The 54,978-nt window shown below is 70.7% G+C and carries 56 protein-coding genes and 1 pseudogene (1 of these 57 only partly in view); 24 read left to right on the plus strand and 33 right to left on the minus strand.

The features are described 5' to 3' along the window. Nucleotides 1-96: 96 nt before the first annotated feature. Nucleotides 97-981, minus strand: a complete 885-nt coding sequence (ligD, locus tag FGD71_RS45745; RefSeq protein WP_119106544.1) for a non-homologous end-joining DNA ligase — start codon at nt 979-981, stop codon at nt 97-99. Nucleotides 982-1,032: 51 nt separating this feature from the next. Between ligD and ku the strand changes: the two genes are divergently transcribed. Beyond that, nucleotides 1,033-2,106, plus strand: coding sequence for a non-homologous end joining protein Ku (gene ku, locus FGD71_RS45750; RefSeq protein ID WP_119106545.1), 1,074 nt, complete (start codon nt 1,033-1,035; stop codon nt 2,104-2,106). A 28-nt stretch (nt 2,107-2,134) separates the two neighbouring features. Here ku and FGD71_RS45755 read toward each other — a convergent pair whose 3' ends face one another. Together FGD71_RS45755 and FGD71_RS45760 are read right to left on the minus strand one after the other, a co-directional pair. After that, nucleotides 2,135-3,475 carry a beta-ketoacyl-[acyl-carrier-protein] synthase family protein gene (locus FGD71_RS45755; protein WP_119106546.1) on the minus strand — a complete coding sequence of 447 codons (1,341 nt, stop codon included), beginning with the start codon at nt 3,473-3,475 and terminating at the stop codon, nt 2,135-2,137. Nucleotides 3,476-3,584: 109 nt separating this feature from the next. After that, nucleotides 3,585-4,547: an AraC family transcriptional regulator gene (locus tag FGD71_RS45760; protein ID WP_119106547.1), complete on the minus strand. Its 963-nt coding sequence runs from the start codon at nt 4,545-4,547 to the stop codon at nt 3,585-3,587. A gap of 321 nt (nt 4,548-4,868) precedes the next feature. Between FGD71_RS45760 and FGD71_RS45765 the strand changes: the two genes are divergently transcribed. Genes FGD71_RS45765 through FGD71_RS45785 form a run of 5 tightly spaced genes read left to right on the plus strand, consistent with a single transcriptional unit; the run spans nt 4,869 to nt 9,240 of the window. Further along, complete coding sequence (locus FGD71_RS45765; protein WP_119106548.1) at nt 4,869-6,491, plus strand: ATP-binding protein; 1,623 nt, start codon at nt 4,869-4,871, stop codon at nt 6,489-6,491. Further along, nucleotides 6,488-6,901 (plus strand): roadblock/LC7 domain-containing protein, encoded by a 414-nt coding sequence (locus tag FGD71_RS45770; RefSeq protein WP_119106549.1) that lies wholly within the window; start codon nt 6,488-6,490, stop codon nt 6,899-6,901. The genes FGD71_RS45765 and FGD71_RS45770 overlap by 4 nt, the downstream gene beginning before the upstream one ends. Continuing rightward, on the plus strand, nt 6,898-7,269 hold the full coding sequence (locus tag FGD71_RS45775; RefSeq protein WP_162931413.1) for a DUF742 domain-containing protein: 372 nt from the start codon (nt 6,898-6,900) through the stop codon (nt 7,267-7,269). Before FGD71_RS45770 ends, FGD71_RS45775 begins: the two co-directional genes overlap by 4 nt. Next, nucleotides 7,247-7,879: a GTP-binding protein gene (locus FGD71_RS45780; RefSeq protein WP_119106551.1), complete on the plus strand. Its 633-nt coding sequence runs from the start codon at nt 7,247-7,249 to the stop codon at nt 7,877-7,879. The genes FGD71_RS45775 and FGD71_RS45780 overlap by 23 nt, the downstream gene beginning before the upstream one ends. Nucleotides 7,880-7,926: 47 nt before the next feature. Beyond that, complete coding sequence (locus tag FGD71_RS45785) at nt 7,927-9,240, plus strand: cytochrome P450 (RefSeq protein WP_119106606.1); 1,314 nt, start codon at nt 7,927-7,929, stop codon at nt 9,238-9,240. A 436-nt stretch (nt 9,241-9,676) separates the two neighbouring features. Here the strand turns inward: FGD71_RS45785 and FGD71_RS45790 are convergent, their stop codons facing one another. From FGD71_RS45790 to FGD71_RS45800, 3 genes are all read right to left on the minus strand, one after another. Further along, nucleotides 9,677-10,930, minus strand: coding sequence for a cytochrome P450 family protein (locus tag FGD71_RS45790; RefSeq protein WP_119106552.1), 1,254 nt, complete (start codon nt 10,928-10,930; stop codon nt 9,677-9,679). Between the two features lie 184 nt (nt 10,931-11,114). Next, on the minus strand, nt 11,115-12,347 hold the full coding sequence (locus FGD71_RS45795) for an SGNH/GDSL hydrolase family protein (protein WP_119106607.1): 1,233 nt from the start codon (nt 12,345-12,347) through the stop codon (nt 11,115-11,117). A 178-nt stretch (nt 12,348-12,525) separates the two neighbouring features. Continuing rightward, nucleotides 12,526-13,911, minus strand: a complete 1,386-nt coding sequence (locus FGD71_RS45800) for an extracellular catalytic domain type 1 short-chain-length polyhydroxyalkanoate depolymerase (RefSeq protein WP_240437087.1) — start codon at nt 13,909-13,911, stop codon at nt 12,526-12,528. 259 nt (nt 13,912-14,170) lie between these two features. Between FGD71_RS45800 and FGD71_RS45805 the strand changes: the two genes are divergently transcribed. Beyond that, entirely contained in the window at nt 14,171-14,620 is a 450-nt protein-coding gene (locus FGD71_RS45805; protein ID WP_119106553.1) for a hypothetical protein, read from the plus strand. Between the two features lie 104 nt (nt 14,621-14,724). Continuing rightward, nucleotides 14,725-15,945, plus strand: a complete 1,221-nt coding sequence (locus tag FGD71_RS45810; RefSeq protein ID WP_119106554.1) for an acyltransferase family protein — start codon at nt 14,725-14,727, stop codon at nt 15,943-15,945. Here the strand turns inward: FGD71_RS45810 and FGD71_RS45815 are convergent. The 10 genes from FGD71_RS45815 to FGD71_RS45860 all read right to left on the minus strand — a co-directional run bounded on the left by FGD71_RS45815 (nt 15,942) and on the right by FGD71_RS45860 (nt 20,791). Further along, on the minus strand, nt 15,942-16,574 hold the full coding sequence (locus FGD71_RS45815) for an HAD-IA family hydrolase (protein ID WP_119106609.1): 633 nt from the start codon (nt 16,572-16,574) through the stop codon (nt 15,942-15,944). The two genes, FGD71_RS45810 and FGD71_RS45815, sit on opposite strands and share 4 nt — an antisense overlap. Nucleotides 16,575-16,617: 43 nt before the next feature. Next, complete coding sequence (locus tag FGD71_RS45820) at nt 16,618-16,947, minus strand: gas vesicle protein K (RefSeq protein WP_119106555.1); 330 nt, start codon at nt 16,945-16,947, stop codon at nt 16,618-16,620. Nucleotides 16,948-16,953: 6 nt separating this feature from the next. Next, entirely contained in the window at nt 16,954-17,199 is a 246-nt protein-coding gene (locus tag FGD71_RS49835; RefSeq protein ID WP_119106556.1) for a gas vesicle protein, read from the minus strand. Continuing rightward, nucleotides 17,196-18,077 (minus strand): GvpL/GvpF family gas vesicle protein, encoded by an 882-nt coding sequence (locus FGD71_RS45830; RefSeq protein ID WP_240437088.1) that lies wholly within the window; start codon nt 18,075-18,077, stop codon nt 17,196-17,198. Before FGD71_RS45830 ends, FGD71_RS49835 begins: the two co-directional genes overlap by 4 nt. Then, nucleotides 18,074-18,436, minus strand: a complete 363-nt coding sequence (gene gvpJ / locus FGD71_RS45835; RefSeq protein WP_119106557.1) for a gas vesicle protein — start codon at nt 18,434-18,436, stop codon at nt 18,074-18,076. Before gvpJ (FGD71_RS45835) ends, FGD71_RS45830 begins: the two co-directional genes overlap by 4 nt. Then, on the minus strand, nt 18,433-18,684 hold the full coding sequence (locus tag FGD71_RS45840; RefSeq protein ID WP_119106558.1) for a gas vesicle protein GvpG: 252 nt from the start codon (nt 18,682-18,684) through the stop codon (nt 18,433-18,435). The genes gvpJ (FGD71_RS45835) and FGD71_RS45840 overlap by 4 nt, the downstream gene beginning before the upstream one ends. 3 nt (nt 18,685-18,687) lie before the next feature. Continuing rightward, nucleotides 18,688-19,515: a GvpL/GvpF family gas vesicle protein gene (locus FGD71_RS45845; RefSeq protein ID WP_119106559.1), complete on the minus strand. Its 828-nt coding sequence runs from the start codon at nt 19,513-19,515 to the stop codon at nt 18,688-18,690. Then, the gene (gvpJ, locus tag FGD71_RS45850; RefSeq protein WP_119106611.1) at nt 19,512-19,886 is read right to left on the minus strand and encodes a gas vesicle protein GvpJ; all 375 of its coding nucleotides are present in this window, start codon (nt 19,884-19,886) and stop codon (nt 19,512-19,514) included. The genes FGD71_RS45845 and gvpJ (FGD71_RS45850) overlap by 4 nt, the downstream gene beginning before the upstream one ends. A gap of 179 nt (nt 19,887-20,065) precedes the next feature. Then, nucleotides 20,066-20,413, minus strand: coding sequence for a gas vesicle protein GvpO (locus tag FGD71_RS45855; protein ID WP_119106560.1), 348 nt, complete (start codon nt 20,411-20,413; stop codon nt 20,066-20,068). A 93-nt stretch (nt 20,414-20,506) separates the two neighbouring features. Further along, entirely contained in the window at nt 20,507-20,791 is a 285-nt protein-coding gene (locus FGD71_RS45860; protein WP_119106612.1) for a YciI family protein, read from the minus strand. A gap of 68 nt (nt 20,792-20,859) precedes the next feature. Between FGD71_RS45860 and FGD71_RS45865 the strand changes: the two genes are divergently transcribed. After that, nucleotides 20,860-21,510, plus strand: a complete 651-nt coding sequence (locus tag FGD71_RS45865; RefSeq protein WP_240437089.1) for a Crp/Fnr family transcriptional regulator — start codon at nt 20,860-20,862, stop codon at nt 21,508-21,510. Here FGD71_RS45865 and FGD71_RS45870 read toward each other — a convergent pair whose 3' ends face one another. From FGD71_RS45870 to FGD71_RS45905, 8 genes are all read right to left on the minus strand, one after another. Next, nucleotides 21,511-21,948, minus strand: coding sequence for a pyridoxamine 5'-phosphate oxidase family protein (locus FGD71_RS45870; RefSeq protein WP_119106561.1), 438 nt, complete (start codon nt 21,946-21,948; stop codon nt 21,511-21,513). A gap of 106 nt (nt 21,949-22,054) precedes the next feature. Beyond that, nucleotides 22,055-23,284: a PP2C family protein-serine/threonine phosphatase gene (locus FGD71_RS45875; protein ID WP_119106562.1), complete on the minus strand. Its 1,230-nt coding sequence runs from the start codon at nt 23,282-23,284 to the stop codon at nt 22,055-22,057. A gap of 264 nt (nt 23,285-23,548) precedes the next feature. Continuing rightward, nucleotides 23,549-25,006 carry an amino acid permease gene (locus FGD71_RS45880; RefSeq protein ID WP_119106563.1) on the minus strand — a complete coding sequence of 486 codons (1,458 nt, stop codon included), beginning with the start codon at nt 25,004-25,006 and terminating at the stop codon, nt 23,549-23,551. Nucleotides 25,007-25,409: 403 nt separating this feature from the next. After that, nucleotides 25,410-27,041 carry a PucR family transcriptional regulator gene (locus FGD71_RS45885; protein ID WP_240437090.1) on the minus strand — a complete coding sequence of 544 codons (1,632 nt, stop codon included), beginning with the start codon at nt 27,039-27,041 and terminating at the stop codon, nt 25,410-25,412. A 178-nt stretch (nt 27,042-27,219) separates the two neighbouring features. Further along, a complete protein-coding gene (locus FGD71_RS45890; protein ID WP_119106564.1) occupies nt 27,220-27,732 on the minus strand; it encodes an SRPBCC family protein in 513 nt (170 codons plus the stop codon). A 1-nt stretch (nt 27,733) separates the two neighbouring features. Further along, nucleotides 27,734-29,149: a flavin monoamine oxidase family protein gene (locus FGD71_RS45895; RefSeq protein WP_119106565.1), complete on the minus strand. Its 1,416-nt coding sequence runs from the start codon at nt 29,147-29,149 to the stop codon at nt 27,734-27,736. A gap of 6 nt (nt 29,150-29,155) precedes the next feature. Next, entirely contained in the window at nt 29,156-30,106 is a 951-nt protein-coding gene (locus tag FGD71_RS45900) for a carbohydrate kinase family protein (protein WP_119106566.1), read from the minus strand. Continuing rightward, complete coding sequence (locus tag FGD71_RS45905) at nt 30,103-30,768, minus strand: class II aldolase/adducin family protein (protein WP_119106567.1); 666 nt, start codon at nt 30,766-30,768, stop codon at nt 30,103-30,105. The genes FGD71_RS45900 and FGD71_RS45905 overlap by 4 nt, the downstream gene beginning before the upstream one ends. 226 nt (nt 30,769-30,994) lie before the next feature. On the opposite strand from FGD71_RS45905, the gene FGD71_RS45910 reads away from it, so the two are divergent. Continuing rightward, a complete protein-coding gene (locus FGD71_RS45910; protein WP_162931414.1) occupies nt 30,995-31,606 on the plus strand; it encodes a TetR/AcrR family transcriptional regulator in 612 nt (203 codons plus the stop codon). Between the two features lie 42 nt (nt 31,607-31,648). Here FGD71_RS45910 and FGD71_RS45915 read toward each other — a convergent pair whose 3' ends face one another. Then, the gene (locus FGD71_RS45915; protein WP_119106569.1) at nt 31,649-32,548 is read right to left on the minus strand and encodes a class I SAM-dependent methyltransferase; all 900 of its coding nucleotides are present in this window, start codon (nt 32,546-32,548) and stop codon (nt 31,649-31,651) included. Between the two features lie 67 nt (nt 32,549-32,615). Continuing rightward, entirely contained in the window at nt 32,616-33,119 is a 504-nt protein-coding gene (locus FGD71_RS45920) for a MaoC family dehydratase (protein WP_119106570.1), read from the minus strand. Between the two features lie 370 nt (nt 33,120-33,489). Between FGD71_RS45920 and FGD71_RS45925 the strand changes: the two genes are divergently transcribed. The 3 genes from FGD71_RS45925 to FGD71_RS45935 are packed head-to-tail and all read left to right on the plus strand — an operon-like array spanning nt 33,490 to nt 36,684. Next, entirely contained in the window at nt 33,490-34,581 is a 1,092-nt protein-coding gene (locus FGD71_RS45925) for a sugar ABC transporter substrate-binding protein (protein WP_119106571.1), read from the plus strand. 52 nt (nt 34,582-34,633) lie between these two features. Continuing rightward, complete coding sequence (locus tag FGD71_RS45930; RefSeq protein ID WP_119106572.1) at nt 34,634-35,407, plus strand: ATP-binding cassette domain-containing protein; 774 nt, start codon at nt 34,634-34,636, stop codon at nt 35,405-35,407. Further along, a complete protein-coding gene (locus tag FGD71_RS45935) occupies nt 35,401-36,684 on the plus strand; it encodes a sugar ABC transporter permease (protein WP_119106573.1) in 1,284 nt (427 codons plus the stop codon). The genes FGD71_RS45930 and FGD71_RS45935 overlap by 7 nt, the downstream gene beginning before the upstream one ends. 24 nt (nt 36,685-36,708) lie before the next feature. Here FGD71_RS45935 and FGD71_RS45940 read toward each other — a convergent pair whose 3' ends face one another. Next, nucleotides 36,709-38,823 carry a SpoIIE family protein phosphatase gene (locus FGD71_RS45940; protein WP_119106574.1) on the minus strand — a complete coding sequence of 705 codons (2,115 nt, stop codon included), beginning with the start codon at nt 38,821-38,823 and terminating at the stop codon, nt 36,709-36,711. Nucleotides 38,824-39,002: 179 nt separating this feature from the next. Here FGD71_RS45940 and FGD71_RS45945 point away from each other — a divergent pair. Further along, a pseudogene (locus FGD71_RS45945) lies at nt 39,003-39,182 on the plus strand (TetR/AcrR family transcriptional regulator); the annotation flags it as partial. Between the two features lie 295 nt (nt 39,183-39,477). On the opposite strand, the gene FGD71_RS45950 reads toward FGD71_RS45945, so the two are convergent. Next, a complete protein-coding gene (locus tag FGD71_RS45950) occupies nt 39,478-39,816 on the minus strand; it encodes a hypothetical protein (protein WP_420878412.1) in 339 nt (112 codons plus the stop codon). Nucleotides 39,817-40,199: 383 nt separating this feature from the next. Next, entirely contained in the window at nt 40,200-40,394 is a 195-nt protein-coding gene (locus FGD71_RS45955; RefSeq protein ID WP_119106576.1) for a hypothetical protein, read from the minus strand. Nucleotides 40,395-41,241: 847 nt separating this feature from the next. Here FGD71_RS45955 and FGD71_RS45960 point away from each other — a divergent pair. The 3 genes from FGD71_RS45960 to FGD71_RS45975 all read left to right on the plus strand — a co-directional run bounded on the left by FGD71_RS45960 (nt 41,242) and on the right by FGD71_RS45975 (nt 43,691). Then, on the plus strand, nt 41,242-42,390 hold the full coding sequence (locus FGD71_RS45960) for an LLM class flavin-dependent oxidoreductase (protein ID WP_119106577.1): 1,149 nt from the start codon (nt 41,242-41,244) through the stop codon (nt 42,388-42,390). An 85-nt stretch (nt 42,391-42,475) separates the two neighbouring features. After that, a complete protein-coding gene (locus FGD71_RS45970; RefSeq protein WP_205571202.1) occupies nt 42,476-43,183 on the plus strand; it encodes a DUF4234 domain-containing protein in 708 nt (235 codons plus the stop codon). Between the two features lie 58 nt (nt 43,184-43,241). Next, a complete protein-coding gene (locus tag FGD71_RS45975; RefSeq protein WP_240437091.1) occupies nt 43,242-43,691 on the plus strand; it encodes a GNAT family N-acetyltransferase in 450 nt (149 codons plus the stop codon). A gap of 69 nt (nt 43,692-43,760) precedes the next feature. Here the strand turns inward: FGD71_RS45975 and kstD are convergent, their stop codons facing one another. Continuing rightward, nucleotides 43,761-45,587 carry a 3-oxosteroid 1-dehydrogenase gene (kstD, locus tag FGD71_RS45980; RefSeq protein WP_119106578.1) on the minus strand — a complete coding sequence of 609 codons (1,827 nt, stop codon included), beginning with the start codon at nt 45,585-45,587 and terminating at the stop codon, nt 43,761-43,763. Between the two features lie 210 nt (nt 45,588-45,797). Between kstD and FGD71_RS45985 the strand changes: the two genes are divergently transcribed. From FGD71_RS45985 to FGD71_RS46000, 4 genes are all read left to right on the plus strand, one after another. After that, complete coding sequence (locus tag FGD71_RS45985; RefSeq protein WP_119106579.1) at nt 45,798-46,475, plus strand: response regulator transcription factor; 678 nt, start codon at nt 45,798-45,800, stop codon at nt 46,473-46,475. Then, nucleotides 46,465-47,739, plus strand: a complete 1,275-nt coding sequence (locus tag FGD71_RS45990; protein WP_205571203.1) for a sensor histidine kinase — start codon at nt 46,465-46,467, stop codon at nt 47,737-47,739. The genes FGD71_RS45985 and FGD71_RS45990 overlap by 11 nt, the downstream gene beginning before the upstream one ends. A gap of 105 nt (nt 47,740-47,844) precedes the next feature. Then, nucleotides 47,845-49,185, plus strand: coding sequence for a hypothetical protein (locus tag FGD71_RS45995; RefSeq protein WP_119106581.1), 1,341 nt, complete (start codon nt 47,845-47,847; stop codon nt 49,183-49,185). 188 nt (nt 49,186-49,373) lie between these two features. Beyond that, complete coding sequence (locus FGD71_RS46000; RefSeq protein WP_119106582.1) at nt 49,374-49,844, plus strand: hypothetical protein; 471 nt, start codon at nt 49,374-49,376, stop codon at nt 49,842-49,844. Between the two features lie 87 nt (nt 49,845-49,931). On the opposite strand, the gene FGD71_RS49840 is transcribed toward FGD71_RS46000, so the two are convergent. Both FGD71_RS49840 and FGD71_RS46005 read right to left on the minus strand, forming a co-directional pair. After that, on the minus strand, nt 49,932-50,060 hold the full coding sequence (locus FGD71_RS49840; RefSeq protein WP_276147196.1) for a hypothetical protein: 129 nt from the start codon (nt 50,058-50,060) through the stop codon (nt 49,932-49,934). A gap of 208 nt (nt 50,061-50,268) precedes the next feature. Continuing rightward, the gene (locus FGD71_RS46005; RefSeq protein WP_119106583.1) at nt 50,269-50,697 is read right to left on the minus strand and encodes an ATP-binding protein; all 429 of its coding nucleotides are present in this window, start codon (nt 50,695-50,697) and stop codon (nt 50,269-50,271) included. 123 nt (nt 50,698-50,820) lie between these two features. Between FGD71_RS46005 and FGD71_RS46010 the strand changes: the two genes are divergently transcribed. After that, the gene (locus tag FGD71_RS46010) at nt 50,821-51,672 is read left to right on the plus strand and encodes a helix-turn-helix domain-containing protein (protein ID WP_119106584.1); all 852 of its coding nucleotides are present in this window, start codon (nt 50,821-50,823) and stop codon (nt 51,670-51,672) included. Beyond that, nucleotides 51,669-51,866 carry a DUF397 domain-containing protein gene (locus FGD71_RS46015; protein WP_119106585.1) on the plus strand — a complete coding sequence of 66 codons (198 nt, stop codon included), beginning with the start codon at nt 51,669-51,671 and terminating at the stop codon, nt 51,864-51,866. Before FGD71_RS46010 ends, FGD71_RS46015 begins: the two co-directional genes overlap by 4 nt. Before the next feature lie 9 nt (nt 51,867-51,875). Here FGD71_RS46015 and FGD71_RS46020 read toward each other — a convergent pair whose 3' ends face one another. Then, nucleotides 51,876-52,661, minus strand: coding sequence for a VOC family protein (locus FGD71_RS46020; RefSeq protein WP_119106586.1), 786 nt, complete (start codon nt 52,659-52,661; stop codon nt 51,876-51,878). A gap of 352 nt (nt 52,662-53,013) precedes the next feature. Between FGD71_RS46020 and FGD71_RS46025 the strand changes: the two genes are divergently transcribed. Continuing rightward, nucleotides 53,014-54,978: the 5' portion of a peptidoglycan recognition protein family protein gene (locus tag FGD71_RS46025; protein WP_181359408.1), read on the plus strand. It continues 345 nt past the right edge of the window; only the first 1,965 of its 2,310 coding nucleotides appear in the window; its start codon is at nt 53,014-53,016; its stop codon lies beyond the right edge, outside the window.

Raw genomic sequence — 54,978 nt, forward strand, 5'->3', positions numbered from 1 at the left:
ACCCCTTCCCGGAACTGGGGGCTGTGCCCCCAGGCCCCCCGGGGTTGATTTTCGGGTGCGGGTTGGTTGTGGCTGGGCGCGCAGTTCCCCGCGCCCCTAAGGGGGCACTGGTGCTGCGTGGTTTTTGTCGAACAGGGGGGACAGTAGGTCGCCGTGCTCTTTCAGGCGGGGGGCTATGTCGTGGGCGTAGAAGGTCAGGTCGGTGGGGTGGGTGCATCTGGTCAGCTCGGGCCAGGTGATCGGGGTGGAGGCCGTGGGGGCGGGGGCGGCTCGGAGGGTGTACGGGGTTGCCGTCGTTTTGCGGGCGGCGTTCTGGCTGAAGTCGACGAAGACCTTCGCAGGACGGAGGCGGCGCGCCATGCGGTGGGTGACCAGGGAGGGGAACTCCGCCTCCGCTTCCACCGCCAGGGCCTTCGCGTAGGACGTGACCTCGTTCGACGGGGTCGGTTCCACAGGGGCGAGGAGGTGCAGGCCCTTGGAGCCCGAGGTCTTCGCGTAGGCCTCCAGGCCGTCGGCGGCCAGGCGGTCGCGGAGCCACACCGCCACCCGGCAGCACTCGACGATCGTGGCGGGCGCGCCGGGGTCGAGGTCGAAGACCAGGCGGTCGGCGAGAGCCGGGGCGTCCGCGCGCCACTGGGGCGTGTGGAACTCCGTGACCAGGTTCGCCGCCCACATGAGGGAGGCGAGGTCCTGGATCAGGATCATGCGCGCGGGCCCCTCCGAGCGGGGAACCTCGGTGGTCCTGACCCAGTCGGGCGTACCGGGCGGCACGTTCTTGGCGTAAAAGACCTGCCCGTCGTGCCCGTCGGGGTAGCGCAGGAAGGACAGCGGGCGATCACGGAGGTGGGCGAGCAGCGCGTCCGCCACCGTCGCGTAGTAGTGCAGCACCTCGCCCTTGGTGAAACCGGTCGCCGGGTAGAGGACCTTCTCCAGGTTGCTCAGCGCGAGCTTTCGCCCCTCCACCTCGGTGATCGGCGTCATACGATGAGAATCCCACGTAATCGGGAGAAATCGACCTGAAAGGGGTCGAACGTGAGATCCATCTGGAACGGCGCCGTCTCCTTCGGCCTGGTCAGCATCCCGATCAAGCTGGTGAACGCCACCGAGAACCACTCGATCTCCTTCCGCCAGATCCATAACGAGGACGGCGGCCGCATCCGCTACCGCAAGGTGTGCGAGCTGGAGGATCGCGAGATCTCGGCCGACGAGATCGGCAAGGGGTACGAGGAGGCGGACGGCACCATCATTCCGATCACCGACGACGATCTGGCCTCGCTGCCGATTCCGACCGCCAAGACGATCGACATCGTGGCGTTCATCCCGGCCGAGCGCATCGACCCCCTCCAGATGGACACCGCGTACTACCTGGTGGCCAACGGCGTTCCCGCCGCCAAGCCGTACACCCTGCTGCGCGAGGCGCTGAAGCGGAGCCAGAAGGTCGCCATCGCCAAGTTCGCGCTCCGGGGCCGGGAGCGGCTCGGGATGCTGCGGGTCGTCGAGGACGCCATCGCCATGCACGGGCTGCTCTGGCCGGACGAGATCCGTGCCCCGGAGATCGCCGCACCGGACGCGAGCGTCACCGTCCGCGACAAGGAACTCGATCTCGCGGACGCCCTGATGGACACGCTCGGGGAGGTCGACCTCGACGACCTCCACGACGACTACCGCGAGGCCGTCGAGGAGCTCATCGCCGCCAAGGTCTCCGGCGAGAAGGTCCCCTCTCCTCCCGCCGTCGAAGGGGCCGGCGGCAAGGTCATCGACCTCATGTCCGCCCTGGAGAAGAGCGTCCGCGAGGCCCGCGTCGCCCGTGGGGAGGAGGCTTCCGAGGGCGAAGGCGAGGGCGAGGGCGAAGCCGTTTCCCGTCGGGGCGCCCGTGCCGCTCCCAAGCAGGTCAGCGGCAAGAAGTCGACGTCCACGGCGGGGAAGGCGGCCTCCGGCCGGAAGACGGCTGCCAAGAAGACGACCGCCAAGACCACCGCCAAGAGCACGGCCAAGAGCACGGCCAGGACCGCCGCCAAGAAGACCGCCGCGAAGAAGACCACCGCGAAGGAGACGGCCACCAAGAAGACGGCCGCCAAGAAGACCACGGCCCGAAAGCGCGCCTGAGCCGACGCCTCCACAGCACCCCTCCCTCTCACGCAGGGGCGAGCCGCAGCGCCAGTACCGCGTTGTGGCCGCCGAAGCCGAAGGAGTTGCTCAGGGCCAGGTCGCCGTTGGTCGGGAGGGGACGTGGGGTGTCGGTGACCAGGTCGAGGCTGATCGCGTCGTCAGGGTCGTCGCAGCCGATGGTGGGTGGGATCAGGCGGTGGTGGAGGGTGAGGGCCGCGGCCACGGCCTCCACGCCGCCCGCGGCTCCCTGGAGATGCCCGAGGTGGCCCTTGAGGGCGGTCACGGGGACCTTGGCGGTGCCCAGGACGCGGTGGAGGGCGGTCGCCTCGGCCAGGTCGCCGTCGACGGTGGCCGTCGCGTGCGCGTTCACATGGACGAGGTCCGCGACCTGGGCGCCGGCGTCCGCGACGGCGCGGCGGACGGCCGTGGTGATGCCGTGGCCGGTCGGGTCGGGGGCGGCCACGTGGTGTGCGTCGGCGGACAGGCCCCAGCCGGCGGCCTCGCAGTAGACCCGCGCACCGCGCGCCAGCGCATGCTCCTCGGCCTCCAGCACGAGGAACCCCGCGCCCTCCCCGTTCACGAACCCGTCCCGGCCCTTCGCGAACGGCCGGGACGGTGTCCCGGCCGCGATGTCGAGCGTGGACAGCGCCCGCATGGAGGCGAACGCGGCCATCAGCGCCGGCGTCACCACCGCCTCCGCGCCCCCGGCCAGCGCGATGTCGACGTGCCCGTACCGTATGCGGTCGATCGTCTGGCCTATGGCCTCCGTGCCCGAGGCGCAGGCGCTCGTCACGGTGCGCGCCTCCCCGGTGATGTGCAGGCCGAGCGAGATCTGGGACGCGGCCTGCGAGGGGACCGTCATCGGTGTGGTGAGGGGCGAGACAGCCCGCGGGCCCTTGTCGCGCAGCGTCCGGTCGCTGTCGACCAGTACGGGAGCGCCACCGATGATCGTGCCGGCACAGACGCCCACCCGGTCCGGGTCGAGCCCGCTCTCCCGGGTGCCCTCCGCGGCGAGCCCGGCGTCCTGCCAGGCCTCGCGCGCGGCGATGAGCGCGAGCTGGGCGGACCGGTTCATACGCCGGGCCCGCGGCCGGGGCAGGAGACCGGCGAGGTCCACGGGCACGGTCGCGCCGGTACGGACCGGAAGCCCGGCGAACTCCGGGCCGTCGAGCTCGCGGATGCCGTGGCGCCCGTCGAGCAGCCCCTGCCAGAGCACGCCGGCACCGATGCCCAGGGGCGTGATGGCGCCCAGACCGGTGACCACGACACGGCGCCGCCCCTCGGCTCTTCGGCGCGGGTCGCCCGGTGGGACCTCGGCGGCGGTGACCGTGGCGGGGGTGAGGGGAGCGTCGGGGGAACGGTGCATCGGCTGGTGCTGCTCTCTGCTCGGGTGGAGTCGCTCGTCCTGCTCGCGGCGAGCGAACTCAAGTTTCCCCGAGGGGAGTTGACGCCTTGGCGCCGCCCCGGCCCCGCTCTCAGCGCCCCCCGTGCCGCAGCTCCCGTGGGCTCACCCCGAAGCGCCGGCGGAAGGCCGTGCTGAGGGTGCTCGCGGAGGAGAAGCCCGAGGAGTGGGCGAGGTCCGTGATCGTCAGATGGTCGCACTCCCGGCACTGGAGGCGGTCGCGGACGAGACGCAGGCGTTCCTCGCGGATCAGTTCGCGCGGGGTGGTGCCGACGCGCTGGAGGGCCAGCTGGATCTGGCGCAACGACCAGCCGAGGGCACGCGCCATGGAGGTGCCGGTCAGGTCGGGATCGGCGGCGTGCTCGCGCACATGCAGGCGGACCATCGCCTCGACCTCCGTCAGCTGCCCCGTCGTGTCCGGGCGGTCGTCGCCGGCGGCGAGCATGAGCAGCAGCTCGACGATGCGGTCGGAGACGGCGTTGAACTCGGTGGCGGTGAGATGGTCGCGCTCGTCGGACAGGCTCCGCAGCATCGTGTGCACGACGCGCCCCAGCCCGGTGGTCAGGTCGAGGCCGGTGGCCAGCGGCGACTTCCGGCTCAGCGGGCCGTCGATCTCCCGTGCGGGGATGGAGAAGATGATCCCCTGCAGCGACGCGTCGTGCAGCAGCTGAAAGGGCGCCCCCAGCGTCATCAGGCTGCCCGTCCCCGGGGTCAGCCGCGCCTCCTGGTCGTCCTGGCGCAGCACCAGCTCGCCGGAGAGCGGCAGCAGGAACCGGTAGTCAGGGTCCGGCTCGTGGCGCACCGACCGCGGCGTGCGGTTGTACTCGATCTGGTCGCACTGCCAGTTGACGAGCTGGTAGGTGTCGGTGCGCTGGCGGGTCGAACGGCCGTGGAAGGTCTGGGGGTCGGGGGTGGCGTATCTGAAGTCCATCTGGGTCTGCAGCGACTTGATGTGCTCGCTCCAGAAGTCGGTCCGCTCGCGCGGATCCACCTCACCGGTTGTCTGTGACTCCACGATGTAGCTTCCCGCGGGCATTGCTCTTTCCTCCGCCACACAGTGTCCCGGCCGTCGCTGAAGCAGTCCTCGCCCGGTGACAACGGGCATGTCGGCAACGGCAGTTACGCCCTGTAAGCGTAGTGCATGCATTCCGCTTGTGTGGTCGAAGGATCGAACGCGGGTTGCATCTATGACAACAGAAGCGCGGCGTATGTAAAGGGAATGCGTGGTGCGCATGCGCGCCTCTGTGGCCCATGGTGCGCCTGAGGGCAACTTCCCTGCGCGCACACGAAAGTTGCGCGCCCCCACTCGCACTACCGTCGTGCGCTCCGCCAACTCACGCCCGCGTTTGAGGACTTCATGAAGGAACTGATACCGGAGGCGGTGTTCGGATGCGTGGCCGTAGGCCTGCTCGCCGTCACCGTGCTGCTGGTGCGCCAGCTCGGGATCACCGCGCGGCTGCGCCGACGCAACGCCGAGCTGTCGGAGGACGTGCGGCTCCGGGACGAGGAAGTACGGCACCTGGTCGCCGTCCGCCTTCCGGCGCTGGAGGAAGCGCCCCAGCAGCCCGTCCCCGTCCCCGGCATCGGCCTGTTCGACGCGCGGCTGTCCGGCACCGCTTTCGCGACGTGCCTCGACCACGTCCTGGAGCGGTTCTCCACGGCGGTGGAGCACGCGCAGGCCCGCGCCGACCAGTCCGCGAAGGCCGCCCTGAAGTCGTCGATGCGCTCCATCCAGGCCCTGGCCAACGAGCAGCAGGTCGCCATCTCCGAGATGCAGGAACGGCACGACCGCCCGGACGTGCTGCGCGACCTCCTCGAAATCGACCACGCCAACGCCCAGTTCGGCCGCCGCGCCCAGGCCATCGCCGTGCTGTGCGGATCCTGGCCGGGCCGCCAGCGCGCCACCTCCGCGCTGATCGACGTCGTACGCGGCGCCACCTCCCGCATCCGCGACTACCGGCGCGTCCAGATCCACGGCCAGGCCGACATCGCCGTGGAGAGCCGGGCCGTGGAGCCGGTCGTGCTCGCGGTCGCCGAACTGCTCGACAACGCCGCCCGCCACTCGCAGCCCAACACCAAGGTCGAGGTCAACGTCCGCACGGTGCACAACGGCGCCTGCGTGGTGATCGACGACGCCGGCGTCGGCATGGACGCCCAGGCGACGGAACGCTCCGGCGAACTGCTCTCGGGTCGCCACACGGTGGACGTCACCCGGCTCGACGACCCGCCCCAGTTCGGCTTCGCCGTCATCGGCGTGCTCGCCGCGCGCTACGGGTTCAGCGTCTCCGTGGACACGCGCTCCCCGTACGGCGGCGTCCGCACGGTGGTGTTCCTGCCGTCCGCCCTGCTCACGCACCGGGACCCCGCGGAGGAGCTGCCGCCCGTGACCGTTCCGCCGACCCGCCGCACCCCCGCGCGTACGTCCGACCCCGCCTCCGACTCCACCCCCGCGCCCGAACCCGCGCCCGAACCCGCGTCCGAGGCGCCGGAGCCCGCGCCGGCCGCCTCCGCGGATTGGTCCCCGCGCGCCGAGACGACCGGCCAGGCGCCGGTGGAGGAGCCCTCGGACGCCGCGACCACGGTCGGCGGACTGCCCAAGCGCAGTCGGAGGATCCCGCAGCAGCGGTCGGTCACCGAGGAGCCCGCTCCCGCACCCGCACCCGCGCCTGCTCCCGGGCCTGCTCCCGCTCCCGCTCCCGCCTCTGAGGCGCCGGAGCCCGCGCCGGCGGAGGAGCCCTCGGTCGGCGCGACCACGGCCCACGGACTCCCCAAGCGCCGTCGGCGGGCCCCTCAGCAGCGGCCCGCCGCCGAAGAGCCCGCGTCCCCGCCACTCGACGACTCCGCCGCGCGCACGGCCGAGGAGACCGCCCGCCGCCTCGGCGCGTTCGCGCGGGGCACCCGCCACGGCCGCGCCGCCCTGGACGACCTACCGGACCTTTCCGGCAGCCCCCACGCAGACGAAGGGAACACCCGAGGATGATCGAGCCCACGAACAACGAGTTGGGCTGGATGCTCGATGAGGTGCTGAAGGTCCCTGAGGCGCGCCACGCGATCCTGCTCTCGGCCGACGGCATGCTGCGGGCCCACTCGGCGGACATCGGCAGGGACGATGCCGAGCGGCTCGCCGCGGGACTCTCCGGTGTCCAGTCGATCAGCCGCAGTACGGCGGAGTTCTGTGGCACCCCCAACACCCCCTGGCGGCAGACCCTGATCGAGTTCGCGCAGGGATACGTCTTCCTCGTCGCCGCCGGAGAGGGCGCCTACCTCGCGGTGTCCACGACCGAGCACGTGGACATGGAGGCCGTCTCGTACCGCATGCACAAACTGGTCGACCGGCTCGGCCAGGTGCTGGTCAGCCCGGCCCGGCGGGACACCGGCAGCCCGGCATGACAGCGTCCGGCGGGCGGCCGAGGCGTTCCGGAGACAAGCTGGTGCGGCCGTACGTCGTCACGGACGGCCGCTCCGAGCCCTCCCGCAACACCCTCGACCTGGTCACCCTTCTGATCGCCACCGACGATCTGCCGCTGACCGGGCTGAGCCCGGAGAAGCGGGCGTTGATGGAGCTGTGCCGGCCCGGCGCGCTGTCGGTCGCCGAGGTGGCCGGTCATCTGTCGCTGCCGGTCAGTGTCACCAAGGTGCTGATCGCCGACCTCATGGACAGCGGGCACATCGTCACCCGCGCCCCCATCCCGTCCGCCCGGCCGACCGAGGCCCGCATACTCCAGGAGGTTCTCGATGGGCTCCGCGCCCGCCTCTGAAGACGTCGCATCCGGGGACGTCCATCTCCCGAGCAGCGTGCAGACCGCCGCCAAGATCCTCGTCGTGGGGCACTTCGCGGTCGGCAAGACCACGTTCGTCGGCGCGCTGTCCGAGATCCGGCCGCTGCGTACGGAGGAGGTCATGACGGAGGCGGGCGCGCTCGTCGACGATCTGGCGGGTACGAAGGCGAAGACGACCACCACGGTCGCCCTCGACTTCGGCCGTCTCACCCTCAACGACAGCCTGGTGCTCTATCTCTTCGGCACTCCCGGCCAGCAGCGCTTCACCCAGCTGTGGCAGGACATGACCCGCGGAGCACTCGGCGCGCTCGTCCTCGCCGACACGCGTCGCCTGGGCCAGTCCTTCGACGTCATGGGCGTACTGGAGGAGCTCGGCCTTCCGTACGCGGTCGCCCTGAACGAGTTCGACGACGCCCCCGGGCACGACCTCGCCGAGATCCGCGAGGCGCTGGACCTGCTCCCCGAAACACCCCTCGTACGCTGCGACGCCCGCGACCGGATCTCCTCCACCCACGCGCTGATCGCCCTCGTCGAGTACCTCCTGAACCGCACCAGCGACACCAGTGACAGCGAACTGGAGCACGTGTGACCTCCGAAGCCCCCGACCCGCCCCAGGGCTGCCCCTTCCACGAGCCGATGTACGGCCCCGGCTTCGCGGACGACCCGGCCGCCGCCTACCGCAGGCTGCGTACGCACGGGCCCACCGCCCCGGTCGAGTTGGCCCCCGGCGTCCGGGCCACCCTCGTCACGAGCTACGAGGCCGCCCTGCACGTCCTGCGCAGTCCGGAGACCTTCTCCAAGGACCCCCGCCGCTGGCGGGACCTGGCCGACGGCACCGTGCCCATGGACAGCCCGGTCGTGCCGATGATGATGTACCGGCCGAACGCGCTGTTCACCGACGGCGAGGAGCACCGCCGGCTGCGCGGGGCCATCACCGACGGCCTGGCGCGCGTCGAGCCGAACACGCTGCGTGGATACGTCGAGCGGTCCGCGGATCTGCTCATCGACCGGATCGCTCCGCGCGGCGAGGCGGATCTCCTCGGCGAGTACGCCCAGGTCCTGCCGCTGCTGGTGTTCAACCGTCTCTTCGGCTGCCCGCCCGACCTCGGTGAACGTCTGGTCGAGGGCATGTCCGGGATCTTCGACGGTGTGGACGCGGAGAAGGCGAACGCGATACTCACCGAAACCCTTCTCGACCTGATCGCGCTCAAGCGCGCGCGACCGGGGCAGGACATGACCTCGTGGCTCATGGCCCACCCGGCCGGGCTCACCGACGAGGAGATGATCCACGAACTCGTCGTCCTCATGGGCGCCGGCACCGAGCCCCAGCAGAATCTGATCGCGAACAGCCTGCGGCTGCTGCTGTCCGACGACCGGTTCGCGGGCAGTCTGGGCGGCGGCAGTCTGCCGGTCGAGGACGCCCTCGACGAGGTCCTGTGGGCCGACCCGCCGATGGCCAACTACGCCGTGCACTACCCGGTTCGGGACGTGGTGTACGAAGGCAGGCTGCTGCGGTCGGGAGACCCTCTCGTCGTCAGCCTCGCCGCGGCCAACACCGACCCGGCACTGACGTCCGACCAACGCGCCGGAAACCGCGCCCACTTGGCCTGGAGCGCGGGCCCGCACAACTGTCCCGCGCAGAGCCCGGCCCGGCTGATCGCGGCGGTGGCGGTCGAGAAGCTGCTCGACCGGCTGCCCGACGTGGAGCTGGCGGTACCGGTCGACGAACTCGTCTGGCGACCCGGACCGTTCCACCGGGCGCTGGCCTCACTGCCGGTGCGGTTCCCACCGCTCACCGCGGACCCCGCACCGAGGCCCGCCCAAGCCCCCCACGGCCCGCGACACGAGCCGCCCCGGCCCCCCGCGAACACGGAGACGGCGCCCGTCCCGGCCCCCACCCGCCCGACCGGCGGCTGGGCGCGGCTGCGGGCGTGGTGGCGCGGGGAGTGATCTGGGTCCCCCCCGGCAGCCTGCGGCTTGAGCCGTCTCCGGTGTCCGCCGGCACCGGAGGGGGTGGGCCCCGCTTCCGGCACCGCTGCCTGCCGCCCGAGTTGCGGGTGGGCGCGGTTGCGGGTGTGGTGGCGTAGGAGTGATCAGGTTCCCGCCGCGGCCTGCGGCCTGCGGCCTGCGGCTTGAGTGCCCCGGTGTCGCGGGGCACCGAGGGCGGCGGAGCCTTCCGCCCGGCGCCCTCCCGCCCGAGCGGCGGCTGGGCGCGGCTGCGGGCGTGGTGGCGCGGGGAGTGATCTGGGTCCCCCCGGCAGCCTGCGGCTTGAGCCGTCTCCGGTGTCCGCAGGCACCGGAGGGGGTGGGCTCCGCTTCCAGCACCGGTGCCCGCCGCCCGAGTTGCGGGTGGGCGCGGTTGTGGGCCTGGTGGCGTGGGGTGTGATCAGGTTCCGGGGTGCAGGTGGGCGGGGAGGGTGTGGTGGCCGTTGGAGATGAAGGATTCCACCGGGCTCAACTCCTCGTCGGGCACGGCGAGTCGGAGGTCGGGGAACCGGTCGAAGAGTGCCGGGAGTGCGATGCGGGCCTCCAGGCGGCCCAGCGGGGCACCGAGGCAGAAGTGCACACCGTGGCCGAAGGCGAGGTGCTCCTTGTCGAGCCGGGTGACGTCGAAACGGTCGGCGTCCTCCCCGTGCCTCACGGGATCGCGCCCGGCGGCGGCGTACGCGGCGAGGATCGCCTCGCCCTTGCCGATCACCATCCCGTCCGGGCCGCCGAGTTCACCCAGGTCCAGCTCTTCCACGGCGTACCGCAGGGGCAGGCTGGCGACCGGTGCCTGGACGCGCAGTGTCTCCTCGATGACGTCGTCCCACGTGGCGCGGCCCGCGCGTACGTGCGCGAGCTGCTCGGGCTGGGTGAGCAGGGCGTGGATGGCGTTGTCGATGAGATTGACCGTGGTCTCGTGGCCCGCGCTGATCATCAGCACCAGGGTGTCGAGCAGCTCCTGCTCGCTGAGCCGGGTGTCGCCCTCGTCGTCACGGGCCGTGATCAGCGCGGTCGTCAGGTCGTCGCCGGGGAACGCCCGCTTGGTGGCGACGAGTTCGCTCAAGACGGCGTATATCCGGGCATAGGTGTCGGTCACCTCCTCCGGCGTGGCCGAGGTGTGGAAGATGCTGTCCACGACGGCCCGCAGTTCGGCGCCCTTCTCCTCCGGCAGCCCGAACAGCTCGCTGATCACGCGGATCGGCAGCGGGTAGCAGAACTCCTCGCGCAGATCGACCGTCCCGCTCCGCCGGCCGGCCTTCTCGATCCCGTCCAGCAGGTCCTTGGTGATCTCCTCGACACGGGGCTGGAGCGCGGCCGTTCGGCGTGCGGTGAACGCCTTGGCGACGAGCGTGCGCAGCCGTTTGTGCTCACCGCCGTACGCCGTGAACATGTTCTGCACCGCGACCCAGGTGAACAGCGGCCACTCCGGGGAGATCTTCCCGTCGATCCAGACGGGCCAGTGCTGCCGCGGGTCCTTGGACACCCGGGGATCGGTGAGCAGCCGCTTCAGCAGTTCCGTACTGCTGACCGCCCACGCTTCCACGCCGTCGGGGAGTTCCACCCGTGTCACCGGTCCGTGCGCGCGTATGCGCGCCGCCTCGCCGTGGATGTCACGGCCGGACGGATCGATGACGATGGAGCCCTGCTGTGCCATGGAAGCCTCCCGATACTCGAACCACGCGAACGCCTGAGCGGGCCGAGTGACATGGTCGAACGCCGATACCGATACGGTCAGTGACGCTACGCGGCCGTACGGTTCACGAACGAGACCGCGCGAGGTCCACTGCGCATGCCGACAAGTTCCGTACGCGTTCCGGCAAGTCGCGGGCACGAGATCCTCAGGAGTGGAAGAGCCTGGTCGGGACGGCCAGGGCCAGGGCGCGGTAGCCGGCGGGGTTGAGGTGCAGCCAGTCGCCGGTGTGGAGGTCGGGGTGCAGGCGCTCAGGGTCGGCCGGGTCGCGGATCGCGCGGTCGAAGTCGATGACCGCGTCGAACCTGCCGCTGGTGCGGATCCAGGTGTTGACCTCCTGCCGGGCCGCCTCGCGGTGCCCGGCGGGGTCGTCGTAGGGCACGTTGCCGGCCAGCGGCGTCAGCGTCGCTCCGTAGACGCGGATGCCCTGGGCGTGCGCCCGCACGATGATCTGCTCGTACGCGGCGATCAGGTCGGCGGTGACGCGCCGCTGGGCGGCCGGGGTGGCCGCGGCCGTGCCGATGTCGTTGACACCCTCGAAGGCGATCAGCCAGGAGACTCCGCTGCGGGCCAGGACGTCCCGGTCCAGACGGGCGAGGAGGTTGGGGCCCAGGCCGTCGTTGAGGACGCGGTTGCCGCCGGCCGCCTGGTTCAGTACCGCGACGTCGGCGGTGCGGGGCCGTGCCCGGAGCCGGTCGAGGAACTGGTCGGGCCAGCGGTTGTTCGCGTTGGTGGTGGAACCGCGGCCGTCGGTCAGCGAGTCGCCCACGACGGCGACCGCCGCGGTGCCGGCACGGGAGAGCACCTCGACGTCGCTGAGCAGGTACCAGTGGTCGACGGGGGTCGCCCCGGGCAGGTCCCGCTCCCGCGTGTGGTCGCCGTTCTGGAGGTACGAGGTGGTGCGGGAGCCCGGGTGCGAGGTGAGCGCGAGGGACGCCTGACCCTCGGCCAGGTAGGTGGTAACGGTCAGGTTGGTTCCCGGCCGGATGCCGAAGTCCAGCGGGTCGGACACCAGTTGGGCTCCGACCGGGACGGTCGCGGACTCCCGTCCGCCGAAGGTCACCGGGCGTGAGCTGCCCGGCTCGATGGCGCTGACTCCCGCCCGCCCGTCCAGCGGGAGCGCCACGGACACCGCCGTGAGGGGCAGCGGGGTGTCCCCGAAGGCGTTGGAGAACCGCAGCCGCATGCGCCCGCCGCCGGTGGTGACGCGTACGGTCTGCCGCAGCGTGGTGTCGACCAGGACGGCGCTCTCGCCGGTGAACGGCGGGGGCGGCATGTTGTGCACCTCGGTGAGCTGCGGCATCGCCGTCCAGGTGTTCACCCAGTGGGGGCCGGATGTGCCGGACGCACCGGACGTACCGGACGCGGATTCTCCGCTCATGTCCTCGGCCCCCACCGGGGATGACGTCGAGACGACGGTGAGTACGAGGCCCAGTACGAAGGCTGCCGCCGCGATCAGATGGGCGGCGTACGGCACTCTTCTCGACGGCTTCACGGGCACGGTGCCTTCCTCTTGGCCTCTGGATTTCTGGAGCTCTGATCCTCTGGGGTGACGGCGGTCAGGTGACCGTGCACGCCTTGCCGTTGAGAGCGAAGCCACCGGGAGCGGCCGTGGTACCCGTGTGACTGGCCTGGTAGCCGATGGTGACGCTCGCGTTGGGGGCGATCGTGCCGTTGTAGGCGGCGTTGGTGGCGGTCACGGCTCCGCTCGCGGGGCTGTACGTGGCACCCCAGCCGTTGGTGATGCTCTGGCCGGAGGGCAGGGTGAAGCCGAGCTGCCAGGCGTTGACGGAGGTCGTGCCGGTGTTGGTGATCGTCACGGAGGCGGTCAGGCCGGTGCTCCAGGCATGGGTGGTGACCGTCACCCGGCAGGCTCCCGGCTGGGGTTGGGGTGCCGGGCCCGTGCTGTCCAGGCCGAAGAACGTGATCACGCGGGCCGCCATGCCGCCGGCGATCAGGTTGTGCCCGACGCCCTGGAGGCTGATGGCCTCGACGGGAGCCCGGTCACCGGTGGAGCCGTAGCGGGTGCGGGTCCAGTTGGCCTGGGGCGAGTCGGTGCGGGCGGGCGTCTGGCTCACACCCTGCACGTTCGTCCACTGCTTGATCTGCTCCCCGAAGTTGGGGTAGCGCAGGACGTCGTCCTCGGTGCCGTGCCAGATCTGCATCCGCGGCCGGGGTCCGGTGTAGCCGGGGTAGGCGGCGCGGGCCAGGTCGCCCCACTGCTGCGGCGTGCGTGTGATGTTGCCGTTCGAGCAGTCGCTGTTCCACTCCGACCCGTTGGTGGTGGCGAAGCAGCCGAACGGCACGCCCGAGAAGGCGGAGCCCGCCGCGAACACGTCGGGATAGTCGCCCAGCAGGACGTTGGTCATCATCGCGCCGGAGGAGACGCCGGTGGCGAAGATCCGGTCGGTGTCCGCGTCATAGGTGCGGGTGACCCAGTCGACCATGGACTTGATGCCCACCGGGTCGCTGCCGCCGCCGCGGCGCAGCGCCTCGGGGGAGGAGACGTCGAAGCACTTGCTGCTCCGGGTGACGGACGGGTAGACGACGATGAACCCGTAGCGGTCGGCCAGTGAGGCGTACTCGGTGCCGTTGTAGAAGTCGGGACCGGAGCCCGTGCACCAGTGCACGCCCACCAGGACCGCCGGGTTCGGGGTGACGTTGTCCGGCACGTACACGTACATGCGGAGATTGCTGGGGTTGGCGCCGAAGTTCGTGACCTCGGTGAGAGCGGCGGTGGGGGCTGTCGCGGCGGGGGGTGTGGTGGGAGCGGCGGTACGGGCTGCGGTCGGGGGCTCCGTACGGGCCGGGGCCGAGGTGGAGGCCGAAGCGGCGGGCGCGGTGAGGAACGTGGCCGCCAGTAACGGCACCAGCGCTCCGAAGAGCGCGACGAGCACCGAACGCAAGGGTCTCTTCGCGGTGTCGCGGGGGGTGGTGGAGGACACTCCATGTCCCTTCCTGGTCGCGGCTCTTGCGGGGAGTCGTTCAGCAGGCGGAGCTGGTCTGGGTGAGGAGGCCCAGCCGCAGGGGAGTTGGGAGGCGTGTGCGCGGAATCCTCACGGCGTCCCCTCGCTGGAAGGGAGCCCCCACGGGCATCGTGGCATGGACACGACCGCCATGGAAGCGCTCCCACGCGAGGTGGCTGGAACGTGTGTGCCACGGGACGGGCGTCGCTTACGATCGGGCCTCACGGGGAGGCTTGAGATGCGGATCGCTTCGTTGCCGTACCTCGACGAGCACGCGACGGTCATCGAGGCAGACGTCGACGATGTCTGGCGCAGTCTGGGCGAGACACTGGACCGGTCCTTCTCACGTCCTGGTGCGGCCTGTTACGCGAGACTGGTGGGAGCCGACGACCGCACAGCATCCGGGCCACGGCCGCCTGCCGAAGGCTCGACGTTCCCCGGCTTCCGGGTGGCGGCCGCGGTCCCGGGACGGGAGTTGGTCCTCCAGGGGCGCCATCGCTTCTCGTCCTACGCCCTGATCTTCCGCCTCGAACACATCGGTCCGGGCCGGTCACGGCTGAGCGCCGAAAGCCGGGCCGCCTTCCCCGGCCTGGCCGGCGGGATCTACCGACGGCTCCTCATGGGGACGGGCGGGCACGTGGTGGGCATGCGGCGCCTGCTGTCGGCCGTCCGCCGAGGTGCCGGGTAATCGCCTCGTGTGACGCCGTCGCGCGGCCCGCAGAGGGATGGTGTTCACCACGCCCGCCCCCCAACACTGGTGACGCGGACCGCTGCGGGGGAGGAGCACTGGCCATGGCGCGTCGCACCGAACCAGTACGGCAGGCACTGCCGGAGCGGCGGCCTGAGCTCGATGCCATCCGTCTGCTCGTGGTGCTCGGGCTGATCTTCTTCCACTCGTCGCTCGTCTTCGCGACGGACGACGACTACTACGTCAAGAACTCCGAGACCACGGAAGTCATCCTGATCGCCGCCGGGTTCGCGGTCGTCTGGGCGATGCCCGCGCTGTTCCTCATCGCCGGCCTGGGCTCCTGGTACTCGCTGCGCCGCCGCGGCGCGGCAGGCTTCGTGAGGGAGCGCCTGTTACGCCTGGGCGTGCCGCTGCTCTTCACCACGCTCGTCCTGAACCCCCTGCCGCAGTGGCTCCGTCACCGTTCCGAGGGCCGCGGCCACGACGAGTCCTACCTCGCCTTCCTGCCCCGCTTCTACGACGTGCACGTCGAACTCGACGAGTTCCCCTTCCTCGTCCAGGGCGAGTACTTCGAGACCGGCCACCTGTGGTTCGTCCTCCTGCTGCTCGCCTTCTCCCTCATGCTGGCGCCCCTGCTCCGTGTGCTTCCCGCCGACCGGGTCCGGCCCGTCGCCGACCGGCTGGCGCGGGAGAGCCTCCGCGTCCGCCCGGCGATCCTCCTGCCCGCGATCCCGCTCGCCCTGCTCTGCGCGTTCGCCGGTATGGAGGAGAACTACGCCGGCTGGCACCGCTGGGCCTATCTGGTGTTCTTCGCCGCCGGCTGCGCCCTCGCCGCCGACGACCGATTCCGCACCGCCATGCGCCGCGCCGCGGTGCCGGCCGGCTGGCTCGGGGCCGGCCTGTTCGCCCTCTCCGGGCCGGGCTTCGCCGTCGCGGACGAGCCCTTCACCGAGATGACCGCCCTGAGCATCGCGATCCGTGCGCTCTTCGGGGCGGCCGGCTGGTGCCTGGTCGTCGCCATCCTCGGCCACCTCGACCGCCGCCGCGCGACCCGGGCCACCACCCAGCCACCGGAGCCGCACCCCTCCGGCACCCGCCGCCGCGCCCACGCGTACGCCTACCTGGCCGCCGCGGCACTTCCGATCTACCTCCTGCACCAGCCCGTCGTCGTCGCCGTCGCGTACTTCGTCGTCGGCTGGAGCGCCCCGATCCCCGTCGAGTACGCCGTCATCGTGACCGTCTCTCTGGCCCTCACCCTGGCCGCCTACGAGTTCCTGGTGCGTCACACCCGCGTGACCCGGGTTCTCTTCGGGATGCGGGGCTAGGCCCCGTCCGGGGTCGGCGTGCCGAGGAGTGGTGCGAGTACGCGGCGCAGGTCTTCGCTCTGGCGGTAGTGCAGGGCGGCCATCCCCACGGCGTGGGCTGCCACGACGTTGGGCGCTGTGTCGTCGATGAACAGGCAGCGGTCCATCGCGACGCCGAGGCGTTCGGCGGCGATGCGGTAGACCCGCGGATCGGGTTTGGCGACGCCGATGCGCGCGGTGTTCACGACGGTGTCGGCAATACTGCCCAGCCCTTGGCGGGCGAGGTCCCGCTCCAGCCGGGTGGTCGCGTTGGAGACGAGAGCCACGGACGCGACGTCGCGTACCTGTCGCAGGAGAGCCACCACTTCTTGGTCGACCACGGGAACGAGTTCGGACCAGGCCGTGACCACGTCCCGGGCTCGCTCCTTCGATCCGCAGGCATCGGCGAGGTCGGTCACGACCGCGTCCCGCCATTCCTCGTCCGTGACCTCGCCGGTGATGGCGGGGTGCAGGCGGGCCGGTGCGAAGGCCGCGGCGGCGAGGGCTCCGGCGGGCAGACCGTGGGCCCGTTCGATCGCGTCGGCGGCGGGCCAGTGCCGGAGCACTCCGTCGATGTCGCAGAGCACGGCGTCGTAGTGAGGAAGAGACATGTTCATCACTCCATGGCGGCTCGCCGCGTCGCAGGTGTAGCGGTCAACTCCCGTTCGCCTGGGGCAGCAGGGTGCCCAACGGTCCCAGGTCCAGGTTGAGGTCTTCCATGCGCAGGTCGTAGCGGGTGCAGAGTTCTTCCATGCGGTCGTGGAGGAGCATCAGCGTCAGGCCGATGCGTTCCTCCTGATCCTCCGTGAGGTCCTCCTTGTCGACGCGGTGAAGGGCCTGGCGTTCCATGAGCTGGCGCAGTAGTTCGACGACGGTCAGGACGAGTTTGATCAGGTCACGCTCGACGGTGTCCGGGTCGGTGGACAGACGGTGGGCGGCGCGACTGTCCGGCCGTGGTGAGGGTGCGGGCTGGGGCGGGGGCATGGGGCCTCACAGAAGCGGGGCGGGGTGGACTGTGCCGATGATTCCGACGCTGCCGACAGCGTCCACGGCGTCCACGGCGTCCACGGCGGCGGCAGCGACGGGGGCTATGACGGCGCGGAGGTCGATGCGGACGAGGTCGACGTCGGCGATGGACAGGACGAGATCGCCGGTGAGGACGACGCCGCCCTGGAGAAGACGGTCGAGGAGGTCGATGAGGGCGACCGGACGGTCGGCGTGCGGGGTGACGGTCACCGGGCCGGCTCCGCGGGGAGGGCGAAGGAGTACGGGGCCCAGGGGCCCGTCACTTCCACGTGGACGCCGGGCAGGCCCTCGGCGGCCGCCAGGACGCCGGTGCGGAACTCGTCGACGCGGTCGGCGGGGACGAGGTAGGTGTCGTTGCTGACGTTGGTGCCGGGAGCCCGCCCGGCGAGGTCACCGCGCTGGGGGCGGTGGGCGACGTGGTCGACGGCGAGGCGGCCGGCCGTCTCGGTGAGGCGGGCGGCGGCCCGGCCGGCCGCCTGCCAGGCGTCCTCTGCGGTGCGGCGCATCCGGCGCCGTCCCGCGAGGTAGGCACGGCCGGGGTTCAGGTCCGCGGCCGGGACTGCGGCCGGGTCCGGGTCGGGGCGGGGATCGGGTGACGCGGCGTCCGGGGCGGCGTAGACCTTGACGCCGAGCTCCACATGGCCCGTCAGACGGTCGAGCAGGGGCAGGAAGTCGTCGCGGCGGGCGTCGAGCGTCTGCCGGACTCGGTCGTCGTCGAGATAGACGGTGGCCAGGCGCAGCGGCAGGACGGTGGCGCCGAGCCCGGCGAGGGCCGCGACGACGGCGTGATGGGCGCGGGCCGTGGATTCCAGCCAGCCCAGATCCTCCAGATGGGCTTTGAGGGGACCCTCGTCGAAGTCCGCGGCCGGGACGGGGCCGACGGCCGCGGCCAGCTCCGAGGACTCCAGCAGGCGTATCGGCTCTCCGGCGACGCCGCGCAGGCCGGCCACCGCCTCGGCCGCCTCCGACGTACGGCGCAGGATCGCATAGGCGTACACGATGTCCGTGCCGGTCGAGCCGGTCCTGCCGGTCGTGTTGACCGCGTCAATTGCATGAGTTGCGTCGGTCGTGTCAGTCGTGTCGGTCACGGGGCCTCGCTCCTGTCGGCAGCCCGCAGCGCGGCGATCTCCGCGCGCAGGCGTTCGTTCTCCTCGGTGAGAGACCGGTCCGGGCGTTCGGCACGGGAGGAGAGGGAGGGATCGGACTCCCACCAGTCGATGCCCATCTCCTTCGCCTTGTCGACGGAGGCGACGACGAGCCGCAGCTTGATGGTGAGCAACTCGATGTCGAGCAGGTTGATCCGGATGTCGCCCGCGATCACCACACCCTTGTCGAGGACCCGTTCGAGGATGTCGGCGAGGGAGGCGCCCTGCCCGCCGGGCGCCTGGTCGTACGGGGACGGAAAACGGGGCGCTGCGCCGAGTCCGCCTGCTACCGGTTGTGTCATGGTCGGGGGGCTCGTCTCCGCGTGGTGATTTCGTCGAGTCGGTCCAGCAGTTCGTCCTCGCGGCGGTCGTACTCGTCCTCGTCGATACGTCCGTCCAGCAGGGCGCGTTCCAGTTCGACGAGGGCCTGCCTGACCGGCGCCGGGTCGTAGTACTCCGCTTCGGCGGCGTTCAGTACTTGCTCGGCGGCCCAGAGGGTGGTGCGCAGGGGCGCGAGCGGGAAGGTGAGGATGCCGGTCAGCAGGCCCATGGGTCAGGCGGCGAAGCTGTATGGGGGCAGGGGCCCGCGCAGCCGGAATTCGTACCCCTCGCCGTAGTCGCGCGCCAGCCGCTCTCCCGCTTCGGTGAACTCGTGGGCGCGGGAGCGTGAGACGAGGAACGAGACGTTGAGGAAGTCGTCCTTCGCCGGGGCCGCCTGGACCCGGGCCCGGGCCAGACCGGACAGCTGCTGGACGACCTGCTCGGCCAGCAGCCGCTGCCGGGCGTCGACCTGCCGGGCCACCAGCTCGCCGAGGGCGACACGGTCCTCGTAGGTGCCGCTGCCGCCACGGGTGCGCTCGTTGAGGCGGCGGGCCTCGTCGGACTCGGTGAGCACCTCGCGCAGCAGGTCTTCCTGAGAGCGTGCGGCCTTGAGGTTGAACTCGGTGGTGCCGTGCAGTTCGACGAGCTTGCGGGAGAACTCCTCGCCCTTCTCCTCCAGGGCCCTTTCGACGGCCGCGTCGTCAGGAGCGAGCAGACCGAACCGCATGGGGAGGACCGCCCCGTCGGCCATCAGCCGTTCCTGCAGCTCCTGGTGGGCGGCGAGGTCACGGCGTTTGGGGCGAAGGTCCGGGGGAGCGGGGCTGACGACGGCGGCGAGACCGCCGTGGACCACCGTGCTCAGGGAGCCGCCCGCGTCGCCGCCGACGGTCCGCAGGCCGTCGAGCCGCAGGGGGTGGTCGGAGCCGGTGACGGCGTAGACGTACCGGGGCGCTTGAGGTGCCGGATCCGGTACTGGCTCCGGTGCCGGCTCCTGTGTCGTCCCCGGTGCCTGCCCCGGGGTCGTCTCCGCCGCGGAGTCGCTCGTCGGAGCGCTGCTCACCGCTCCTCCTTGTCGTCGCGGTCGAAGACATCGCTGATCGCGTCGATGGCGCCGCTGATCGCGCCGCCGGTCTTGCCCCGGGCGCCGCTCTCGACCATGTCGCCGACGAGGTCGGTGAGCCTGGCCGGTGCCTTGCGGCCCGACTCCAGGTCGAGGCGGTTGCAGGCCTCGGCGAAGCGGAGATACGTGTCCACGCTGGCGATGACGATCCGTATGTCGATCTTGAGGATCTCGATACCGACCAGCGAGACACGAACGAACACGTCGATGACGAGCCCGCGGTCCAGGATGAGTTCGAGGATGTCGTAGAGGCCGGCGGTCCCCGAACCGCTGGAGGTGGCGGCGGGTTGTACCCCGCCTGTCTGCGTCATGACGGTCACGTTTTCGGTTCCCTTCGCTGTGCTCCGTTCTCGGCGTGACACCAGGCGGCCCGATTGCCCCGGCATACACGTCGGTACGGCACCCGGCCGGGTGCCGTGCCACTTGTACGTACGGGGGCGGCGCCTGAGGTGTTCACGGCGAAGACCGAAAACAGCGCCTTACTGAACTGTCAACGCCCACGGTCGAGTTGGCCGCGCGCATAGCGGCGCGCCCGCTCGTAGCCGAGGAGTTGGCCCTGGGCGTCCAGGCTGACCCGGTAGGTCGCCATGACGGTCATGGTGTCGGGGACCCGTTCCAGCTCCACCACCTCCACATCGGCCGTCCAGCCGTCCGGCGCCGGCCGGAGCGCGGAGACGGACTCCGGGGCGGTGCCGAGCAGTTCGCCGAGCTGGGACGCCGCGCCACGCATGGCCTGGGGCGCGGTCACGCGGCCGGAAGGGCTCGCCGAATTACCTGCTGTGCGGGGGGTGTTGGAGCCGTCCGGAGTGTCCGGGGCATCCTGGTCGGTGCTTGTCATGCTCCTACCGTGCCAAGTCCGCCGCCCGTGTGGGGAGCGGATTGGCCAAAGATCCTGAGCGCAGGGCCATTTCCTTCTGAACCGAACCTCTTGTTACCGGTGCCGGTGCCCACGCGCGTCGAGGCCGATGACGGGGGTCCACTCCCGCACGCCTGCCACCCGGACGCCCGAAGTGCCGTAGTACGGATCGGCGTCCATGATCGCGTCCAGTCGCGGGCGGTCCACATCGAAGATCAGCACGGCGCCACTGTCGTCCGCCCACGGCCCCGCGGCCACGAGGTGGCCGTCAGCCTGCAGACGCGCCAGCCGCTGACGGTGGGCGGGGCGTGCGGCGAGGCGTTCCGGAGAGCTGGTGAAGGCGAGTTCGAGGATCAGCATGCGGCTGACGGTACTGTCGCGGGGTGACCAGGTCTGTATCGCCCGATACACCCCCACGGTGGCGCTCGTTGAGCGGGATACCGTTGCTGGCTTCGCTCCCTGACACCTCCCTGCGCCACCTGTGGGCAGTCTCCTCACCTCGTACGGTCCCGGCCGGGCAGGTGCTGCGCAACGTGGGCGATCCCGCGGCTCACCTCATCCTGCTGCTGCGTGGTCGAGTGGCCGCCGGCACGGTGACAGGAACGGGGCGCGGCTTGCGTTTCGGGGAATGGGCGGCGCCCTGCGCGCTGGACAAGATCGCCGTGATCGACGGCGGCGGACACACCGCCACCCTCACCGCGCTCACTCCGTGCGGGGTACGGACCCTGCCGCGCGACCACTTCCTGGCTCTGGTCGACGACGTGTCATCGGTACGGGCCCACGTGCTGCGGGTGCTCGCCGGGCACGCTCGTCGACAGCAGGAGAGGCTGACGGCGACAGCGACGCTGCCGGCCGAAGCGCGACTGGCGGCCTGGCTGCTGGACCGCGCCGCGGACACGCGAAGCCGCCGAGTGCCCCTGCCCGGCAGCCAGCAAGCTCTCGCCGATCTGCTCGGGGTCACGCGAGTAACCGTGAACCGTGCCCTGGCCCGGCTGCGTCGCGATGTCCTGATCGAGGTCGAGCGCGGCACCGTCGTCATCCTCGCCCCGGAACTGCTGGAACTGCGCGCACACGGCTGATCAGGAGGCGTCCACTCCGTACAGGGTGCGCCCGCCGGCAAGTTGTCGCCCCGTGAGTATCTCGGGTTCGATGCGTACGAAGATCCCGTCGTGCGTGGCCGCCCAGGGGCGGGGGCCGGTCCGCGTCAGCCGGGCGTGTTCGGCGGGGTCGGTCACCACGGTTGCCCTGCCCGTGACGATGACACTCCAGCCCGACCGATCGACGGCGTCGAACTCGTCCACCTCGAAGGCCACCACGGCACCGTCGATCGCGCGGACGAGGTCCGACGCCGCCGACGTGCACAGCAGCACGGAAGAGTCCGTGTCCAGCGAGAAGTTGACCGGGAGCACCGTGGGCAGCGCCTGCCGGGTGTACACGACACGGCCGACCGGCACCTTCGTCAGAAGGCGCAGGCACTCCTGTCGATCGAGCGGGCGAAAGCCGTCGTTCTCCTGCATACGGCCAGCGTCCGGCAGGCTGTGCCCGGCGGCCAAGGGCCGAAAGACCCTCATCGGGGCCGCTCGGTCCACCCCGGGCCGCGGGCGGCCGCCGCCGAGAAGCCGGTCAGAGACGGATGACGACCAAGGCGGTGTCGTCCGTGTCGCCGCTGGCGGGGAGCAGGTCGCCCAGCAGGGTGTCGGCCAGGGACTCCGGGTCGTCCTGCCGATGGCGGGTCAGGGTGCCGGCCAGGCGGGCCAGGCCGGTGTCGATGTCCTCGTCGCGGCGCTCGATCAGGCCGTCGGTGTACAGGACCAGGGTGGCGCCCTCGGTGAAGGACACCTGGGCCTGAGGGCGGGGGATGTGCTTTGGGCGGGCGCCCAGCGGTGGGTCGGTGGCCTGGTTGAGGAAGACCACGGTGCCGTCGGCGTGCAGCAGGGCGGGCGGAGGGTGGCCGGCACTGCTGTAGGTGATGGTGTGGCGGTCCCAGTCGATGAAGGACTTCACCACGGTGGTCGACTCGGCGCCCTCCACCGAGCGGGCGTACAGGCCGAGGACATCCAGGGCCTGGGCCGGGCCCTCGGCGACGCGGGCCGCCGCGCTGAGTGCGCTGCGCAGCTGTCCCATGACGCATGCGGCCGAGAGGCCGTGTCCGACGACGTCGCCGACGGCGACCGCGATGCGGTCGCCGGGCAGGTCGATCATGTCGTACCAGTCGCCGCACACGTTCAGGGAGCCGGCGGCGGGCCGGTAGCGTACGGCCGCTCCGTTGTGTCCGATGTCCGGGTTCGCGACAGGCAGCATGGCCGCCTGCAGGGCAAGGGCGACCTCACGGTCGCGGGCGTGCGCCTGCCGCAGACTTTCGTTGAGCTCCTGCAGTTCACGGGCGCGGGTGTAGAGCTCGGCTTCCAGCACGCGGGCCTGGCTGCTCCCTGGCCTGCCCCGGGCACGGAGGAGTTCGGTGACCTCCTCCACCCGGTGCAAGATCAGCACCACGCGCCCGTCGGGGCCGAGAACGGGTGCGTTGACCGGGCTCCAGTAGCGTTCGACCCACTGGTTCTGCCGCTCGGGATCCTGGACGTCGTAGCGCTGCAGCGCCATGGTGTCGCGCTCGCCGGTGGCCACCACGCGCAGCATCGACGCCCGGACGTCGCTCATGCCGGCCGCGGCGGGGTCGTTCGGGTTCTCGGGGAAGACGTCGAAGATGTAGCGGCCCAGCAGCTGCGCGCGGGTGCGGCCGGCCAGGCGCAGGAAGTCCTCGTTGGCATCGGCGTACACCAGGTCGGGAGTCAGCAGCGCCACCATGCCCGGCAGGGCCCGGAAGACCGCCTTGTAGTCGATCTGCGGTTCCCTCATGTGCTGCCTGCCTCGGCGCCGACCGTCATCGGGTGTGGTTCCACGATACGAGGGATCGCGCCATGGGGCCGGGGCAGTGCTCCGCCGACCGGGCGGTCGGCCGGGCGGCCGGTTCGGGGACGACCCGCGCTTCTGGGAATGGTCCCGTGCCCGGAACCGGCGCGGCTCCCCGCCGTGGGGGAGGCGGGGAGCCGGGGCCGTGGGGGGTGGCCTGTCGGGGCCCGTTGGGGCCTGTCGGGGAGGTCGTGCGGGAGTGCGCGGTGGTTATCGGGACGCGGTCGTCTCCGGGGTGTTCCGGCGGGCCCGCTCGCGGACCAGCGAGATCGCGACCACCAGCGCGGCGACGAGCACCGAGAGCAGTACCTGGATCCGTCCGCCGCCCTCGCTGTCGTCGGTGAGCATGTAGACGAGCACGAACGAGATCATCGCGATCGTCGCCCACGTCAGGTACGGGAACAGCCACATCCGGACGACCAGCTTCTCCGGGCTCTCGCGCAGGATGATCCCTCGCATCTTCAGTTGCGAGAAGCAGATGACCAGCCACACGAAGAGCGCGACCGCGCCCGAGGAGTTCAGCAGGAACTGGAAGACCGTGTCCGGCCACAGGTAGTTGAAGCCGACCGCCACGAAGCCGAAGGCCACGGAGGCCAGGATCGCGGTCTGCGGGACACCCCCGGTGTTCGTCCGTGTGAAGGACTGCGGGGCGTCGCCGCGCTGACCGAGGGAGAAGGCCATCCGGGAGGCGGTGTAGAGGCCGGAGTTGAGACAGGACAGTACGGCGGTCAGCACGATGAAGTTCATGATCTCGCCGGCGTGAGGGATGCCGATCGTGTCGAGGGCCGCGACGTACGAGCCCTTCTTCTCGATCGCGGGGTCGTTCCACGGCAGCAGGGAGACCACGACGAGGATCGAGCCGACGTAGAAGACGCCGACCCGCCAGATGACGCTCCGGGTCGCCTTGGCGACCGCCCGCTCCGCGTCCGCGGACTCACCGGCGGCGAGGGTGACGATCTCGCTGCCCATGAAGGAGAACACGACCAGCAGGATGCCGGTGAGGATCGCGCCGGGCCCGTTCGGCAGGAAGCCGCCGTGCTCGGTGAGGTTGCCGAAGCCTGTCGCGGCGCCCTCGGCGCCGGGCAGCACACCGAAGATCGCCAGGCCGCCGATGAGGATGAAGCCCGCGATGGCGACGACCTTGATGCCGGCGAACCAGAACTCGAACTCGCCGAAGGAACCGACGGAGATCAGGTTCGTGGCGGTGAGGACCACCATCACGATCAGCGCCCAGGCCCACTGCGGTACGGCAGGAACCCACCCTTCCAGGATCACGGCACCCGCCGTCGCCTCCACGGCGAGCACGACGACCCAGAAGAACCAGTACAGCCAGCCGATCGAGAACCCGGCCCAGCGGCCCAGCGCCCGGTCCGCGTAGGCGGAGAAGGAGCCGGAGGTCGGGTTGGCCGCGGCCATCTCGCCGAGCATCCGCATCACGAAGACGACCAGGGCGCCGACCAGCGCGTACGACAGCAGGATGCCGGGCCCGGCGGCGGCGATACCGGAGGCGGAGCCGACGAAGAGACCGGCTCCGATGACCCCGCCGATGGCGATCATGGACAGATGGCGATTCTTGAGGCCGGCCTGAAGACCTGCCTGCTCCGGGGACTGACCACCTGTTGGCGATGCAGTGTCGGGGGCCAGTGACTCAGGGGGACGTGTAGTCATGTGGACATCCATTGAGTGGTTGGGAGGGCCATGGTGGGGAGTGGCTGCCCGAGATCCGACCGATCAGCCGGACCAGTCGGATCGCCGGATCGCTTCGATGGCGGGGACGAGCAGGCCGGACTTACGCAGGGCGGGGCGGGGCGGTCATGGTCCTGACGATTTCCGAAAGCGTTCACGGCACGGGGGCGCGGTATCCGGATGCCGCGCTGGTGACATGGTCGTCACAGCACGTCCGCGCCTCACTCCGTCTCCTCGTGGGAGGCGGACCGCATCACCTGCGGAAATGGATTTGCGCAAGCTTATGGAGGGCCAGGGGCCGAGGTGTTTGTGGAGGACGACAAACTAGTCCTCGATGGCTGTTCGATCGGCCAATGCGGAAGGGCGTCGTCGTACGGGGTCCGGGTCAGGTGGCGGGTGGCAGCCGCAGCTGGAGCATGGCGAGCAGACGCTGGTCCGGACGGCTCAGATCGAGACCGGTCAGCTCCTCGGCCCGGCGAATGCGGTAGCGCAGCGTGTTGGGGTGCACATGCAGCTGGGCTGCGGCCGCCCGTACGTCACCGAAGGAATTCAGGTAGGCCAGCAGGGACTCGGCCAGCTGTCCCTGGTGCCGGCTGTCGTGCGCCACCAGGGCGGTCAGTCGGGGATCCCGTATCTCGGCGTGGTCGGAGAGCAGCGTCAGCATTTCGCTGACCAGCACCTCCGCCTGGATGTCCGGCAGCGCGGCGACCGCGGTGGACACGCCGGCGCTCACCATGGCGTCGAGGATCCGGTCGGCCTCGCGACGTGACTCGGGTGCGGTGCCGAGCCCGGGCACCAGGCAGCCGACCGAGCCGCGCAGCGGCAGTCCCAGATGGCGGTGTGCGGCCTCGGTGATCTCCTGGGCCCAGCCGCGCAGGGTGTCGGTGTCGATGCTGCGGGGCAGCTGGGGCAGCAGCACGTAGATACGGGGATCGACCTGAGTGACCAGCGCGCTGCGGTGCCGGGCGGCGATGTGCACGGAGACGAGGTTCGTGACCTCGGTGTGGGTCAGCTCCGGTGCGGTGACCGCCTCCAAGGTCCCGTACGAGAAGCCCAGGACGGCGGCCGGGCGGGACACGTCGAATCCCAGGTGGGTGGCCAGCGGCTGTGGCCCGGTGCTCCCCTCCAGCAGCCCGGCCAGCAGCGTCCGGGTGAGCGTCAGGTCCTCCGAGAGCTCCCGGCGGCGGCGTACCAGATGGTGCGCGGCGACCCGGGCGGCGCCCAGCAGTGCCTGGTCCGAGCGTTCGGACAGCGGTGTCGAACCCTCCTGCACCCAGATGGTGCCCAGTTGCCGGTCACCGGACCGGATGGCCACCGCGAGCCGGCGGCGGATCCCCAGCTCGGGGTGGCTGTCGATCCCGATCACCTCGTCGCTGGAGTGCAGGTGCTGGAACACGCCCCACTCGCGCAGCTTCGCCAGGTACGCCTCCGGTCCCTGCCAGCCGAGGATGGAGCGCCGCCGCAGGTCGTCGATCTCGTCGGAGTCGGTGGAGCGGGAGTAGGCCAGCACCCGGTGGGCCGCGTCCTCGATGCTGACGATGCCGCTGGTGAGGATGGCGGTGGTCTGCGCGAGCGAGAACAGGTCGCCCTCCTCGGCCCCTTCGCCGGGATGGCCCGGCGGCGCGTCGTCGAGGGCGGCACGGGCCAACGCGATCACCTGTTCCCAGCGTGCTTCACTGCGCAGGGAGAGCAGGGCGACTCCGGCCTCGGCGGCGGTCTCGCTGACGGCCGCGGCCGGGCCCGGACCGTCCAGTTTGACCACGACGGCGGCGGCCTGATCGCGCCCGGCGGCCCGCAGCGCGGGAAAGGCGGCGCGGCCACGGGCACCGATGACGAGAACCAGCTCGCCAGGATGGGCGGACGGCGGGTCCTCGGGGTCGAGCAGGGTGATGCCGCGGATCTCGACGTCGAGTCCGGCGGGAGCGGCCTGCACCTCCACCAGCGAGTCACCCAGCGCCATCAGCAGCTGACGCAGGCTGATGCTCGCGGTGGGCGGAGAGACCGCGCCGGGATCCATGATCGTCGCCTCTTGCTCGGAACCACGCCGAAAGCCCGATGCTATCCGCCCGGGCACCGGGGGCCACGCCGGGGCGTGGGAGGGGCGGGGCTCCGCCGGGGAAGGGCGAGGTCACCGCGCGGCTACGTTGTGGCTGGTCGCGCAGTTCACCGCGCCCCTGAAGGGCGCGCCCGCGCCGCTACGGCGTCGTCGCCCCGCTGTCGTCGTCCGCCGCGACGTCGCCCTCCGCCACGATGAGGTCCTCCAAATTGCGCATCGACGTCTGGAAGGCCTTGCGCAGGCCGGGCTGCTGGAGTTTGTCGATGGTGCGGCCGACTATGCCGAGGCCGGGCCGGTAGCGGACGCTGTATGTCATCTCGGTGCCCTCGGTGCCGTCGTCGAAGGTGAGGCGGCGGAACTCGAAGATGTTGGTCATGCCGTGCATGGGCTCGAAGCCCGTTCCGCTGTCGACCCGTCGTCGCAGGGGGTCGATCTCGCGAACGGTCCACGTGGAGCGGGTGGTCAGCGGGCCGACGGTCCGGTTGCATTCGGAGTACGTCCTGCCCACTTCGGCGGTGCCGTGGTGCGCGGTGACTTCCAGGACGCCGTGCACCCACTCCGCGTAGCGGTCGGTCGCGGAGGTGACCTCCCAGACGCGACGGAGGGGCACGGCGAGTACGGCGCGTTCGGTCACTTCGGTGACGGCGGCCATGTCAGCTCTCCTGTTCGATGACGGCGCGTGCGGTGTCCCTGCCGGAGCGGACAGCCCCGTCCATGTAGCCGTTCCAGTAGTCGGCGTGCTCGGCCCCGGCCCAGTGGACGCGGCCGAACGGCCTGTCCCGCCACGCGCCCAGGTCGGTGAGCACACCGGGGGCGGCGATCGCGGTGGGCCCGCCCCGGGTCCACCCCTCGGTGGTCCAGTCCTGCTCGAAGTAGTCGGCGGGCCGCAGCGCGCCGCGCCCCACGACCTGGGCGAAGGCGCGCAGCACCGCGCCGCGTCGTTCGTGGGCGGGACGGTGCGCCCAGGCACGCCACTGGCGGCCGCCGAGGAAGCCCATCAGGACACCCGGTTTGCCGCTGGGCGGCGAGTTGTCGAACATCGAGCACACCGACGAGCCGGCCCGGAAGACGCCCTGGCCGGACAGCCCGTCGCCGCGCCAGAACGGCTCGTCGTAGACGGCCTCGCACTTCATCAGCCGGCCGAAGGTGAGCCGGCTGAAGAGCGCGTCCTGCTCGGGCGGAAGCAGCGGGGACCAGTGGATCCGGGCGGCCAGCGCGGGCGGTACGGCGACGACGACCCGGCGGCATGTCCAGGCGCCGCTGTCGGTGCGCACCGTCACGCCGCGGCCGTCCTGTTCGACGGCGCGGACGGGCGAGCCGAGGACCACGCGCCCGTCGAGCTGCTCGGCCATGGTGGTCGACAGTCGCTGCGAGCCTCCGACGAACCGGCGTTCCTGTGCGCCGTCCTTCGTTCCGATGCCGCGTTCCAGCGTGCCCGGCACGCCTTCGGAGCCCATGCCGGCGATGTAGTGGAGGCTGAACAGCAGCGAGGCGTCCGCGGCGGTCGCGCCGTACGCGGAGCCGAGGAAGGCGTTCATCAGGTCCAGTCCGCCCGTGCCCAGGGTGGTGCGGCGGATCCAGCTGTCGAGGGTGAGCGCGTCCAGGCGGCGTGCGTGCCGGGCCTCCCAGGGCGCGTGCAGCGGAACCTGCCGGGTGAGGCGGGCGATCCGGGCCATCGTGACGCCGATGTCCGGGAGCGCGAGCAGGTCCGGTGGGATGTCGCCGGTGTACCGCGTGCCGCGTCCGCCGTGTACGTACACCGCCGCGCCCTCGTCGTACGCGGGAAACGTGTCGATGCCGAGTTCGTCGGCGAGGGCGAGCACATGATTCTGGGTCGGACCCACGAACTGGCCGCCCGCCTCGACGACCTGTCCGTCGCCGAGGTCGTGGTTGAGGGTGCGCCCGCCGACGCGGTCACGTGCTTCGAGGACCGTGACACTGTGTCCGGCGGCGACGAGCCGGCGGGCGGCGGTCAGCCCCGCGAGCCCCGCGCCGATCACCACGACATCGGTGTTCCGGGCAGAGGCCGGGGAGGCCGGGGAGGACGCAGTGGAGGCAGAGGACGGCATCCCGCATCACCTGTCGATGGTCGGTGCGCCGGCGGCGAAGGCCTGTACGGCGGCGAGGTCGAAGTCGCCGTGGTCGGTGCCGAGCCCGCCGGCCACCTGGGCGGCCGTCGCACAGCCGAGTACGGCCGCCTCGGGCGCGTCGTGTCCCAGCGAGAGCCCGCGCAGGAAGCCGGCGGAGAACGAGTCTCCGCACCCGGTGGTGTCGACGACATCGACGGCGAACGCGGGAACGGTGTGCTCACCGTCGGCCGTGACGATCACGGCGCCGGCCGCACCGGCGGTGGCGACGACGCATCCGGCACCGCGGTCGAGCAGTGCGCGGCAGCCCGTCACCAGGTCGGTGGTGCCGGTCCAGCCGAGGACCTGCTCGTCGTTGGGCAGCAGATAGTCCACGTACGGCAGGCAGGCCGCGATCCAGTCGAGCCACGCGGCCTCGCCGGGGACGATGCAGTCGACGGAGGTGGTCACCCCGTGGTCGCGTGCGAACGACAGGACCTTCGCCGCCGCTTCACCGCCCATGAGCTCCGGCGCCCCGAGATGCAGGTGCGTGGCCGCGGTGATGGCGTCCCACGGCGCGTCGTCCGGCCCGTAGCCGCCGTTGGCCCCGATCACGTGGAAGGTGGGATGCGATCCGTCCGGCCGGACAGGTACGACGCTGGCCGAGGTCTGCATTCCGTCGCGGCGCAGCAGCAGCGAGGTGTCCACACCGTCGCGGGCGAGCAGCGCGAGCAGCTGGTCGCCGATCGTGTCGGTGCCGACGGCGCCCGCGCTGCGCACGGTGGCGCCGAGCTTGGCGAGGACGAGCGCGGTGCCGCCGGCGGGGCCGGCCGCCGTCACCTTGATCTGGTCGACGAGCTGTCCGCCCTGGCCTTCGGGAATCTGCTCGACCGGACTCACGAGGGTGTCCAGGACATGCGCACCCAGCGCGATCACGGTCATGTCGGGGGCCGCGGTCATGACTTCTCCTCGGGTGTTCCGGTGGGCTTGCGGTTCATGCGTGCCAGCGCCGCCTCGATGACGGCCTGCTGCTGTTTCTCGTCGAGAGCCCGCGGAGTGCCCATCGACGCCGCGTGCCAGTAGAGCTCGCACGCCCACTCGAGCAGGAGACTCCGCTCGACCGCCGCTTCGAGGGAGCCCGCGTGGGTGACCGCACCGTGGTTGGCCATCAGCGCGGCCGACTTGCCGTCCAGGGCGGTGAGCACATGGTCGGCCAGCTCGGGTGTGCCCCATGTGGCGTACGGTGCGACGCGCACGGCACCGCCGAGCTTCAGCATGTAGTAGTGCACGCACGGCAGTTCGTCCACGACGAGGCCGACCGCCGTGGCCATCGGAGCGTGGGTGTGCACGACGGCCGCGGCGCCGAAGCGTCGGTAGACACCGAGGTGCAGGGCCAGCTCCGAGGTCGGTTCGAGATCGCCGAGGACCGCCTTGCCGTCGAGATCGACGACGACGACCTGTTCGGCGGTCATCTCCGCGAACCGGGCCTCGGTGGCGGTGACCACGACTTCGTCACCCACGCGTACGCTGACGTTTCCGGCCCCCTCGATGACCAGTCCGCGGGCCGCCAGCCGTCGGCAGGCATCCGCGATCTGTTCCCGGACGTCCTGGTGGCCGCTCATACCGGGACCGCCGCGGCAGCCGACCGGACGAGGACGGCGTGGGCCATGATCGCGCTCCCTGCTGTTGATGTCGGGCGGAACACATGCGGAACACACGGGGCGAGGATCGGGCGCGCTCCTCTTCAGCACATCCGACTATGAGCATGTTCGGACACGCGTCCAGAGTGTTCAGCAAGTGCGGACGCATGTCCAGACTCCGCGACAACTCCGCGATAGGGTTTTGCCCATGCCCATTCGCCCCGCGACGCACCGAGCGAGCGGTCAAGCGCGTCGCACCGCTCTCCTGGAAGCGGCCATCGAGGTCATCGCCGAGGGCGGCGTGGGCAAGGCGACGCATCGGTCGATCGCGGCCCGGGCGGGTATGCCGCTGTCGACCACCAGCTATTTCTTCTCCTCCCTCGACGACCTGATCGCCGCGGCCCTCCAGGTCGTCGCCGACCGCATCTCGGCACGCGTCGAGGAAGCGCTCAGGAAGATCGACGAAGCCGCTCTGGGGCCGGAGGAGTCGATCGAACCGTTCCTGGAGCAGCTGCTCAGCACGCCGCAGAGCGAGTTGACGGCGCAGTTCGAGATCTACCTGGAATGCGCCCGCCGGCCCCAACTGCAGGCCACGGCCCACCAGATCATGGCCAGCATCGAGCGGGCCGCGGAGGCGTCACTGCGCGCCCTCGGTATCAGTCACGCCACACGGCGCGCCCCGATGGTGGTCGCCATGCTCGACGGCTTCGCCCTGCACCGGCGGGCCTGGCCCCGGGGTGAGGCGGACCGCCGCATGCTCCGCGAGGCCCTCAGCACGCTTCTCCGCACCTTCGCCGCACAGGACTCCGCCAAGGGTTGACTCTGGAACTCTGTCCGATGTTGCCGCGGTGTCCGCGCCCCCTCACGGACGGACGGCGGTGACGAGCCAGTAGCGGGCCATCAGCCGCACGCCGCCGTCGCCCTGATACGGGCGGAAGGCGTGCACCGCGGCCTGATGGGCGCGCTCCTCCGTGCGGGAGTCGGCGTCCGCCTCGCGCAGCCAGTGGCGCAGCGGCCCGAGGCCGAAGAGGAATCCGGCGGCGTCCTCGGCGTCCTTGCCCCAGTACTGGGGCACTTCGATGTCCTCGACGGTCACGTCGTCGAAGCCGGCGTCGGCCAGGACCCGACGGGTGTGGTCGGGGTCGGCGAAGGCGAGGGGGCTCGGGCCGGTGGACTGGGACAGATCGGGCAGCCGTACGTGCTCCGAGATCGCCGCGAAGACCGTGGACTGTTCCATACGGTCGAACGACTGCGGGCAGACGAAGGCGAGACGCCCGCCGGGGCGCAGGGCCCGTCCTATGTTACCGAACCCCTCGACGGGGTCGGCGAAGAACATGATGCCGAAGCGGCTGACGGCGGCGTCGAACGCGGCTTCCGCGAAGCCGTACACCTGCGCGTCGGCCTGTACGAAGTCCACGTTGCCGAGCGATTCGGCGGTGGCGCTCGCCCGGGCCCGTTCCAGCATGGGCGCCGACAGGTCGATGCCCAGGGCGTACGCGGCGCGACCGGCGGCGAGGCGGGTGACGCGGCCGTTGCCGCAGCCGATGTCGAGGACGCGGTCGCTCGGCGCGAGGGCCGCCGCGTCGAGGAGCGGGGTGTTGGCCCCGTCGTTGATGCCGTCGTAGCGGTCCTGGTGGTCCGCCCAGTGCCGGCCCTCGTAGCCGTTCCAGGCCGTGGCCTGCTGGGAGTTCACCAGCTTGTCCGCGCTGTGCGGGGTGGTGGTGCCGGTCGGGCTGTCCGGGTGGTCCGTCGGATGCGTCATGGCTTCATGGTGCCGCCATCGCACTGCGAGTGGGACGCGGACTGCCCACCGATTCGCCCAGTCCCGACTACCGCTGAGGGCGACGCAGCAGGAAGTTCATCGCGGTCATCGTGAGCACGGGCTCGCCGCGCTGGTTGAGCACCTCGATGCCGGTGTGGACGAGTCCGCGGTCCGGCTTCGAGCGGGAGACTCGGGCCTGTCGCACCGTCGTACGGATCGACAGGCTGTCGCCCGGGCGGACCGGCCGCACCCAGCGCAGCTCGTCGACGCCGGGGGAGCCGAGGCTCGCGACCTTGCTCACGTAGTGGTCGGCGTACATCCGCATCATGAGGGCCGTGGTGTGCCAGCCGCTGGCGATCAGCCCCTCGAAAGGGCCGTTCTCGGCGGTCTCGGGGTCGGTGTGGATGCTCTGCGGGTCGAAGTCCCCGGCGAACCGGAGGACGTCCTCCTCGCTCACCGTGATGCTGCCGTAGACGTACACCGAACCCGGGACGTAGTCCTCGAAGTACCGGTGCTCGATGGGGGTGTCGAAATCCGCGTCGCTCAGCGGGGTGGTGGCGGAGCTCGTCATGAGCGGCACGATAACCGCCGCGTCGGTCCTGCCGCACAACGCCGTCGAGAACACCGCGTACGGCGGCCGGGTGCCGCCTGCGTTCGCAGGTCACCGTGGCCGGTGACAGACTTACGACGTGGCCGTCTGCCTGCCAGTGAGCCTGGCACGACGAGGAGGCCGGATGTTGTCATGCGCAATCGCCGGGGTCGGTTCACGGCCGTCCGCGCGCCGTCCGCCGAGGCCCGCAGCTCGCAAGTTCCAGGTCCGCATGATCCAGGTCCGGCCCGGCCGTGCCCCCTGTGCGTCCAGCAGGTGCGGAGCCGGACCGCTCCACGAGGGACTCTGATCGCGCCTCGCCCCGGCAGAAGGACGAAGGAGGTCTTTCACCATGAAGACCTGTATCCGGGACGCTGCCCTGGCCGTCGCCGCGCTGTCGACGGCCGTCGCGCTCGCGGCCTGCGGACAGGACGGCGGGGGCGGCGGGGGCGCGGAGGGCGCCGCGCAGATCGGCATGCTGTTGCCGGACGACACCACGGCTCGCTGGGAGACGCAGGACATGCCCCTGCTGGAGAAGGAGGTCAAGGAGCTCTGTGGCGACTGCACGATCGAGCACGCCAACGCCAAGGGCGATGTGGCCACCCAGCAGAACCAGGTGGAATCCATGATCATCAAGGGCGTCGACGCGATCGTGCTCGTGGCCGTGGACGCCGCGTCGCTCGGCGCCGCGGTCACGAGGGCGGACCAGGCCGGCATCCCGGTGATCGCCTACGACCGGCTCGCCGAGGGCCCCATCTCGGGGTACGTCTCCTTCGACGGTGAGGAGGTCGGAGAGCTCCAGGGCATGGCACTCCTCCAGGCCATGGGCCCGAGGGCGGACGGCGGCCAGATCGTCATGATGAACGGTGACCCCACCGACCCCAACGCGGTCTCGTTCAAGAAGGGCGCGCTGTCCGTACTCCAGGACCGGGTGAAGATCGGCAAGTTGTACGACACACCTGCGTGGAGGGCGGAGACGGCCCACATGAACATGTCCAGCTCGCTCTCGGCCCTGGGCGCCGAGAACATCCACGGCATCTACGCCGCCAACGACGGCCTGGCCGCCGGCAGTATCTCCGCCCTCAAGGCGAACAAGGTCAGCCCGCTGCCCCCTGTCACCGGCCAGGACGCCGAACTCGGAGCCCTGCGGCGCATCGTCGGCGGCGAGCAGTACATGACCGTTTACAAGCCCTTCGGCCCCGAGGCTTCCGCCGGCGCCGCCATGGCTCTGGCCGCGGCCCGCGGTGAGAGTCTCGACAACGTCGCCACGGGACAGGTGCGCGCCAGCACCGGGAAGCTGGTTCCGGCCGTCCTGCTCACCCCGGTGTCCGTGACGGTCAGCAACATCGACGACACCTTGGTGAAGGACGGCGTGTACACGGTCCAGCAGATCTGCACCCCGCAACTCAGGGCGGCCTGCGACAGGGCCGGCCTCACCGGATAGGCCGGTTTCCGGTTTCCCACCACAGCCGGACCCGGGAAGGAGGTGGTTTTCCGTGCCGACTCCGCCCCTGCTGGCGCTGCGCGGTGTGTGCAAGCGCTTCGGCGTCGTCCAGGTCCTCAAGGACGTCGAACTGGAGGTCCGTGCCGGCGAGGTCGTGGCGCTGCTGGGTGACAACGGAGCCGGCAAGTCCACCCTGGTGAAGGTGATCTCCGGCGTCGCCCCCGCGGACCGGGGTGTCATCGAGTGGGAGGGCCGGGCGGTCCAGATCCGGCGCCCCCACGACGCCCGGGATCTCGGCATCGCCACCGTCTACCAGGACTTCGCACTGTGCGGGAACCTCGACATCGTCGGCAACCTGTTCCTCGGACGGGAGATCCGCAATTACGGGTTTCTCGACGAGGTGGAGATGGAGCGCCGTACCCGGGACCTGCTGGAGCACCTGACGACGGGCGTCCCCGATCTGAGGGCCCCCGTCGTCTCCCTGTCCAGCGGTCAGCGGCAGACGGTCGCCATAGCCCGCTCGGTCCTCGGCGACCCGCGGATCCTCCTCCTGGACGAACCGACCGCGTCCCTGGGCTTCGAACAGACCACCCTGGTCCTGGACCTCGTCGACCGGCTGCGCGACCGAGGGCTCGGGGTACTGCTCATCAGTCACAACATGGGTGATGTCAAAGCACTCGCGGACCGGGCGGCGGTGCTGCGGCTCGGTCGCAACAACGGCTTCTTCGATGTGAACACCGTGTCCCAGGAACAGATCATCTCCTCCATCACCGGCGCCACGGAGAACGTGCCCCGTCGCATGGCCCCCCGGGAGGAAGCGTGGTGAAAGGGATACGTAAACCGGCGGACCGCACTCGGGCCGACTCCGCCCCCTCCACCGCCGAGTCCGGGCCGCCGCACCGGGGGCGGGACATCGTCCGTGCCGTGGAGGCCTTGGCCGCCGCGTTCCGGCACAGGGTGAGGGCCGGCGAACTGGGCTCGTTCCCGGTCGTCCTCGTTCTGCTCGCGGTCTGGATCGTCTTCCAGACCCTCAACGAGAACTTCCTCTCACCACGGAACCTGTCCAATCTCGGCGTGGACATCGTCGGTACCGGCCTGATCGCGGTCGGTATCGTTTTCGTGCTGCTGATCGGCGAGATCGACCTGTCGGTCGGCTCGATCAGCGGTCTGGCGGCGGCTGTCTTCGCCGTGCTGAACGTAAATCACGGCGTGCCGGAGTGGCTCGCCGTCATGGTCGGGGTGCTCGTGGGGACCGCGGCGGGGACTGTCCAGGGCGCGTCCTTCGCGAAGACGCGTGTGCCCGCGTTCGTCGTCACGCTCGCGGGGTTGCTGGCCTGGAACGGCCTCATGCTCTACATCCTCGGTACCAGTGGCACGATCAACATCGACGAGAACGGCTTCGTCGCCAAGCTCACCAGCCACTACTTCTCCAACGACGCCGCCGCCTACGGTCTGGCGGCGGTCGGTGCGGGCCTGGTCTTCCTCGCGTCCTACTGGGACAGGCGCCGCCGCAGGGCTGTCGGCATGCCGCACCGCTCGCTCCTGGAGATCGGGGTACGCACGGGAGTGCTCGCGGTGATCGCGTTCGCCGCCGCGTATGTGCTCAACCGGTTCCAGGGACTGCCGCTGGCTCTCCTGATCTTCCTCGTCCTGGTGGCCGGCCTGGACGTCGTCCTGCGCCGCACGCACTACGGGCGGCAGGTCTACGCACTCGGCGGCGGAGTCGAGGCGGCCCTCCGTGCCAGCCTCAGGGTGGTGCGCGTGCAGACGGCGGTACTCGCGGTCTCCGGCACGATGGCCGCGATCGGCGGCCTGTTCCTCGCCTCACGGATCACCTCGGTGAGCCAGACCTCGGGCTCGGGCGTCCTGCTGCTGAACGCCATCGCGGCAGCGGTCATCGGAGGCACCAGCCTGTTCGGGGGACGCGGGAGGACCTGGTCCGCGGTGCTCGGCATCCTGGTCATCGAGTCGGTCGCCTCGGGTATGGCGATCACGGACACCCCCATCGCCGTCCAGTTCATGATCACCGGCGGGGTGCTGTTCGCCGCCGTGGTCATCGACTCGCTGTCGCGGCGCTCCCAGGAGGCACACGGCCGGGCCTGACGAGTCCGTGATCAGCGGTCGTGATCAGCGGTGGGGTGCGGGATCGGGGGCGAAGGGCCGTGCGCGGGCTATGAGCAGCGCGACGTCGTCGTGGTCGTCGGGGTGGCGGAGGTTGTGCAGGAGCCGGTCGCAGGTTTCTTCCAGGGGGGAGTCGGCTGCGTCGAGCAGGTGCACGAGCGTGTCGAGGCGGTCGTCGATGGGGTGCTCGCGGGTTTCGACGAGTCCGTCGGTGTACAGGACCAGTTGGTCGCCGGGCGCGAGGCTGAGGGTGGTGGTTTCGAAGGGGACGCCGCCGACGCCGAGGGGGGTGCCGGTGGGCAGGTCGAGCAGGTGCGGGTGCCTGCCGTAGGGGACGAGGACCGGGGGCAGGTGGCCGGCGTTGGCGATGAGGCACTCGGCGCGGTGGGGATCGTAGGCGGCGTAGACGCAGGTGGCGATGTACTGCTCCAGCCTGGAGGTGATCGTGTCGAGGTGCTGGAGGACCCGGGCGGGGTCGAGGTCGAGTTCGGCGAAGGCGGCGGTGGCGGTGCGCAGGCGGCCCATGGCGGCGGCGGCGTCGATGCCGCTGCCCATGACGTCGCCCACGACGAGCGCGGTCCTGTCCCGGTCGAGCGGGAGGACGTCGTACCAGTCGCCGCCGACCTCGTAGGCGGCCTGCGCCGGCTCGTACCGGGAAGCGACCCGCAGGCCGGGAAGGTGGGGCGGGTGCTCCGGAAGCAGGCTGCGCTGCAGGGTCACGGCGGCGTTGCGCATGCTCTGGTGCGTACGGGCGTTGTCGATGCACACCGCGGTGCGGGAGGCCAGCTCGACGGCGATGGCGAGGTCGTCCTCGTCGAAGGGCCGCGGATCGCGGGCGCGGGCGAGACCCACGAAGCCGAGGATCGTGCCGCGGGCGGCGAGCGGAACGGCCAGGTAGGAGTGCACTCCGGCGCGGGCCAGGCGGGTGGCGGACCGTTCGTCGGGGGCGATGAGAGACAGGTCGTTTCCGTCGGCGTGCCGGATCAGGACGGGCCGGCCGGTGCGCACGCAGCGGGTGGCCAGACGGTCGGCGTCGTACGAGGCGACCTGGCCCGGCGGACCGGCGGCATGGACGGCTTCGGTGGGGTAGGCGGCCCGCACCGCGAGGGCGCGGAAGAACGCGGGGCCGCTGCGGGCGGCGGGGCGGTGCTCATCGAGGACGGACTCGAGTACGTCGACGACCGCCACGTCGGAGAAGTCGGCGATGGTGACCTCGGCCAGCTCCCGGGCTGTCTGTTCGACCTCCAGGGTGGTGCCGATGCGGGCGGAGCCGTCGGCGATCAGGGCCAGACGCCGTCGGGTCTCGGTGGCCTCCAGGGTCGACTGATGCCGCTCGGTGACGTCCACCACCAGCTCGGCCACCCCGAGCACCTGTCCCTGGGCGTCCTCCAGCCGGTACACCGAGAGCGACCAGGCATGCTGGTGCTCCGGGTCGGCTCTGGTGCGGGCGACGATGGTGGTCTGCTCGACCAGAGGGTTCCCGGTCTTGAGGACCTGCCGCATCGCGACCTCGGCCGCCTCGAACTCCGGGGCGCTCATGATCTCGCGGTAGTAGTGGCCGAGGTGGTCCTCCGCGGGGATGCCGTGCATCCGCTCCAGGGCGGGGTTGACGGCCGCATACCGCAGATCGGTGTCGAGGATCGCGATCCCGATGGGGGACTGGGAGATCAGCCGCGTGGACAGGGCGACGTCCCGCTCCACCTCGCGCAGCGTGGGGGAGTCGGTGCCGAGCCCGAGGGCGTAGAAGTCGCCGCGGTCGTCCAGCAGCCGCATGTTGCGCCACTCCACCAGCCGCGTGGTGCCGTCCTTGCGCCGGACGGGGAACGAGCCGCCCCAGCTCTGACCGGTCTTCATGACGTCGGTGAACTTCTCGATCACCCAGTCCCAGTGCTCTTCGTGCACGAGCAGCCGCGCGGCGTACTGGCCGAGCGCCTCCTCGGCGGTATGGCCGTACAGCTTCTCGGCCTGCGGACTCCACAGGACGATCCGTCCTTGGGCGTCCAGCAGGACCGCCGAGACGGCGAGGAGGTCCATCAGCCCGCTCGGCCGCGGTGGCTCGCCCTCCGGCGGGCGGACGTCCGCCCGGCCGATGTCCGCCGGAGACCTGTTGGATTCGCTCATCGCAGGCACTTCTTCCGCCGCCCGGCGGCGCCTGGGCGGGCGGTTCCGCCGACCTGTACCTGGAGCACGGCCTGTCCGCGTCAGCAGGCGCCTCGCCTCCCATGGTCTCTCGGACCATGGGACAGCACACCCCGGTCACCCGGGAACTTCGGCTGCGTACGGGTTCAGCCCGATGAGCCGTGTCCGTACGGGGGCGGGGGCGGCGGCGTGGCGCTCGGCGGGTCGGCCGGCCGGACGAGTCGCGGCGGCGCATCCTCGACGCCACCGTCGTGATCGCGGGCGAGCGTGGGTACGAGGGCACGTCCATCGCGGCGGTCAGCGCTGAGTGCGGCCTGCCTGCCGGCTCGATCCGCTGGCACCGCCATGGCGGCCGGCGTGAACTCGTCCAACCCGCGGCAGGCCGACGACGCCGACGATGACGTGGTTGTCCCGGCTGGTCCACGGGCTCACTGAGGACGCGACTCCCGCTGAGCGCCGATGGGCCGGTCCAGTGCTTCCTTTGCCTGGTGCTGCGTCTCTTCGGCCACCACGCGAGCTTCTGCCACGACGTCACCGCGTTCGCGTATGAGGCTCTCGTAGATCGGCAGTTGATCGGTTGCGGGTGAGTTGGGTGTCACGGCATTGGACTTTCTGGGTGTCGTTCAAGGATTGCGATCAGGCGCGGCTGACCCGCGCGGCGATCCCATGACCGATCAGCAGGTAAAGCACGGCCGGCAGACCGTAATTGAGGAGAACACGAAGGCCCTCCGTGTCCATGGTGAAGATGTCTTGTGACCACCAGGCCAGCCAGTCGGCCGTCCCGTGCACGAACTCGACGAAGACATTCGCTGAGTTGGCTTCGAGTAGGTAGAGGAGGATCCACAGCCCGAGGAAACCGGCGGCGATGTCAGCGATCGTGTGGACAGTCAGGGCTGTCCGCCGGGCAGCGGTCTGGTTCCGCTCGTGGCGGCGCGGGCCGCCCGTGGGCTGGTCGTAGGAATGGGGGCCGGGCATCGGGTCGATATTGCTCACTGGAATCCAATCTGACGCATCGCTGTGCAATCCGCTGCATCACGCACATGGGCCGTCGGGCGAACCCGTGTAGGTCTGCGCCACACTGCGCCGCCGCGTTACACGCCCACGGAATGTCCAGAATTTGGGCACGTATTCTGCATGTTGCTTGAAAGGCGCGAGCAGGGATTTCTTTACCGACGGCCGGCCACTGCTCCAGGAGAAGGATGGTTCCTGGGAAGGGATGTGGCCTGGTGGTCGGGCTGTTGCTGCGGGGGGTTGGTTTCCGAGCCGGGGCCAGATGTTCCCGTCGTGACGGGTGCCGTGACCGCCCACGGGCCGCGGATCAGGTGACCCGGGGTCCGTGGGCGGGCACGCGTGGTAATTCAGCGAGTGGCGGTCAGGTTCCCGCCCGCCGTGACGCCCTCGGCCGAAGCGGCGGAGAAGAGGCCGGCCGTGAGCTCGCCGAGCGGCGTGTCGACAAGGAGGCCGCCGGAGGCGCTGCCCCCGATGCCGCCGGAGATGTTGTCCAGTTCGGCGTCGGACATCTCGGCCGTTTCGACCTGGGGGGTGAGGTTCATGAGGTGCGGTTTCCCTTCGAATGAAGCACTTTTGAATGGCAGAGTCCCCGTCTGATTCCCGAACTGGGAACCATTCCCGGCGACTTGCGCCATGCGCAGGATCAAAGCATGCCGTCGAGGGGACAGCCAGCCGATCCGACGTCCAAAACGGGACGCACTGCGAAAGCCGACCCCGTCGGTGTGACTGCGTGATGACCGAACACTCCGACTCCTTCACATTGCCTGCCGACCTGCTGCACTCACGGCTGAAGGTATCGGATCCCAATACGGACACTTCCACGCCAAAACCGTGAACCGTGAGCACGGAAGTGACGACTATTCAGGTTCCGCACGACCTCGCGGTGAACGGTGTGCAGGTTTATCGAATTTTCGGGAAGCTGGAACCCCTCATCCCCGCGGCGCATCGCGTGCACAAGATTGCAACGGGACGGCAACACAACGCTGTTGACGCAGGTGTCCCATACACCGAACATCGGTCTCGGAAGAAACGCTCAACCAGTCGGCAGAGTCATCCGTGGAGAACTGAGGGGAGTCGCGATGCAGCGCCGTCGGCCGGTGTCCGCGGACGACGCGGCCCTGGCTCCGTTCCGCGCCTCGCGCTTGGCCGTGCGTCTCCACGTCGATCTGCGACGTGTCTCCAGCGCTCTCTGTCACGCCTGACGGTTCCGGCTGCCCGCACACCGTTCGCGGTCAACGTCGCGCTTGTGCGCGCTCTCCGCGCCTTCGCGCCTTCGCGCCTCCCTCGCATCCCTGGCATCCCTGGCATCCCTCCTGAACTCTTCCTCGCCTCCCTCGGCCCCACCTTCCCCCGGCTGCCCGCACGGCCATGACACACGGGAGCCCTCCCATGTCCGACATCCCCCTCGGCGTCCTCGACCTGATCCCGGTCCCGTCCGGCTCGACGGCGGCCGATGCCCTGCGCAACTCCGCCGACCTCGCACAGCGGGCCGAACGCCTCGGATACGCCCGCTACTGGTTCGCCGAGCACCACCTCAACCCAGGCGTGGTCGGTACGTCCCCTGCCGTCGTCCTGGCCCTGACCGCCTCCGCCACCTCCACGATCCGGCTCGGCTCCGGGGCCGTACAGCTAGGACACCGCACGGCGCTGTCCACCGTGGAGGAGTTCGGCCTGCTGGACGCACTGCACCCGGGCCGCCTCGATCTGGGCCTGGGCCGCTCGGGCGGCCGCCCGCCGGGACAACCGGCGGCCCCGCCGCCGACCGCGACCCCGGTCGTCGACGGCCGCAGCCCGAACGGCCTGCTCATCCCGCCCCGCTTCTCCTCCGAGCACCTGCTCGGCTCGCCACGGGTCGCCCTGCAGCGCAAGCTGCTCCAGCAGCCGGGCGCCGAGTCGCAGGACTACGGCGAGCAGATCGACGACATCCTCGCCCTTCTGGAGGGCACCTACCGCTCACCGGAGGGCGTCGAGGCGCACGTCGTCCCGGGCGAGGGCGCCGACGTGGAGGTGTGGATCCTGGGCAGCAGCGGCGGCCTGAGCGCCGAGGTCGCGGGCGCCCGGGGCCTGCGCTTCACCGCGAACTACCACGTCAGCCCGGCCACGGTCCTGGAAGCGGTGGAGGGCTACCGGGCCTTCTTCCAGCCCTCCGAGTTCCTCGACAAGCCGTACGTCAGTGTGTCGGCGGACGTCGTCGTCGCCGAGAACGACGCGACCGCTCGCGAACTCGCCACCGGCTACGGCCCGTGGGTCCGCAGCATCCGCACCGCCGAGGGCGCCATCGAGTTCCCGACACCGGAGGAGGCACGCGCCCACCCGTGGACGGACGGGGACCGGGCCCTGGTCCAGGACCGCCTCGACACCCAGTTCGTCGGCTCCCCGGCCCGCGTGGCGGGCCGGCTGGAACAGCTCCAGGAGGCCACGGGCGCCGACGAGTTGCTCATCACGACGATCACCCACGACCACGCGGACCGGGTCCGCTCGTACGAACTGCTCGCGGAGGAATGGCGCCGCCGGGGTCACTCCTCCCAGTCGAGCTGATGCTCGGGAGTGCCCACCGACCGGCCGTGGGCGATCGCTTCGGCGCGCCCCGCATCGTCGCCGCGTCGATAGCGGCTGATCCGATATGCGGCTGGCGCCGCGTGGCCTTCCGGGCGAAGACGACCACGCGCTCGTCACCGGCGGTGAAGTCGGCGTACCAGCCGTTCTCCGGTTCCACGCCTCGGCGAACGCGTCCGCGACCCCGGCGATGTCGTCGCCGTCGGTCTCCCGCTCGATCAGCGTCCACAGCTGGGGCTGCCTTGGGCCGGTCCTTGGGCGCGGAAATGCGCTGGCGTGCGTATTTCTGCTGGTCGTGCTGGACTGGATGGGTGGGAATCGGCGTTTCCATGCGAGTGACAGCACCAGCATTCACCGGATACGGGAGGTGCTTATGTCTGGTCACGCCGGCAAGGCTCGAAACATCTTTCTCGTGTGGTTGGTCTGGCCCCTGATCACGCTGGGTATCTACCACCTCGTCTGGTACTACAAGGTGAATCGCGAGGCCCGCGACTTGGACCCGCGCATCGAGGTCAACCCTGTGCTGTCCCTCCTGGCCATCACTCTCGGCTGGGTGCTGATCGTTCCCCCGTTCGTCTCGGTCTACAACACGGGCCAGCGCATTGCGAGAATGCAGCAGTCGGCCGGGATGCAGCCCACCTGCAATCCCTGGATCGGGGTCATCCTCCTGATTGTCGCCGGCCTGTATCCGCTGTACTACCAGCACGAGCTGAATCAGATCTGGAGTCATTACCAGAACCCGGTCGAGGGCGAGCCGGTCCCCCTCGCGGTGTGATCTTGCCTGTGCAGCATCCCGGTTGACGGCTCGTCAGGCACTTGGGTTTGCTGCCGTCGTGACGGATCTCCTCATCAAACGCGTGGACGGCGACGCCGCTCTCCAGGACCTCAAGGACTGGCAGCACGTCCACAACGTGGTCGTCCCTCCGTTCCACCTGCCCCTCGACGCCGTCCGGGAGCGTGCTGGGCGCAATCACATGGACGTCGCGTACGTCGGCGACGTCCTCGTGGGGTGCTCGACGGTCCGCCCGCCGGAGGGCGACGAGGCCGTGGTCACGGTGATCGCGCGAGTGCTCGCCGAGCACCGACGGCAGGGGTTCGGCGAGCAGTTGTACGCGCGCGGGCTGGAGCGGGCGCGGGAGTCGGGCGCCGGAGTGATCGAGACGCTCGTCCTGGAGTCCAACCAGGACGGGCTGCGGTTCGCGCTGAAGCACGGGTTCGCCGAGGTCGAGCGCTACGTCCTGCCAGGGCTGACGATCCCGGAGATCGCGCTGCGGCTGTCCTGACCGCGAACGTCACGGCTCATGTCACAGCTCTCGCCACGGCTCTCGTCACGGCTCACGTCACGGTTCGGTTCACGTCCGCGCCGCGATGTCCCGCGCCGCTATGTACCCGAACGTCATCGCGGGCCCGATCGTCGAGCCCGCCCCCGCGTAACTGCGCCCCATGACGGCGGCGCTGGCGTTGCCCGCCGCGTACAGCCCGGGGATCACCGAGCCGTCCGGGCGGAGTACCCGGGCCCGGGCGTCGGTGAGCAGGCCGCCCTTGGTGCCGAGGTCGCCCGGCACGAGCCGGAAGGCGTAGTAGGGCGCCGCCCACAGGGGCGCCAGGCACGAGTTGGGGCGGACCGACGGGTCCGTGTAGTAGTGGTCGTACGCGCTGTCGCCGCGCCCGAAGTCGGTGTCCTCGCCCTTCCTGGCAAGGGAGTTGAAGCGGTCGACGGTCGTGCGGAGGGCGGCGGAGGGCACCCCGATCGAGGCGGCCAGCCCGTCCAGTGTCCACGCCTTGTGGACGGCGCCGGAGTCGTACCAGGAGTCGGGGAACACGAAGGTCGGAGCGACGTCCTTGAACAGGTAGCGGTTGCGGTAGTTCTGGTCGACGATCAGCCAGGCCGGGATGTGCGGCGCGGTCGGCGTGTCACGGTCGTACATGGTGTGGACGACATCGCTGTACGGCGCCGCCTCGTTGACGAAGCGCGCCCCGGCCGCGTTGACGACGAGTCCGCCGGGCAGGGTGCGTTCGGCGAGGCAGAAGTACGGCTGGCCGGGCAGCGGGATCGCCGGGCCCCACCAGGCGTCGTCCATCAACCCCAATGCGGCGCCCGCCCGTTCGCCCGCCCGGATGCCGTCGCCGGTGTTCTCCTTGGCGCCGACCGTCCACGCGGTGCCGATGGGCTGCTGCTGGTACCGCTCGCGCATCGCCGCGTTGTGCTCGAAGCCGCCGGAACCGACGATGACGCCGCGGCGGGCGCGGAGCAGTCCGGGGGCGCCGTCCTTGGTGACGACCGCGCCGGTGACGGCGCCGTTCTCCCTGTGCAGGTCGGTCAGCGGAGTGTTCAGCCACACCGGCACGTCGGCCGCGAGCAGCCCTGCCCGCAACCCCGCCGCCAGCGACTGCCCCATGGTGAGCGGCTTCTGGCCCAGCAGCGCCGCCCTCGTCCCCCGAGCGAGGCACTCGGTGGCCACCGCGAGGCCCTTCACGCTGACCGCGGACAGGACCAGCCACTTGTAGTCGGCGCTGAAGACGACCATGCCGGCCGGGACCGTCATGTACGACGGGTTCAGGCGGGCCAGCTCCGCGCCCAGGATGTTCCCGTCGAGCTGGTCGGGCTCGATGGAGCGGCCGTTCGGCAGACCGCCGGGCAGCTCCGGGTAGTAGTCGCTGTACCCCTCCATCCAGCGGAAGCGCAGCGGGCTGTGGGCCATGACGAAGGAGAGCATGGCGGGCCCGTGGTCGAGGAAGGCCTTCTGCCGGTCGGCGGGAACGTCGTCGCCGACCACGGCCGCGAGGTAGGCGGCGGCCTTCGCCGGGGTGTCGGGCACTCCCGCGCCCAGGATGACGGAGTTGTTCGGGATCCAGATGCCCGCGCCGGACCGGGCCGCCGAGCCGCCGAAGGTGGCGGCCTTCTCCACGACGACGCAGCTCAGGCCCCGCTTGGCGGCGGTGAGCGCGGCGGTCATCCCGGCGGCTCCGGAGCCGATGACCACGACGTCGTACGTGCCGAGGAGGGGCAGGTCGGCGGCGGCGTCCGCGGCGGGCGCGGCGTCGGCGGCTTCAGCGGCGTCGGCGAACTGAGGCAGCCCGGTGGTGAGGGCGAGCCCGGCTCCCGCGGCGCCGAGTACCCGGCGGCGCGAGGGGGCGGACAGCGACGTACGTCTGACGGGATCCGCGTGGGTGGACATGGCAGGTCTCTCCAGTCTGGTCAGGGAAAGGGAGGCCGTGCTGTGCCGCCCGGGACACGACGGGCCCGGGCGCCCCGTTTCTGATACAGAGTCAGGAATGTGACGCGGGGACCGGGGTGAAGTCAAGGGGTACGCCATCCGGAGCCCTGCGCTCCTCCCGTACGACCGCTTCGGCATGTCACCGCCGGGCGCTCCCGTAGCGTGAGCCGTATGCGCGTGCTGGTCGTCGAGGACGAGGAACGGTTCGCGGCCGGGCTCAGGGACGGGCTGGAGGCCGAGGGCTTCGCCGTGGACATCGCGCTCGACGGGGTCGACGGACTGTGGATGGCCCGCGAGAACGCGTACGACGCGATCGTCCTCGACATCATGCTGCCGCGCCTCAACGGCTACCGGGTCTGCCGGGCGCTGCGCGGCGAGGGCGACTGGACGCCGATCCTGATGCTCACCGCCAAGGAGGGCGAGTGGGACGAGGTGGAGGGCCTCGACACCGGCGCCGACGACTACCTCACCAAGCCCGTCTCGTACGCCGTGCTGCTCGCCCGGCTGCGGGCACTGCTGCGCCGTGACGCGCGCGAGCGGCCCGCCGTGCTCACGGTGGGCGACCTGCGGCTGGACCCGGCCGCACGCACGGTCACCCGAGGCGGACGCCAAGTCGAGCTCACCGCAAGGGAGTTGGCCGTGCTGGAGTTTCTGATGCGGCGGACGGGCGAAGCCCTGACCAAGCGGACGATCCTCGACCATGTGTGGGGCGACGACTTCGAGGGCGATCCGAACATCGTCGAGGTGTATGTGCGGCGTCTGCGGAACAAGGTGGACCGGCCGTTCGGGAGGGAGTCGCTGCTGACCGTGCGGGGGCACGGGTATCGGCTGGTGCCGGATGGCGAGTGAGATGGCGGGTGAGGTGGCGGGCGAGCGGGCCGGCCGTGGGGCCGGGGCGCGGTTGCGGGCCGTGCGCGTGCGGGCCACCCTCATCGCCGTACTGGCCGTCGCCCTCGCCCTGGTCGTCGGGGGCGTGGCACTGGTGCTGGCGCTGCGGGCCGAACTGAGCAACGACGTACGGGACGCCGCGCGGATCCGCGCCCGGGAGGTGGCCCGGGTGATCGAGGCGGGCCGAGGGGTGCCCGAGGTGTCCGTGACCGATCCGGACGAGGAGTTCCTGCAGGTCGTCGACGAGGAGGGAAGGGTCGTCGCGGCGAGCTCGAACGCCGAGGGCCTCCCGGCGCTGGCCCGGCTGCGGCCCGGCGGCAGCACCGAGGTCGACACCCCGCTCGACGAGGACCCGTTCCTGGTGGTGGCGGTCGGGGCGCGGGACGGCGACCGGCGGCTGACGGTCCTGGACGGCCGTACGCCCGCCGGGGTCGCCGAGGCCACGTCGACGGTCACCCGGCTGCTGCTCATCGGCCTGCCGGTGCTGCTGGTCCTGGCGGCCGCCGCGACCTGGGCGGCCGTGGGGAGGGCGCTGCGGAGGGTGGCACGGGCCGAGGCCGCGCAGCGGCGCTTCGTGTCGGACGCCTCCCACGAACTGCGTTCGCCCGTCGCCACGGTCCGGCAGCACGCCGAGGTGGCCCTCGCACACCCCGGGCGCGCGGACACCGGGGCGCTGGCCGGGACGGTGCTCGACGAGGCCATGCGGATGCAGCGCCTCGTCGACGATCTCCTTCTCCTCGCCCGGGCCGACGAGGACGCGATCCGGCTGCGACGGCGCCCCCTCGACCTGGACGACCTGGTCTTCGAGGAGGCCCGGCGGCTGCGGGAACGGGGTGACGGCCCGCGGATCGACAGCGCGGGGGTGTCGGCGGGGCGGGTGCTGGGCGACGAGGACACGCTGCGCCGCGTGGTCCGCAACCTCGCCGAGAACGCGGCCCGGCACGCCCGCTCCCGGGTCGCCCTGACGCTCGTGAGCGCCGGCGGGGCCGTACGCCTGGACGTGGACGACGACGGGCCCGGGGTGCCGGAGGGGGAGCGCGGGCGGATCTTCGAGCGCTTCGTACGGCTGGACGAGGCCCGTGCGCGGGGAGAGGGCGGGGCCGGGCTGGGGCTGCCGATCGTCGCCGAGCTGGTGGCGGCGCACGGGGGGACGGTGACGGTGGGAACGGCGCCGGAGCTGGGCGGGGCGCGGTTCACCGTGACGTTGCCGGCTGCTGGGGAGTGACCCTCCCCAGGGCCCCGGACTGACAGCGCGTTCAGGTGCGTTCAGCGTCCGTTCAGCGGGCGTGCGGGACGCTCATGGCAGGCCACACGGTCGAAGGAGGCCGCCATGAACACCCACCGCCGCGTCCTGCTGACCGGAGCTCCCGTGACCGCCGCCGTGCTACTGGCCGGGGCGTGTTCAGCGGAGGCCATGGGCGACGGGGCGAAGCAGAGCGAGTGCATCCATGTCGTCGACGAGGGCACGGGCCAGACGGGCGCCGAGTGCCTGCCCACGGCATCCGCGAAGGACCGGGTCGACCTCACCGAGCCGCGCTTCACCCACCCGACCCGGATCACCAACCCGCTCCACCCCACCAGCGAGGTCACGCAGACCATCCTGGGCGGACAAGTGGACGGCAAACCGTTCCGCACCGAGGTCAGCCTGCTGCCCGGCACGAAGACCATCGAGTGGGACGGCAGGTCGGTCGAGGCCCGCATCAGCCAGTACGTCGCATTCTCCGACGGCCGGATCCAGGAGGTCGCCCTCGACTGGTACGCGCAGGCCGACGACGGTTCCGTCTGGTACCTCGGCGAGGACGTCTTCAACTACGAGGACGGGGTCGTCGCCGACACCGAGGGCACCTGGCAGGCGGGCCGCGACAAGGCGCCGCCCGCGATGATCATGCCCGCGGCTCCGCAGAAGGGCGACGTCTACCGGCCCGAGAACCTTCCGGAGATCGTCTTCGAGGAGGTCACCGTCCAGTCCGTGGACCAGACCGTCGAGGGACCCTACGGCAGGATCGACGGCGCGATCACGGTCCGCGAGCTGCACATGGACGGCTCGACCGAGGAGAAGGTGTTCGCGCCGGGGTACGGGGAGTTCTCGACCGGCACCGAGGGCGGCGACCAGGAGGCCGTGTCGCTCGCGGCGCCCACCGACGCGAAGCCCGGGGCGCTGCCCGACCGGCTCGTCGCCCTGAACCGCGCGGCCGTCGCCGCGCAGGAGTCGCCGGGGACCGCCACCGTCCGCGAGGTCCGCGACACATGGGACGCCTACCGTGCCTCGGATGCCGTACCGGAGTTGCTGCAGCGGCAGATGGAGCGTGATGTCGTGGCGCTGGAGAAGGCCGGGACCAGTGCTGAAGCGGTGGGGCCCGCTCTCCGCGTCGCGCAGAACGTGACGGATCTGCGGCTGCGGTACGAGTCCGTGCCGACGGTCGACAACGACCGACTCGCCCTGTGGGCACGGCAGTTGGGCATCGACGTGAAGGCCGGGGACGCGGGGGCGGTGGCCGGCGACGTGACCGGGCTGGAGTTGGTGTGGGAGCGGGTGCGTCAGCAGGAGGCGGATGCGCCAGTGGGCACGGACCTCACGGAGCTCCGGACCGCGGCGGACCGGAAGGACATGGCCGAGGTGGCGCGACTCGCACCTCAACTGATGGACCACATCAGCGCCGCGTTCGGCTGATTCATTGCGCGTGGCCTGACAGCACCTACCACGATCCGAAGGGGCACGGGATGCAAATGCGAGAACGCATCACGCCGTGCTGGAGGCTGCGCTTTCGTGGTGGGACAACCTCTTTGTGATCTCTGTGTGCTGCGCGAGGTGGAATGAAAGCCTGGGGGAGATTTTCTGGGTTTCTGGCAAGATGCGGAGTGAATAAGGAGTTTGGCTCTTCGTTCGTCTCATGGATCTGCTACAACCTGCTCATCTCCTCTCTCCCGATACCGTTGGCTTATGTCACATTGTCGCAGGGCGGGAGTATCGAGTCGATCGGCGAGCGTGGCGACTTCTTCATCATCACCGCAGCGCTGCTCGCGGGCGAGTTGCCGTTGATCTCCAAGGTGAACAAAACCAGGGATGGCTTGCTCGGTGATCTCCTGTTCGCATGGGCATTCATTCTTACCCTGACCAGCATTTTGTCCTTCGTGGCAACATCGGCCAATTTTGCCGTGGGGCATCAGCAGGGGACCGTAACCGTTTCAGCGCCCAGCCCCCCGTTCCCATGGTTCGATTCCGGTGCCATCATGGGCGTATCTCTGTTTCTCTATGCATCCGGGATCTTGACGGTAGTCGTATCAATTGCCTGGCGTGCCAAAGGGAAGGGCGGTGATGTTGTTGAGTAGGCTGCTTTTCGCTGCCCTTGCGGTCGTCCCGGGAGTGGTGGCGTTTGTGACGTCGCATCGCAGCAAAGCCAGGTATGGGCGGTCGCATCAGTCGCTGGATCCCGAGCGCAGAGAGCGGGAGTCACGTTCTGCTGATGCCCGGATGGCGGTCTTCACCGCTGTCATCAGCGTGATGGCCGCCACGGTGGCTGCTCTGGCAACGGTGATCTGGTCCATGGACCGATAGGTGCGGAAGTAGACGCCGTAGGACCGTCACTGACCAGTGACGTGCAGTCGGAACCGCAGGAGGGTGGAGTCCGGCGTGTCCGGGACCGAAACGGCGGTCAGGCCGGCAGCTGCGGCAAGGCTCTTGAATCCTGAGCGCTGGATCCACGCCCGCACCGTACGTTTCAACCGCATGCTTGTCTCACCCGCCCGTCCACCGTCAGTGTGCTTGCCCTGTAGGGATCTCCGCCCACACGACCTTGCCGGACGGCGGCCATGGCTCGCTGCCCCACCGGGCCGTCAGCGCGTCGACGAGGAGCAGCCCGCGGCCCGCCTCGTCGGTGGGGCTCCCCGTACGACGGACCAGGGGCCGGCGGTCACCTCTTGGGTCGGCCACTTCGATACGGAGCGTGTCCGAGGCCTCGGCAGTGAGCGTGAGCCGGAACCCGCGTCCCTGCACGTGCCCGTGCGTGACGGCGTTCGCCGCCAACTCGGCGACGACCAGCGCCGTGGACTCACTCACCGCACAGCCGTGCGGCCAGCCCCACTCGTCGAGCTGCCGCGCGGCCAGCAGCCGGGCGAGGCGGGCCCCACGAGGCGTGGCGCTGAGGAGTTGGGTGAACTGCCGGGTGGAGATTTCTGACTTCATGTCACTGAGCGTGGCCGCCCGGCTCTACCCTGACCAGGAAATCTCTCGGTACTCAGGGTGTGTGTACCGGTACGGACGGTGTCCTGTACGGGGCGTCGGCCGTGACGTGGTGAGAGGGAGACGGTGACGGAGCCGCAGGAGACGTACGACGAGGGCGAGCAGGCCGGCGACCTGAACCGGGCGATCGGCAAGCAGGTCAAGGTACTTCGGGAGCGGGCCGGGCTCACCCAGAAGGAGTTGGGCGACCAACTCGGATACAGCGAGGATCTGATCTCGTCGCTGGAACGGGGGAGACGGACGCCGCAGCGGGAGTTCCTGGAGGCGGCGGATGAACTGCTCGGTGCGGGTGGGTTGTTGACGGCCACGGTCGAGGACGTGGAGAAGGCCAAGGCGAGGGGCAGGGTTCGGCACCCGGCTTGGTTCAGGGATTATGCGCGGCTGGAGGCGAGTGCGGTTGAGATCAACTTCTTCAGCATGGTCACAGTGCCGGGGCTCTTGCAGACGGAAAACTATGCACGGGTTACGTTCACGGTGCGTCAGCCATTGTGGGCGGAGGAGACCATCGAGCAGCGAGTGTCTGCCAGGATGGCCCGTCAGGAGATCCTGACCGGATGGCCACCCCCGATTGTCACGGCCGTCATCGACGAAGCCGTGCTGCGACGCGAGATCGGCGGTCGGAAGGTCCAACAGGATCAGTTGCGGCACTTGTTGAAGGTCGGTCGACTGCGCAGCACCACCCTGCAGGTACTCCCTCTGCGGTGTGACGAGAACCCTGCCGTGGACGGACCGTTCGTTTTGCTGACACCCAAGGGGAAGCCGCAGGTTGCCTACCTGGAGGTACAGGGAACCAGCCACTTGATCACGGATCCGGAGGAAGTGCGTATCCTGGCTGCACGCTATGGAGCCATTCGTGGGCAGGCCCTTACGCCACGTGAGTCCCTCGGCCTGATGGATGAACTGTTGGGAGACCGATGAGTGCTGACGTAACCTCACCCGAACTCACCTGGTTCAAGAGCAGCTACAGCGGCGGCGAAGGCGGCGAGTGCCTGGAGGTCGCCGCCGCCCCCGGTACCGTCCTCATCCGCGACTCCAAGGCACCCACCCGCGCCCAACTCACCTTCCGTCCCTCGGAGTGGGCTGCCTTCGTCAGGCATGCCTCCGGGCGCTGAACCTGCCGCTCACCCCTGTCGCGGGTTCGGCTTGAGTACCGCGAAGACCGCACCCGTGGTGTCCGTCAGCCACGCGATCCTGCCGACGTCCGGAACGTCCGCCGCCGGCATCAGTACCGAGCCGCCGTTCTCCTGCGTGTTCCGCACGATGTCGTCGGCGTCCGCGACCGCGAAGTACGGCACCCAGTTCGCCCGCCGGCTGCCCTCCTGGAGCGGAGCCACTCCGCCGAAGGACGTGGCCTGCTGGTCCCCGGACTTGAGGCTGAGCACGCGGTACGTCATCCCGGGCGCCTGCATCTCCGCTGAACGCCAGCCGAAGAGGTCGCGGTAGAAGCGGATCCCGGCGACGGGGTCGGGTACGTGCAGCTCCACCCACAGCAGGGTGTTGTCCTCGGACGTCTTCTCCAGCCCGCCCGGCGTCTCGCCCGGCTGCAGCACGGCGAACTGGGCCCCCTGCTGGTCGGTGAGCTGGGCCATCCGTCCCTCGCCCATGACCTCCATGGGCGCCACCCGCACCGTGCCGCCGCCCCGCTCGACGGTGTCGACGGTGGCCTGGATGTCATCGGTCCGGAAGTACACCGTCCAGGCGCTGCTCGCGCCCTCCTCGGTGAGCCGGCCCATGGCGGCGACGGTGCTGCCGTCCTTCTGGAAGAACCCGTACCCGCCGGCCTCGGGCCCGGCAGAGACGTACTGCCAGCCGAAGACGCCGCCGTAGAAGGCGGTCGCCGCGTCGGTGTCAGGACTGCCGAGGTCGATCCAGCAGGGTGATCCATGGGTGAAGTCTGTGCCGAGCATGCGCGCCCTCCAACGGCTCTGCGGGACCACCGCTCCGCAGCCCCGTACGAACCCCGCAACGATGCCCACGTCCGCCCGTCCTCCTGCGGCGCCCGGCGCGGCGGGCCGCCGGAATCACACGCTTGGGTGACGCGCCAGGATCCGCACGACTTGCTCATGTCGGACATAACGAAGTGACCTGTGTCACCGTAGCCTGTCTCCCCGTGATGTTCGTCGGCCGGGGTGCGCTGCACATCTCGGACCACCTGTGACGGGTGTGTCTCAGGTGACTTTCTTGGCCGCCATTCGCGGCCTTCATTGGGGGGAAGACGTCGTGAGTCGTCGTTCGTCGCGTGCGCATAGATCCTTGAGCCTGAAGCGGCGGTCGTGGCTGACGCTCGGTGCCGTGATCCTGGGTGGCGGGGGCGTGGTGACCTACGCCGTCGCGAGTCCCTCGGGGGATGCCGACGCGGCGGGCCGGGCCAAGCGGCCGGTGAAGGTCTACGACCTCGCCCTGAAGGGCACCGCGGGCGACAGGCGGGAGCTGCCGCGTACGGGCACCGAGCAGTTCTCCATGCTCGGCGTCTCCTGGACGGGGGGAGCCAAGCGGCTCCCCGGCACGGCGCAGGTGCGCACCCGCAGCCGTGGGACCGGCGCGTGGAGTGCCTGGCGGGACCTCGAAGTGAACGTCGACCCGCTGGACAACCCCGGCCCCGAGGTGCGCGGCGCGTCCGAGCCGCTGTGGGTCGGCTCCTCCGACGGCGTCCAGGTGCAGGTCGTCCGCAAGGACGGCACCACCGGTGCGCTGCCCAAGGGACTTGAGGTCAACCTGGTCGACCCGGGCGTCGTGACCGACGCCGAGACCAAGTCCACGGGCACCGCGGCCGAGCCCGTGGCGTACGTCGCCGAGGAGAGCCCCAGCGCCACGATCACCGACTCCGCCACCCCCTCCGACGACATCACCGCCACGCCGACGGACGACCGGACCACCGCATCGCCGGCTCCGACCGACACCACACCTGAGACCACCCCGACCGACACCACACCCGAGGCGACCCCCACGGACACCACGCCCGAGGCGACCCCCACCGACTCGGCATCCGCGTCCCCCTCGACGAGCGCCTCCGCGATTCCGTCGGCCACCGCGCCCTCCGCGCCGCCGTCCACGGTGCCCGAACCGCCGATCACCTCGCGCGCCGGCTGGGGCGCCGACGAGTCGATCAGCCCCGAGGCGCCGGAGTACAACGCGGACGTGAAAGCCGTCTTCGTCCACCACACCGACGGAAGCAACACCTACTCCTGCGCCGACTCGGCGTCGATCGTGCGGGGCGTCTACGCCTACCACGTGCAGGTCAACGGCTGGAAGGACATCGGCTACAACTTCCTGGTCGACAAGTGCGGCACCGTCTTCGAGGGCCGCAAGGGCGGCGTCGACCTGCCGGTGCTCGGCGCGCACACCTACGGCTGGAACCGGGAGTCCACGGGCATCGCGGTGCTCGGTGACTACACCTCGACCGGCGCCACGAACGCCGCGCTGACCTCCGCCGCCCGTGTGGCGGCCTGGAAGCTCGGCCAGTACGGCGCCGACCCGGCCGGGACCGTCCAGCTCACCGCGGGCGCCATGCAGAAGAACTACTTCGGCACCAGCTTCACCTCGGGCAGCAGGTACACCTTCCACCGGATCTCCGGCCACCGCGACGGCTACAACACCCAGTGCCCCGGCGGCTCCCTCTACACCCAGCTGCCGACCATCCGTACCTGGGCCGCCGGCCCGGTGCAGGGCCTGAAGGTCACCTCCGTCGGCGGCGCGGGCCTTTCGGGCTCGACGTACTACACCAAGGGCGCCGTCACGGTGCACTGGACGGACAGCACTCCGTCCTCGCTCATCTCCAGGTTCGAGCTGCTGGTCGACGGCAGGACCGTGGCCACCGCCTCGCGTACCGCCACCTCCGCCAGTGCCACCCTTGCCCTGGGCAGCCACACCGTCGCCGTGCGGGCCGTGCACCAGTCCGGCAAGACCGCGACGACCGCCGCGCTGAGCGTCGTCGCGGAGACGACCGCGCCGACCTTCACCACCGCCCCGAAGCTCTCCCTGCGCACCGGCACCGTCAGCACCAGTGCCGTTCCGGTCACGCTCGGCTGGAAGGCCACCGACGACAAGGCCCTGCGCGAAGTGAAGCTGCTGGCCCCGACCACGGCCACCTTCGGCCCGACCACGACCGGTTCGAACCGCACCGCCACGTCCGGCGCCGCCACCACCTGGTCGATGCGGGCCTACGACTACGCCGGCAACTACCGCACGTCCTCCCCCTCCTACACCCCCGTGATCCTGCAGGAG

The sequence above is a fragment of the Streptomyces sporangiiformans genome (assembly GCF_005768555.2).
GTDB lineage: Bacteria > Actinomycetota > Actinomycetes > Streptomycetales > Streptomycetaceae > Streptomyces > Streptomyces sporangiiformans.

Bases quoted from the DNA above. Each gene is read 5' to 3' on its own strand.
- ligD (WP_119106544.1), bottom strand. From the start codon at position 981: ATGACGCCGATCACCGAGGTGGAGGGGCGAAAGCTCGCGCTGAGCAAC.
- FGD71_RS45755 (WP_119106546.1), bottom strand. From the start codon at position 3,475: ATGCACCGTTCCCCCGACGCTCCCCTCACCCCCGCCACGGTCACCGCC.
- FGD71_RS45760 (WP_119106547.1), bottom strand. From the start codon at position 4,547: ATGCCCGCGGGAAGCTACATCGTGGAGTCACAGACAACCGGTGAGGTG.
- FGD71_RS45765 (WP_119106548.1), top strand. From the start codon at position 4,869: ATGAAGGAACTGATACCGGAGGCGGTGTTCGGATGCGTGGCCGTAGGC.
- FGD71_RS45770 (WP_119106549.1), top strand. From the start codon at position 6,488: ATGATCGAGCCCACGAACAACGAGTTGGGCTGGATGCTCGATGAGGTG.
- FGD71_RS45775 (WP_162931413.1), top strand. From the start codon at position 6,898: ATGACAGCGTCCGGCGGGCGGCCGAGGCGTTCCGGAGACAAGCTGGTG.
- FGD71_RS45780 (WP_119106551.1), top strand. From the start codon at position 7,247: ATGGGCTCCGCGCCCGCCTCTGAAGACGTCGCATCCGGGGACGTCCAT.
- FGD71_RS45785 (WP_119106606.1), top strand. From the start codon at position 7,927: ATGTACGGCCCCGGCTTCGCGGACGACCCGGCCGCCGCCTACCGCAGG.
- FGD71_RS45790 (WP_119106552.1), bottom strand. From the start codon at position 10,930: ATGGCACAGCAGGGCTCCATCGTCATCGATCCGTCCGGCCGTGACATC.
- FGD71_RS45795 (WP_119106607.1), bottom strand. From the start codon at position 12,347: ATGAGCGGAGAATCCGCGTCCGGTACGTCCGGTGCGTCCGGCACATCC.
- FGD71_RS45805 (WP_119106553.1), top strand. From the start codon at position 14,171: ATGCGGATCGCTTCGTTGCCGTACCTCGACGAGCACGCGACGGTCATC.
- FGD71_RS45810 (WP_119106554.1), top strand. From the start codon at position 14,725: ATGGCGCGTCGCACCGAACCAGTACGGCAGGCACTGCCGGAGCGGCGG.
- FGD71_RS45815 (WP_119106609.1), bottom strand. From the start codon at position 16,574: ATGTCTCTTCCTCACTACGACGCCGTGCTCTGCGACATCGACGGAGTG.
- FGD71_RS45820 (WP_119106555.1), bottom strand. From the start codon at position 16,947: ATGCCCCCGCCCCAGCCCGCACCCTCACCACGGCCGGACAGTCGCGCC.
- gvpJ (WP_119106557.1), bottom strand. From the start codon at position 18,436: ATGACACAACCGGTAGCAGGCGGACTCGGCGCAGCGCCCCGTTTTCCG.
- FGD71_RS45840 (WP_119106558.1), bottom strand. From the start codon at position 18,684: ATGGGCCTGCTGACCGGCATCCTCACCTTCCCGCTCGCGCCCCTGCGC.
- gvpJ (WP_119106611.1), bottom strand. From the start codon at position 19,886: ATGACGCAGACAGGCGGGGTACAACCCGCCGCCACCTCCAGCGGTTCG.
- FGD71_RS45855 (WP_119106560.1), bottom strand. From the start codon at position 20,413: ATGACAAGCACCGACCAGGATGCCCCGGACACTCCGGACGGCTCCAAC.
- FGD71_RS45860 (WP_119106612.1), bottom strand. From the start codon at position 20,791: ATGCTGATCCTCGAACTCGCCTTCACCAGCTCTCCGGAACGCCTCGCC.
- FGD71_RS45870 (WP_119106561.1), bottom strand. From the start codon at position 21,948: ATGCAGGAGAACGACGGCTTTCGCCCGCTCGATCGACAGGAGTGCCTG.
- FGD71_RS45875 (WP_119106562.1), bottom strand. From the start codon at position 23,284: ATGAGGGAACCGCAGATCGACTACAAGGCGGTCTTCCGGGCCCTGCCG.
- FGD71_RS45880 (WP_119106563.1), bottom strand. From the start codon at position 25,006: ATGACTACACGTCCCCCTGAGTCACTGGCCCCCGACACTGCATCGCCA.
- FGD71_RS45885 (WP_240437090.1), bottom strand. From the start codon at position 27,041: ATGGATCCCGGCGCGGTCTCTCCGCCCACCGCGAGCATCAGCCTGCGT.
- FGD71_RS45890 (WP_119106564.1), bottom strand. From the start codon at position 27,732: ATGGCCGCCGTCACCGAAGTGACCGAACGCGCCGTACTCGCCGTGCCC.
- FGD71_RS45895 (WP_119106565.1), bottom strand. From the start codon at position 29,149: ATGCCGTCCTCTGCCTCCACTGCGTCCTCCCCGGCCTCCCCGGCCTCT.
- FGD71_RS45900 (WP_119106566.1), bottom strand. From the start codon at position 30,106: ATGACCGCGGCCCCCGACATGACCGTGATCGCGCTGGGTGCGCATGTC.
- FGD71_RS45905 (WP_119106567.1), bottom strand. From the start codon at position 30,768: ATGAGCGGCCACCAGGACGTCCGGGAACAGATCGCGGATGCCTGCCGA.
- FGD71_RS45910 (WP_162931414.1), top strand. From the start codon at position 30,995: ATGCCCATTCGCCCCGCGACGCACCGAGCGAGCGGTCAAGCGCGTCGC.
- FGD71_RS45915 (WP_119106569.1), bottom strand. From the start codon at position 32,548: ATGACGCATCCGACGGACCACCCGGACAGCCCGACCGGCACCACCACC.
- FGD71_RS45920 (WP_119106570.1), bottom strand. From the start codon at position 33,119: ATGACGAGCTCCGCCACCACCCCGCTGAGCGACGCGGATTTCGACACC.
- FGD71_RS45925 (WP_119106571.1), top strand. From the start codon at position 33,490: ATGAAGACCTGTATCCGGGACGCTGCCCTGGCCGTCGCCGCGCTGTCG.
- FGD71_RS45940 (WP_119106574.1), bottom strand. From the start codon at position 38,823: ATGAGCGAATCCAACAGGTCTCCGGCGGACATCGGCCGGGCGGACGTC.
- FGD71_RS45950 (WP_420878412.1), bottom strand. From the start codon at position 39,816: ATGCCCGGCCCCCATTCCTACGACCAGCCCACGGGCGGCCCGCGCCGC.
- FGD71_RS45955 (WP_119106576.1), bottom strand. From the start codon at position 40,394: ATGAACCTCACCCCCCAGGTCGAAACGGCCGAGATGTCCGACGCCGAA.
- FGD71_RS45960 (WP_119106577.1), top strand. From the start codon at position 41,242: ATGTCCGACATCCCCCTCGGCGTCCTCGACCTGATCCCGGTCCCGTCC.
- FGD71_RS45970 (WP_205571202.1), top strand. From the start codon at position 42,476: ATGCGGCTGGCGCCGCGTGGCCTTCCGGGCGAAGACGACCACGCGCTC.
- kstD (WP_119106578.1), bottom strand. From the start codon at position 45,587: ATGTCCACCCACGCGGATCCCGTCAGACGTACGTCGCTGTCCGCCCCC.
- FGD71_RS45985 (WP_119106579.1), top strand. From the start codon at position 45,798: ATGCGCGTGCTGGTCGTCGAGGACGAGGAACGGTTCGCGGCCGGGCTC.
- FGD71_RS45990 (WP_205571203.1), top strand. From the start codon at position 46,465: ATGGCGAGTGAGATGGCGGGTGAGGTGGCGGGCGAGCGGGCCGGCCGT.
- FGD71_RS45995 (WP_119106581.1), top strand. From the start codon at position 47,845: ATGAACACCCACCGCCGCGTCCTGCTGACCGGAGCTCCCGTGACCGCC.
- FGD71_RS49840 (WP_276147196.1), bottom strand. From the start codon at position 50,060: ATGGACCAGATCACCGTTGCCAGAGCAGCCACCGTGGCGGCCATCACG.
- FGD71_RS46005 (WP_119106583.1), bottom strand. From the start codon at position 50,697: ATGAAGTCAGAAATCTCCACCCGGCAGTTCACCCAACTCCTCAGCGCC.
- FGD71_RS46015 (WP_119106585.1), top strand. From the start codon at position 51,669: ATGAGTGCTGACGTAACCTCACCCGAACTCACCTGGTTCAAGAGCAGC.
- FGD71_RS46020 (WP_119106586.1), bottom strand. From the start codon at position 52,661: ATGCTCGGCACAGACTTCACCCATGGATCACCCTGCTGGATCGACCTC.